This window comes from Bradyrhizobium sp. 45, from assembly GCF_023073155.1.
GTDB classification, from domain to species: domain Bacteria; phylum Pseudomonadota; class Alphaproteobacteria; order Rhizobiales; family Xanthobacteraceae; genus Bradyrhizobium; species Bradyrhizobium canariense_D.
The window spans coordinates 57,672-115,342 of the sequence record NZ_JADPIX010000028.1; the positions used below are offsets into that span (position 1 = coordinate 57,672).

At 64.8% G+C, this 57,671-nt stretch carries 42 protein-coding genes, 2 tRNA genes and 4 pseudogenes (2 of these 48 cut by a window edge); 8 read left to right on the forward strand and 40 right to left on the reverse strand.

The window, feature by feature from the left end; all coding sequences use genetic code 11:
• The 3 genes in view from ntrC to dusB are tightly spaced (at most 9 nt apart) and all read right to left on the reverse strand, a layout consistent with a single transcriptional unit that may run on beyond the window.
• Positions 1-196 carry the 5' portion of a nitrogen regulation protein NR(I) gene (ntrC, locus tag IVB42_RS04480; RefSeq protein WP_007610301.1) on the reverse strand. It extends 1,247 nt beyond the left edge of the window, so only the first 196 of its 1,443 coding nucleotides appear in the window; it begins with the start codon at positions 194-196; its stop codon lies beyond the left edge, outside the window.
• 9 nt (positions 197-205) lie between these two features.
• Positions 206-1,381 carry a nitrogen regulation protein NR(II) gene (locus IVB42_RS04485; protein WP_026233448.1) on the reverse strand — a complete coding sequence of 392 codons (1,176 nt, stop codon included), beginning with the start codon at positions 1,379-1,381 and terminating at the stop codon, positions 206-208.
• A complete protein-coding gene (dusB, locus tag IVB42_RS04490; protein ID WP_247296839.1) occupies positions 1,378-2,379 on the reverse strand; it encodes a tRNA dihydrouridine synthase DusB in 1,002 nt (333 codons plus the stop codon). Before dusB ends, IVB42_RS04485 begins: the two co-directional genes overlap by 4 nt.
• Positions 2,380-2,660: 281 nt before the next feature.
• On the opposite strand from dusB, the gene IVB42_RS04495 reads away from it, so the two are divergent.
• On the forward strand, positions 2,661-3,842 hold the full coding sequence (locus IVB42_RS04495; RefSeq protein ID WP_247395657.1) for a bifunctional 2-C-methyl-D-erythritol 4-phosphate cytidylyltransferase/2-C-methyl-D-erythritol 2,4-cyclodiphosphate synthase: 1,182 nt from the start codon (positions 2,661-2,663) through the stop codon (positions 3,840-3,842).
• Between the two features lie 3 nt (positions 3,843-3,845).
• Positions 3,846-4,457 carry a CinA family protein gene (locus tag IVB42_RS04500; RefSeq protein WP_247296767.1) on the forward strand — a complete coding sequence of 204 codons (612 nt, stop codon included), beginning with the start codon at positions 3,846-3,848 and terminating at the stop codon, positions 4,455-4,457.
• Positions 4,458-4,554: 97 nt separating this feature from the next.
• Here the strand turns inward: IVB42_RS04500 and IVB42_RS04505 are convergent.
• A pseudogene (locus tag IVB42_RS04505) lies at positions 4,555-4,689 on the reverse strand (mechanosensitive ion channel domain-containing protein); the annotation flags it as partial.
• On the opposite strand from IVB42_RS04505, the pseudogene IVB42_RS42185 reads away from it, so the two are divergent.
• A pseudogene (locus IVB42_RS42185) lies at positions 4,683-4,787 on the forward strand (cytochrome c4); the annotation flags it as partial. The pseudogenes IVB42_RS04505 and IVB42_RS42185 overlap by 7 nt on opposite strands.
• Before the next feature lie 141 nt (positions 4,788-4,928).
• Here IVB42_RS42185 and IVB42_RS04510 read toward each other — a convergent pair.
• Both IVB42_RS04510 and lipA read right to left on the reverse strand, forming a co-directional pair.
• Positions 4,929-5,399 carry a type II toxin-antitoxin system RatA family toxin gene (locus tag IVB42_RS04510; RefSeq protein WP_018457820.1) on the reverse strand — a complete coding sequence of 157 codons (471 nt, stop codon included), beginning with the start codon at positions 5,397-5,399 and terminating at the stop codon, positions 4,929-4,931.
• A gap of 6 nt (positions 5,400-5,405) precedes the next feature.
• A complete protein-coding gene (gene lipA, locus IVB42_RS04515; protein WP_007591147.1) occupies positions 5,406-6,362 on the reverse strand; it encodes a lipoyl synthase in 957 nt (318 codons plus the stop codon).
• Between the two features lie 130 nt (positions 6,363-6,492).
• Between lipA and IVB42_RS04520 the strand changes: the two genes are divergently transcribed.
• Complete coding sequence (locus IVB42_RS04520) at positions 6,493-7,095, forward strand: DNA-3-methyladenine glycosylase (RefSeq protein ID WP_247296769.1); 603 nt, start codon at positions 6,493-6,495, stop codon at positions 7,093-7,095.
• A gap of 2 nt (positions 7,096-7,097) precedes the next feature.
• Here the strand turns inward: IVB42_RS04520 and IVB42_RS04525 are convergent, their stop codons facing one another.
• The 13 genes and pseudogenes from IVB42_RS04525 to IVB42_RS04585 all read right to left on the reverse strand — a co-directional run bounded on the left by IVB42_RS04525 (position 7,098) and on the right by IVB42_RS04585 (position 23,016).
• Positions 7,098-9,974 (reverse strand): valine--tRNA ligase, encoded by a 2,877-nt coding sequence (locus IVB42_RS04525; protein ID WP_085349819.1) that lies wholly within the window; start codon positions 9,972-9,974, stop codon positions 7,098-7,100.
• Between the two features lie 140 nt (positions 9,975-10,114).
• Entirely contained in the window at positions 10,115-10,888 is a 774-nt protein-coding gene (locus IVB42_RS04530) for a DUF2497 domain-containing protein (protein WP_247395659.1), read from the reverse strand.
• Positions 10,889-11,194: 306 nt separating this feature from the next.
• A complete protein-coding gene (locus tag IVB42_RS04535) occupies positions 11,195-12,586 on the reverse strand; it encodes a TolC family outer membrane protein (protein WP_247296776.1) in 1,392 nt (463 codons plus the stop codon).
• A gap of 203 nt (positions 12,587-12,789) precedes the next feature.
• Positions 12,790-13,452 carry a protein-L-isoaspartate O-methyltransferase gene (locus tag IVB42_RS04540; RefSeq protein WP_247296778.1) on the reverse strand — a complete coding sequence of 221 codons (663 nt, stop codon included), beginning with the start codon at positions 13,450-13,452 and terminating at the stop codon, positions 12,790-12,792.
• A gap of 136 nt (positions 13,453-13,588) precedes the next feature.
• On the reverse strand, positions 13,589-13,768 hold the full coding sequence (locus tag IVB42_RS04545) for a hypothetical protein (protein ID WP_026233446.1): 180 nt from the start codon (positions 13,766-13,768) through the stop codon (positions 13,589-13,591).
• A gap of 176 nt (positions 13,769-13,944) precedes the next feature.
• A tRNA-Asn gene (locus IVB42_RS04550) sits at positions 13,945-14,019 on the reverse strand.
• Between the two features lie 134 nt (positions 14,020-14,153).
• The gene (locus IVB42_RS04555) at positions 14,154-14,522 is read right to left on the reverse strand and encodes a hypothetical protein (RefSeq protein ID WP_085349822.1); all 369 of its coding nucleotides are present in this window, start codon (positions 14,520-14,522) and stop codon (positions 14,154-14,156) included.
• Positions 14,523-15,497: 975 nt separating this feature from the next.
• Positions 15,498-15,881 (reverse strand): RidA family protein, encoded by a 384-nt coding sequence (locus IVB42_RS04560; protein ID WP_026233445.1) that lies wholly within the window; start codon positions 15,879-15,881, stop codon positions 15,498-15,500.
• Between the two features lie 16 nt (positions 15,882-15,897).
• Positions 15,898-18,231, reverse strand: a complete 2,334-nt coding sequence (locus tag IVB42_RS04565) for an acetamidase/formamidase family protein (RefSeq protein ID WP_018457810.1) — start codon at positions 18,229-18,231, stop codon at positions 15,898-15,900.
• Positions 18,232-18,490: 259 nt separating this feature from the next.
• A complete protein-coding gene (locus IVB42_RS04570) occupies positions 18,491-19,732 on the reverse strand; it encodes an acetamidase/formamidase family protein (RefSeq protein ID WP_247395661.1) in 1,242 nt (413 codons plus the stop codon).
• Positions 19,733-19,781: 49 nt separating this feature from the next.
• Positions 19,782-21,404 (reverse strand): amino acid ABC transporter permease/ATP-binding protein, encoded by a 1,623-nt coding sequence (locus tag IVB42_RS04575; RefSeq protein WP_247395663.1) that lies wholly within the window; start codon positions 21,402-21,404, stop codon positions 19,782-19,784.
• Complete coding sequence (locus IVB42_RS04580; protein ID WP_247296780.1) at positions 21,404-22,321, reverse strand: ABC transporter substrate-binding protein; 918 nt, start codon at positions 22,319-22,321, stop codon at positions 21,404-21,406. Before IVB42_RS04580 ends, IVB42_RS04575 begins: the two co-directional genes overlap by 1 nt.
• A 432-nt stretch (positions 22,322-22,753) precedes the next feature.
• Positions 22,754-23,016: pseudogene (locus IVB42_RS04585) on the reverse strand (hypothetical protein).
• A 256-nt stretch (positions 23,017-23,272) separates the two neighbouring features.
• Between IVB42_RS04585 and IVB42_RS04590 the strand changes: the two are divergent.
• Entirely contained in the window at positions 23,273-23,485 is a 213-nt protein-coding gene (locus IVB42_RS04590; RefSeq protein ID WP_085349828.1) for a hypothetical protein, read from the forward strand.
• Between the two features lie 87 nt (positions 23,486-23,572).
• Here the strand turns inward: IVB42_RS04590 and IVB42_RS04595 are convergent, their stop codons facing one another.
• From IVB42_RS04595 to IVB42_RS04635, 9 genes are all read right to left on the reverse strand, one after another.
• Positions 23,573-23,719: a hypothetical protein gene (locus IVB42_RS04595; protein ID WP_247296782.1), complete on the reverse strand. Its 147-nt coding sequence runs from the start codon at positions 23,717-23,719 to the stop codon at positions 23,573-23,575.
• 188 nt (positions 23,720-23,907) lie between these two features.
• A tRNA-Cys gene (locus IVB42_RS04600) sits at positions 23,908-23,981 on the reverse strand.
• Between the two features lie 58 nt (positions 23,982-24,039).
• Entirely contained in the window at positions 24,040-24,792 is a 753-nt protein-coding gene (locus IVB42_RS04605) for an ABC transporter ATP-binding protein (protein ID WP_247395673.1), read from the reverse strand.
• Between the two features lie 10 nt (positions 24,793-24,802).
• A complete protein-coding gene (locus IVB42_RS04610) occupies positions 24,803-25,519 on the reverse strand; it encodes an ABC transporter permease (RefSeq protein WP_085385242.1) in 717 nt (238 codons plus the stop codon).
• A 197-nt stretch (positions 25,520-25,716) separates the two neighbouring features.
• Positions 25,717-26,451, reverse strand: coding sequence for a tRNA-uridine aminocarboxypropyltransferase (locus IVB42_RS04615; protein ID WP_247469776.1), 735 nt, complete (start codon positions 26,449-26,451; stop codon positions 25,717-25,719).
• Positions 26,452-26,492: 41 nt separating this feature from the next.
• Complete coding sequence (locus IVB42_RS04620) at positions 26,493-29,597, reverse strand: efflux RND transporter permease subunit (protein ID WP_085349830.1); 3,105 nt, start codon at positions 29,595-29,597, stop codon at positions 26,493-26,495.
• Entirely contained in the window at positions 29,597-32,746 is a 3,150-nt protein-coding gene (locus tag IVB42_RS04625; protein WP_247395675.1) for an efflux RND transporter permease subunit, read from the reverse strand. Before IVB42_RS04625 ends, IVB42_RS04620 begins: the two co-directional genes overlap by 1 nt.
• 36 nt (positions 32,747-32,782) lie before the next feature.
• Positions 32,783-34,192, reverse strand: coding sequence for an efflux RND transporter periplasmic adaptor subunit (locus IVB42_RS04630; protein WP_204511169.1), 1,410 nt, complete (start codon positions 34,190-34,192; stop codon positions 32,783-32,785).
• Positions 34,182-35,666 carry an efflux transporter outer membrane subunit gene (locus tag IVB42_RS04635; protein WP_026233443.1) on the reverse strand — a complete coding sequence of 495 codons (1,485 nt, stop codon included), beginning with the start codon at positions 35,664-35,666 and terminating at the stop codon, positions 34,182-34,184. Before IVB42_RS04635 ends, IVB42_RS04630 begins: the two co-directional genes overlap by 11 nt.
• Before the next feature lie 727 nt (positions 35,667-36,393).
• Between IVB42_RS04635 and IVB42_RS04640 the strand changes: the two genes are divergently transcribed.
• Positions 36,394-37,428 carry a cysteine synthase A gene (locus IVB42_RS04640; protein ID WP_247296786.1) on the forward strand — a complete coding sequence of 345 codons (1,035 nt, stop codon included), beginning with the start codon at positions 36,394-36,396 and terminating at the stop codon, positions 37,426-37,428.
• A 21-nt stretch (positions 37,429-37,449) separates the two neighbouring features.
• On the opposite strand, the gene IVB42_RS04645 is transcribed toward IVB42_RS04640, so the two are convergent.
• The 6 genes and pseudogenes from IVB42_RS04645 to IVB42_RS04670 form a co-directional block, all read right to left on the reverse strand.
• Positions 37,450-37,983: a DUF805 domain-containing protein gene (locus IVB42_RS04645; RefSeq protein ID WP_018457795.1), complete on the reverse strand. Its 534-nt coding sequence runs from the start codon at positions 37,981-37,983 to the stop codon at positions 37,450-37,452.
• A 115-nt stretch (positions 37,984-38,098) separates the two neighbouring features.
• Positions 38,099-40,356 (reverse strand): annotated as a pseudogene (locus IVB42_RS04650) (tetratricopeptide repeat protein).
• A 100-nt stretch (positions 40,357-40,456) separates the two neighbouring features.
• The gene (locus IVB42_RS04655) at positions 40,457-41,194 is read right to left on the reverse strand and encodes an amino acid ABC transporter ATP-binding protein (RefSeq protein WP_018457791.1); all 738 of its coding nucleotides are present in this window, start codon (positions 41,192-41,194) and stop codon (positions 40,457-40,459) included.
• An 11-nt stretch (positions 41,195-41,205) separates the two neighbouring features.
• Complete coding sequence (locus tag IVB42_RS04660) at positions 41,206-42,726, reverse strand: amino acid ABC transporter permease (protein ID WP_018457790.1); 1,521 nt, start codon at positions 42,724-42,726, stop codon at positions 41,206-41,208.
• Positions 42,723-43,928, reverse strand: coding sequence for an ABC transporter permease subunit (locus IVB42_RS04665; RefSeq protein ID WP_085394800.1), 1,206 nt, complete (start codon positions 43,926-43,928; stop codon positions 42,723-42,725). Before IVB42_RS04665 ends, IVB42_RS04660 begins: the two co-directional genes overlap by 4 nt.
• 25 nt (positions 43,929-43,953) lie before the next feature.
• The gene (locus IVB42_RS04670) at positions 43,954-44,970 is read right to left on the reverse strand and encodes an amino acid ABC transporter substrate-binding protein (protein WP_247296790.1); all 1,017 of its coding nucleotides are present in this window, start codon (positions 44,968-44,970) and stop codon (positions 43,954-43,956) included.
• A gap of 395 nt (positions 44,971-45,365) precedes the next feature.
• Here IVB42_RS04670 and metC point away from each other — a divergent pair, with 395 nt between their 5' ends.
• Positions 45,366-46,550: a cystathionine beta-lyase gene (gene metC, locus IVB42_RS04675; RefSeq protein ID WP_247296791.1), complete on the forward strand. Its 1,185-nt coding sequence runs from the start codon at positions 45,366-45,368 to the stop codon at positions 46,548-46,550.
• A gap of 155 nt (positions 46,551-46,705) precedes the next feature.
• A complete protein-coding gene (locus IVB42_RS04680; protein WP_247296794.1) occupies positions 46,706-48,397 on the forward strand; it encodes a Na/Pi cotransporter family protein in 1,692 nt (563 codons plus the stop codon).
• Positions 48,398-48,407: 10 nt separating this feature from the next.
• On the opposite strand, the gene IVB42_RS04685 is transcribed toward IVB42_RS04680, so the two are convergent.
• The 6 genes from IVB42_RS04685 to IVB42_RS04710 all read right to left on the reverse strand — a co-directional run.
• Positions 48,408-48,746 (reverse strand): lipid-A-disaccharide synthase N-terminal domain-containing protein, encoded by a 339-nt coding sequence (locus tag IVB42_RS04685; protein WP_247296796.1) that lies wholly within the window; start codon positions 48,744-48,746, stop codon positions 48,408-48,410.
• The gene (locus tag IVB42_RS04690) at positions 48,743-49,489 is read right to left on the reverse strand and encodes a glycosyltransferase family 2 protein (RefSeq protein WP_018457785.1); all 747 of its coding nucleotides are present in this window, start codon (positions 49,487-49,489) and stop codon (positions 48,743-48,745) included. Before IVB42_RS04690 ends, IVB42_RS04685 begins: the two co-directional genes overlap by 4 nt.
• 63 nt (positions 49,490-49,552) lie before the next feature.
• Entirely contained in the window at positions 49,553-50,398 is an 846-nt protein-coding gene (locus IVB42_RS04695) for a phosphatase PAP2 family protein (protein ID WP_247296797.1), read from the reverse strand.
• 1 nt (position 50,399) lies between these two features.
• Positions 50,400-52,142, reverse strand: a complete 1,743-nt coding sequence (locus IVB42_RS04700) for a glycosyltransferase family 39 protein (protein ID WP_247469778.1) — start codon at positions 52,140-52,142, stop codon at positions 50,400-50,402.
• A gap of 50 nt (positions 52,143-52,192) precedes the next feature.
• On the reverse strand, positions 52,193-54,301 hold the full coding sequence (pbpC, locus tag IVB42_RS04705) for a penicillin-binding protein 1C (RefSeq protein ID WP_247296802.1): 2,109 nt from the start codon (positions 54,299-54,301) through the stop codon (positions 52,193-52,195).
• A gap of 95 nt (positions 54,302-54,396) precedes the next feature.
• Positions 54,397-57,671: the 3' portion of an alpha-2-macroglobulin gene (locus tag IVB42_RS04710; RefSeq protein WP_247469780.1), read on the reverse strand. 1,930 nt of this gene lie beyond the right edge of the window; only the last 3,275 of its 5,205 coding nucleotides appear in the window; its start codon lies beyond the right edge, outside the window — the gene reads right to left on this strand; its stop codon occupies positions 54,397-54,399.

Sequence of the window (57,671 nt, forward strand, 5' to 3'; positions counted from 1 at the left end):
ACAGGTCGAACGCGTTCTCGTCGGGCATCACCACGTCGGTGATGACGAGATCGCCCTCCCCCTGGCTGACCCAGCGCCACAGCGTCGCGGCATTGCCGGTCAGCCGCACTTCGTAGCCGGCGCGCGATAGTGCCTGATTGAGAACCGTGCGGATGGCGGTGTCGTCATCAGCAACGAGAATGCTACCTGCGGGCATCGTTAATCCTCATTTCGCCCCCTGTGACGCAGACGACGACTTCCCGGCAGAGCCGTCGTGACTGCTTTGATCGGCATGTTTCACCGATGTGGAATACATCGGCATCAGCACGCGGAAGGTTGTCTTGCGCGGCTGAGATTCGCATTCGATGATGCCCCCGTGATCCCCGATGATCTTTGCGACCAGCGCGAGGCCCAGACCCGAGCCGGTCTGTTTGGTGGTGACGAAGGGATCGAACAGGTTTGGCAGAAGATCGTCCGGCACGCCTGGTCCGTTGTCCTTCACGCAGAATTCGAGCGGCAGGGATACACGGGATTTTTGACCCGGGACTGACAGGCGGACGCCGGGGCGGAACGCGGTGGTGAGCTGGATTTCGCCGTCGGGAACGTCGATCAGCGCTTCGGCGGCGTTCTTCACCAGGTTGAGAAACACCTGGATGAGCTGGTCCTGGTTCGCCAGCACCGGGGGCAGCGAGGGATCGTAATCCTCGACGAAGCGGATGTTGCGGGCAAAGCCGGACTGCGCCAGCCGTTTGACGTGATCGAGCACCGAATGAATGTTGACGGGGCCGCGCACCACGGGGCGCTCGTCGCCGAACACCTCCATGCGGTCGACCAGCGTCACGATGCGGTCGGCCTCGTCGCAGATCAGCCGCGTCAGCATGCGGTCTTCCGAGGAGGCCTGCTGCTCCAGGAGCTGCGCGGCGCCGCGGATGCCCGAGAGCGGGTTCTTGATCTCGTGCGCCAGCATCGCGGCGAGCGCGATCACCGAGCGCGCGGCGCTGCGATGGGTGAGCTGGCGGTCCATCTTGTCGGCGATGGAGCGTTCCTGAAGCATCACCACGATATGGCCGGGCCGCTCCGTGACGGGGGCAACGTGCAGATCGACCTGGCGGTCCCCGCCCATGCGCGGCGTGCCCAGATCGACCTTGTACTCGTTGACAGGTGCGTTCGACGAACGCACCTGGTCGATCAGCGCCAGCAAGGGGCTGCCAAACGGCACCAGCTCTTTCAGCGACTGCCGCTTCAAGAACTGCGTCGAGATATCGAAGAAGGCTTCGGTTGCGATGTTGGCGGCGACGATTTTGCCGTCCGGCCCGATCATCAGCACGGGATTGGGAAGTGCGTCCAGGATGGCATCGCTGTCGGACGGAAACGGCCGACGATGTTCAGCAACTGAGCTCATGCAGCGGCGCTCCATGCGAAGTCGTCGAAGGCATCTTGCAGTGACCGGTGAACGAGGTGCGGATCCTCCGAGGTGAGGATTTTCTGGCGCCAGGATTTCAGCTTCTCGGCCGGCGCACGACTCACATCGGCCGCGACGTCGAGCGCCCAGCCCAGATGTTTTCGCGCATGCCGCAGGCCGATGCGCAGGCCGTAGAGCGCGCAGACGCCTTCATAAAGCGTGCGCACATAATGCAGCTGCGTCTCGAGCGGCGGCGTGGCTTCCACCGCCCCACCCTTGAGGCGGCGGCCGATCTGGCCGGGCAGCCAGGGCTGGCCCTGCGCGCCGCGGCCGATCATCACGGCATCGGCGCCGGAGGCCTTTAACGCCGCGAGGGCCTTCTCGTAAGTGGTGATGTCGCCATTGACGACGAGCGGAATGGAGATGGCCTCGCGTACGGCGCGGATCGCATCCCAATCGGCCTCGCCCCTGTAGAACTGGCAGCGGGTGCGGCCGTGCACGGTGACGAGCTTGATGCCTGATGCCTGTGCGCGCCGCGCCAGTTCCGGCGCGTTGCGGGTGCGGTCGTCCCAGCCGAGCCGCATCTTCAGCGTCACCGGTACCTTCACCGCCGCGATCGTCGCTTCGATCAGGCTAACGGCGTGGTCGAGGTCGCGCATCAAGGCGGAACCGGACTGGCCGCCGGTGACGTGACGGGCCGGACAGCCCATGTTGATGTCGATGATATCGGCGCCTTCGGCTTCAGCGATCCGGGCGCCCTCCGCCATCCAATGCGTCTCGCAACCGGCGAGCTGGACCACGTGGGGACCGATCCCCGTGGCTTCGCAGCGCAACCGGGACATATGATGGCCATTGGCGAGTTCGTCGCTGGCCGTCATTTCGGACACCACCAGACCGGCCCCCAACTCCGCGGCAAGCCGGCGGACGGGCGAGTCAGTCACCCCCGACATCGGTGCCAGGAAGACCGGGGTGGCGACATCAATATCGCCTATCTTCAATGGCTTAGAGCCTGATACTACCGAGCCGGTCACAGGGGTCTCGTTGCGTTGGCAGCGCCTCATCGCGCCTGCCATGACCTATCTTGCGCACAATTCTTGTGCAGTCAAGCGTCATGCCTACAGTTTAGACAGTTCTGCAAATCTTTCAAGTGCAGTGCAGCAAAATGCTGTTTCCCACAATCCGGGGAAACCCCCTTTTATTGCGGGCCTGCCGTGCTAGAGGCATGCGGCGATCACCCCACCCCCGACTCTCTTCATCACCAAATGAGTATTTGAGTCCTATGGCGAAATCACAGCGCACCGCAGTCGTCCTCGTCGCTGCCGGACGCGGCCTGCGCGCAGGCGCCGGTGGCCCCAAGCAATATCGCGAGATCGGCGGCGTGCCGGTGATCTATCGCGCCATGGAGGCCTTCAGCCGTCATGCGGACGTGTTCGCAGTTCAGCCAGTCGTGAACCCGGACGACAGCGCCATGTTCACGGCGGCGGTCGCAGGGCTCGGCCACGAGGCGCCGGTCAATGGCGGCGCGACCCGGCAGGCCTCGGTGCTCGCCGGTCTCGAAGCGCTCGCCAGGCACAAGCCCGACATCGTCCTGATCCACGACGCCGCGCGACCCTTCGTTTCGGAAGGCGTGATCACCCGCGCGATCGATGCGGCCAGCCGCACCGGCGCCGCGATCCCCGTCGTTCCCGTCACCGACACCATCAAGATCACCGGCGAGAATGACAATGTCGAGGACACGCCGGACCGGGCGCGGTTGCGAATTGCGCAGACGCCGCAATCCTTTCGTTTCGACGTCATCCTCGAAGCGCATCGTCGCGCGGCCAAGGACGGGCGCAGCGATTTCACCGACGATGCCGCGATCGCCGAATGGGCGGGATTGACGGTTGCAACCTTTGAAGGCGATGTTGCCAATATGAAGCTCACCACTCCCGAGGATTTCGTGCGCGAGGAAGCGCGGCTGGCAAGCCTGCTCGGCGACATCAGGACCGGCACGGGCTACGACGTCCACGCCTTCGGCGAGGGCGACCATCTCATGATATGCGGCGTGCGCGTGCCGCACACCAAAGGCTTCCTGGCCCATTCCGACGGCGATGTCGGCCTGCATGCGCTGGTCGACGCCATCCTGGGCGCGCTCGCTGACGGCGACATCGGATCGCACTTTCCGCCCAGCGACGCGACGTGGAAAGGCGCCTCCTCCGACCAGTTTTTGCAATACGCCATCGAGCGCGTCACCCAGCGCGGCGGCCGCATCGCCAATCTCGAGGTGACCATGATCTGCGAGCGGCCGAAGATCGGCCCCTTGCGCGAGACCATGCGCGCGCGCATCGCCGAGATTTCCGGCGTCGACATCTCCCGCGTCGCGGTCAAGGCGACCACCAGCGAGCGGCTCGGCTTCACCGGCCGCGAGGAAGGCATCGCGGCCACCGCGAGCGCCACCATCCGTCTGCCCTGGAGTGTCTAGGCCATGGCCGGCAGCGACGCACGCGCCCTCTCCCGCTCGCTGCTCGATTTGTGCCGGATGCGCAAGCTGACGATCGCGACCGCGGAATCCTGCACCGGCGGCCTGGTTGCCGGTGCGCTGACCGACATCCCCGGCTCTTCCGACGTCATCGATCGCGGCTTCGTCACCTATTCCAACGACGCCAAGCGCGCGATGCTCGGCGTCGAGGCAAGCACGCTCACCAATTTCGGCGCCGTCAGCAGGGAGACGGCAACAGCCATGGCGGTCGGCGCGCTGGAGCGTGCCGGCGTCGATCTTGCAGTCGCTATCACCGGCATTGCCGGCCCCGGCGGCGCCACGCCCGGCAAGCCGGTTGGCCTCGTGCATTTCGCCGCCGCCGCGCGCGACGGACGCATCGTCCATCGCGAGCATCGCTTTGGCGCCATCGGCCGCACCGCCGTGCGTCAGCGCTCCGTGGTCGAGGCGCTGCGCATGCTGATGGATCTCGCCCGCGGCCAGCAAGTTACGGCCAAGCCGAAACGTGCCGCCGCAGTAACCCGCCTGCGCCCGCGCGTGACACGATCACCGCGCCGGCACGCGGTGAAGCGCAGGCCGCCGCGCTCACCGCGGGGGTGAGATCCCTTACGCAGCCGCGAGTTAAGCACTCACGTGATCGAGCACGCACTGCTTGATCGCACTGTGATTGACGATGGCTGCGCCCCACACCAGCCCGTAGCGACTTGACCTTCCCCGCCATGCCGGTGACCTCGACGTCATTGCCGATGTGGAAGGGTCGAAACAGCAGCAGCATGACGCCGGCGGCGATGTTGGAGAGTGGGCCCTGTAATGCCAGACCAACGGCGAGAGATGCGCAACATTGCCCGTGCGATGACGCCGCTGGAGATCGAGCAGGCCGCTGCGTATTATGCCTCGCAGCCGCCGGATGTCGTGAAGGCGGTGGATTGAAATTTTGGCACGCCTGCCTTCCCCATCGTCATTGCGAGCGCAGCGAAGCAATCCAGAGTCTCTCCGCAGAGGGATTCTGGATTGCTTCGTCGCAAGGGCTCTTCGCAATGACGGAGGAGAGAGCGTGCCCGTCCGCAACCACTACGACGACACCAGCTTCCGCCGTCCGTAGATCGCATCCGCCCGCTTCTCGAAGGCGATGGAAAATCGCGCGAACGCGGCGTCGAACATCGAGCCCATCAGGAGCGCCAGCATGCGGCTCTTGAACTCGTAGGCAAGGAAGAAGCCGACATCGCAAACGCTCTCGCCTTTGGGCTCGAACGTCCAACGGTTTTCCAGATTGCTGAAGGGACCTTGCAGATATTCGACCAGGATCTTCAAATTGGCGCGGTCGAGCGTCACGCGGCTGGTGAAGGATTCCCTGACCAGCTTGAACGACACCGTCATGTCCGCGACCAGCACCTCGGTGCCGTCGGGTTTCGCCATGCGCTGACGGACCTTCAGCGCACTGCACAGCGGCACGAATTCCGGGTAGCGCTCGACGTCAGCGACCAGATCAAACATCTCGGACGCGCTGTGATCGACACGACGCTTGCTCGAAAAATTGGGCATGGCGATTCAGCGGGCGCTTGCTGCCCGCGCGGCCTTCAGTTTCGCAAAATCCTCGCCGGCATGATGCGACGAACGGGTGAGCGGGCTCGCAGACACCATCAGGAAACCCTTGGTGTAGGCGACCTTCTCGTAGGACGAAAACTCGTCCGGCGGCACGTAGCGCATCACGGCGTGATGCTTGCGGGTCGGCTGGAGATATTGCCCGATGGTCAGGAAATCGACGTCGGCGGAACGCAGATCGTCCATCACCTGCTGCACCTCGTGGCGCTCCTCGCCGAGGCCGACCATGATGCCGGACTTGGTGAAGATGGTGGGATCGAGCTCCTTGACCCGCTGCAACAGCCGGATCGAATGGAAATAGCGCGCGCCCGGCCGCACCGTGAGATAGCACGACGGCACGGTCTCGAGATTGTGGTTGAACACGTCGGGCTTCGCCGCGACGACGACCTCCAGCGCCCCCTCCTTGCGCAGGAAGTCGGGCGTCAGGATCTCGATCGTGGTCGAGGGGCACGCGGCGCGGATCGCGCGGATGGTCTGGGCGAAATGCTCGGCGCCGCCGTCAGTGAGATCGTCGCGGTCGACGGAGGTGATGACGACATGGGCAAGCCCGAGCTTGGCCACGGCCTCGCCGACGTTCTGCGGCTCGGCCGCGTCAAGCGCGTTCGGCATGCCGGTCTTGACGTTGCAGAAGGCACAGGCGCGGGTGCAAGTGTCGCCCATGATCATGAAGGTCGCGTGCTTCTTGTCCCAGCACTCGCCGATATTCGGGCAGCCCGCCTCCTCGCACACCGTATGCAGGCCGTTGGCGCGCACGATGTTGCGCGTGTCGGCATAGCCGCGGGTGTTGGGCGCGCGTACGCGGATCCAGTCCGGCTTCGGCGGCGAGGCGGAATCGGGCCGGTTCACCTTTTCGGGGTGACGTGGGCGCAGCGGGTTCGAGATGGTATCGACGATAACGACCATGGGGTGTCCGGTCTGACCAAGTCCTACCTAGTCGGTCTGGCCGGGCATCGCAACCCGGCTCGCACCGCTTCAGGGAACATGGCAGATATGGGCAATATCCTGCTCTGTTCTCTGGCGATTCTCACCTCGAATGGCTCCAGTCTCGAAGACCTCTACTCCTCGGCCCGGCAAAGCCCTGAAGCGTACCTTTTTCGCGCGCAGCGTCCACGAGGTCGCGCCCGATCTGATCGGTGCGACCATGCTGGTCAACGGCGTTGGCGGGATCATCGTCGAGGTCGAGGCCTATCATCATACCGAGCCGGCGGCGCACTCCTACAATGGCCCGACGCCGCGGAACCAGGTGATGTTCGGCCCGCCCGGCTTTGCCTATGTCTACCGCTCCTACGGCATCCACTGGTGTGTGAACTTCGTCTGCGAGGAAGAAGGCTCGGCCAGCGCCGTGCTGATCCGCGCGCTGGAGCCGACCCACGGAATCGCCGCGATGCGGCGGCGCCGCCATCTCCAGGATTTGCACACGTTGTGCTCGGGCCCGGGCAAGCTGACCGAAGCGCTCGGCATCACCATCGCGCACAATGCCTTGCCGCTCGACCGTCCGCCGATCGCGCTGCATGCGCGGACGGAGGACGTCGAGGTGGCGGCCGGCATCCGGATCGGCATCACCAAGGCGGTCGAGCTGCCCTGGCGCTATGGTGTCAGGGGCTCGAAATTCCTCAGCAAGCCGTTTCCGAAATAAGCTTACGACGCCTGCTTGAGCCGCTCCAGCGCCTCGAGCAGCTTGGCCTTGCGGGCGAGCGCGGCCTCGCGCTTCTCGCGCTCCTCCTCGACGACCTCCTCGGCCGCGTTGGCCACGAATTTCTCGTTGGCCAGTTTGGACTCGGCACGCTTGATGTCGGCGTCGGCCTTCCCGATCTCCTTGTCCAGACGCGTGCGCTCGGCGACGACGTCAATCACGCCCTTCAGCGGCAGCGCGGCCACCTCGCCGCGCACCAGGAGCTGGACCGCGCCGTCGGGCGCACGGTCCGCGAAGGAGATGTCCGACAGCCGCGCCATGCGCTTGATGACGTCGCTCCAGCGCGGCGCGCGCTCCTTCGTCTCGGCCGAGGCGCCTGCGAGCACCAGCGCCGTGAGGGTCGCCGGCGGGATGTTCATCTCGGCGCGCACCGAACGGATCTGCGTGACAAGGTCAATGACCCAGCCGATCTCGGCCTCGGCCGCGGGATCGGTGAAGTCGGCATGGTCGAAGATCGGCAGCACCCAAACCGGCGAGACGAGCGCGTCGGTCGGCCCCGTCGTCGCCGCGAGCATCGCAAGCTGCTCCGGCGTCGGCCCGGCCGGCTTCAGCGGCCACGGTGCCAGCGCGAGCAGACCGTCGCGCTTGGCCGTCACCTCCCACAGCTCCTCGGTGATGAAGGGCATGAAGGGGTGCAGCAGTTTCAGGATCTCGTCGCGCGCCCATGCCACCATGGCGCGGGTCTCGGCCTTGGCAGGGCTGTCGGGGCCGAGTAGCACGGGTTTTGCGAGCTCGAGATACCAGTCGCAATAGACGTTCCACACGAAGCGGTAGATGCTGCCGGCGGCGTCATTGAAGCGATAGGCCTCGATCGCCTCGGTCACCTCGCGCGTGGTGTGCGCACTCTCATGTGCGATCCAGCGGTTCAGCGTCTCTTTGACCTTCGCCGGCTCGAAGCCTTCGGGCACGGCGCAATGGTTCATCTCCGCAAAGCGCGACGCATTCCAGAGCTTGGTCGCGAAATTGCGATAGCCCTCGACACGGCTGGTGGCGAGCTTGATGTCGCGCCCCTGCGCGGCCATCGCGGCCAGCGTGAAGCGCAGCGCGTCCGCACCATATTGGTCGATCAGGCTGAGCGGATCGATGACGTTGCCCTTCGACTTCGACATCTTGGCGCCCTTCTCGTCGCGGACGAGGGCGTGGATGTAGATCGTCGAGAACGGCACCTCCTTCATGAAGTGCAGCCCCATCATCATCATGCGGGCGACCCAGAAGAAGATGATGTCGAAGCCCGTCACCAGTGCGTTGGTCGGGTAGTAGCGCTGCACTTCCGGCGCGTCTGCGGGCCAGCCGAGGGTCGAGAATGGCCACAGCGCCGAGGAGAACCAGGTGTCGAGCACGTCCTCGTCGCGCGTGATGAAGCCGTCACGCTTGTTGCGGTCGAGCGCCATCTCGCGGCCCTGCTCGACCGTGATGACTTCCTGCTCGACGTAATAGCCGAGGGCGTGGCTGACGGCCTCCTCCTCGGTCTCGGCGACGAACACCTTGCCATCAGGACCGTACCAGGCCGGGATCTGGTGGCCCCACCAGAGTTGGCGCGAGATGCACCAGGGCTGGATGTTCTCCATCCACTCGAAATAGGTTTTTTCCCAGTTCTTTGGCACGAAGGTGGTTTCGCCCGAACGCACGGCGGCCATCGCGGGCTTCGCCAGCGTCTTGGCGTCGACATACCATTGGTCGGTCAGATAGGGCTCGATCACCGTGCCGGAGCGGTCGCCATGCGGCACCATGTGGGTGTGAGGTTCGATCCGCTCGACGAAACCGAACGATTCCAGTCGCTCGACGATGCGCTTGCGCGCTGCAAAGCGATCGAGCTTGTTGAACTCCTCGGCGAACTGCGAGGCACCTTCCGGCAGGTCGCGCAGATAATCCTCGTTGTCGAGGAGATCGAGGCAACCTTCCTTGTCGATGACGCTGATTCGGGCGAGGCCGTGGCGATTGCCGACCTCGAAATCGTTGAAGTCGTGCGCCGGCGTCACCTTGACCGCGCCCGAGCCCTTCTCCGGATCGGAATAATCGTCGGCGACGATCTGGATCTTGCGGCCGACCAGCGGCAGGATCACGTTCTTGCCGACCAGCTTCTGATAGCGCTCGTCGTCGGGATGCACGGCCACCCCGGTATCGCCGAGCATGGTCTCCGGGCGCGTGGTGGCAACGACGATGAAGCTCGAGGGATCCTCGGGGCTGAAGATCTTGCCCTCGATCGGATAGCGCAGGTACCAGAGGCTACCCTTGACCTCGGTCTGCTGCACTTCGAGATCGGAGATCGCGGTGAGCAGCTTGGTGTCCCAGTTCACCAGCCGCTTGTCCTTGTAGATCAGGCCGTCGCGGTGCAGCTCGACGAACACCTTGACCACGGCCTTGGACAGGCCCTCGTCCATGGTGAAGCGTTCGCGCGACCAGTCACAGGAGGCGCCGAGCCGCTTGAGTTGGTTGATGATGGTGTCGCCGCTCTCGGCCTTCCACTGCCAGACCCGCTCCAGAAACTTCTCGCGGCCCATCTCGCGACGGCTGGGCTGCTGGCGCTCCATCAGCTGCCGCTCCACCACCATCTGGGTGGCGATGCCGGCATGGTCGGTGCCGGGCTGCCACAGCACGTCGCGACCGCGCATGCGCTCGAACCGGCACAGGATGTCCTGGAGCGTGTTGTTGAGGGCGTGGCCCATGTGCAGCGAGCCCGTCACGTTCGGCGGCGGGATCACGATGGTAAAGGGCACAGCGTCGCGGCGGTCTGGGCGGCCGGCCTTGAAGGCAAGGCTGTCCTCCCACACGACGGACATGCGGGCTTCGATATCGGCGGGCTGGTAATTTTTCTCGATCATGGCGCTGTTAGAAAGCCGCGCAGGGGGTCCAAGTCAACGGAAAGGTCAAAGGAAAGCCAGGCGGCAACAGGGCTTTCCGGTCCGGTCGGGAGACAGAATATGACCCACAAGCAGGGCTTTATGAGGGCTCTGCGGCCGATCTACCTGCCGCCGCGCGATACCCGCTCGATTTCGGCCTTCACGATGCGTTCGACCAGGCCCGGCAAATTGTCGTCCAGCCAGGATTTCAGCATCGGACGCAGCATCTCCTTGACCAGATCCTCCAGCGTTCGCGCATTGCTGCTGAGCACCGTGTGGGCCAGGGAATTGAAGGCGGATTCGACCGCGGAGACCGTCGATTGCGCCAGCATCGGCTGTTGGGGCGGCAGCGGCGGCGCATCGAAGTCCACGGGCGCATAGGATGCCGGCGTCGGACGCGGCGGCGGCGATTCGGCGAATTCGAGATCGTCGCGCGGCTCGACCTTGCGGAAGCTCGGCGGCGGCGGAGGCGGCGTCGGCTCCATCGCCAGCGCCATATCGTCGGTCAATTCCAGCACGTCGGGCTCAGGTTCGGGCTCCGGCTCGGGAGCACGGATTTCCGGCGCGGGCGTGGCTGCGTCGAGCCCCGCCAGCAGCGCGTCGATATCGTCCTGATTGTTGGATGCATCCACCTCGGGTGCGGCGGCCGGCGGCGCTGCCGGCTTTGCGGCCGGAGCCGGTGCCGGCTTTTCGGCGGCCGGTTTGGGCGGCGCGACCTTGGATGGCGGAATATCGTTGATCACCTGCGGCTTCGGTGACGCGGCGGGGGCGGCAGCTTTCTCGGGCTTAGCGGCATCCGCCGGCGGCGGCTTGGCCTCATCGTCGGCAATGATGCGCCGGATCGAGGCCAGAATCTCCTCCATCGAGGGTTCTGTGACCTTTGCAGGCTGCGTCATCTCCGACTCCACATCATCAACGCCCTCGCATGCGTTGTTTTACACCAAGCACAACAGGATTGGCCGGTTCCGGATGGGTGGCCCGACATTTTTCGTCGTGGCAGCCCGACTTGTCCCCAGATGACGGCTCAACGTGCAACGGTGCGCCCCTGCCCTCGGCACTCATGCTTTACGCACACGGCATCGGATGCAGAGCGAATCGACCCGCATCTTCTTGGCAAGGCTATGTCAGGGATTTTGATGATTGCAAGTAAACCACCGGTCGGCCTCGGCTATTTGCGAGGCCGACCGGATGATTACGGGACTCTAGCGTCCGTCTGGCGTGCGTACGCCGGCCCAGCTGTCGCGAACCTGCTGATAGTGAACGCTGGGATCGTAGACCGTGGTGTTGAGGCCGAGGACCTGCGGCGCGAGACGGCCGACCGCGTTGAGCACCGAATAGGACGCCACCACGCGGTCGTGCTGGGCAGTGACGAGCGCCACGCGCGCGTTGACCAGCGCCTGCTGCGCGTTGAGCACGTCCAGCGTGGTGCGCTGGCCGGCCTTGGCTTCCTCGCGCACGCCGTTCAGCGCGATCTCGGAGGCCGTAACCTGCGCCTGCGCGGACTGCACCTGCGCCTTGCCGGCTTCCAACTGGCCCCAGGCCTGCACGACGTTGGCACGGGTCTGATCGCGTGTGGTTTCAAGATTCAGGCGCTGCTGCGCCAAGTTCTCTTTCGATTGGCGGATCAGCGCATATTCAGCGCCGCCCTGATAGATCGGCACCGAGGCGGTCGCGATGGCGGAAGCGGTCGTCGTTCGGAAGACCGTCAGGGTCTGCTGGTACGACTGGGTGATGCCAGCCTGAACCGTGAGGGTCGGCAGCAGCGCGCCTTCGTTGATCTTGACCTGGAGATAATTGACGTCGATGCCGAACATCGATGCCGTGACGTTGGGGTTCTCCACTAGGCTGAGACCGACGGCGGAGGCGAGCGTCCCGGGCAGGAAACGATCGACCGGCGAGCCCGGCGCAAGGTTCGTCGGCTCGTTGCCGATGATCCGGCGGAAATTGGCACGCGTCGTCGTGAGATTCGATTCGGCCGTCAGGGCCTGGGTCCTGCCCGCCGCGAGCTGCGCTTCGGATTGCGCCACGTCCGTGCGCGTCACCTCGCCGACATTGAAGCGATCGCGCGTTTGCTTGAGCGTCTGTTCGAGGACGCGCACATTGCTGCGCTGAACTTCGAGTGTGGCGGAGTCACGAAGATAATCCATGTAGCTGGTGGCAGCCTGCAGCAGGACCGTCTGCTCGAGCACACGCAACGCCTCGCGGGATCCCGAGACCTGGCTTTCCGCCACGCGCGTCCTGTTGGCGGTCTGATTGCCGTTATAGAGCGTCTGGTTGATGGTCAGGCTGGCGCTATTGGGCTGAAGGGGCGGGTCGCTATGGATCGGCACAGCCTTCTGCGTCTGCTGAATATCCTGATATTGATAGCCGGTGCTGAGGTTGATCCCGACCTTGGGGCGATAGCCCGACAGCGCTTGCGGCACGTTCTCGTCAGTCGAGCGCACCTGGGCGCGCTGCGCGTTGAGCTGCGGATTGTTCTGATAAGCGCGCACCAGCGCAGCCTCGATCGTATCCGCCAAGGCAGGCGTCGGCGCGGCAAGCGCCAGCAGCAGGACCGAAACCGCTGCTCCGGTGAAGAGCTTCACCCCATGCATCCAAAAATTCCGTTCATTCTAACGCCCGGCTCGTGCCCGCGAGCTGGGTTACCGTCTACGAGTGGAGTCGTTGCCCCGCCGCAACATAGGACGCGGTCAAGCGCGACGGAACTACCTGAGGGGTGTTCTCGGTGGAAACTCTTCACGTGCAGCATCCCGGCCACACTTCTGATTCAGAACGGGATTTTAACGGGCCAAAGCCGTCAGAAGACGAAGGCGGCGGCCCGTTCCAGCCCCGGAAGGACCGGGGCTGCGGCATCGAACAGCGCCCGATGGCCGAATTCGCCGTGGGTATGGGTCACGATCATGGCTCGCGGCGGCCTGGATTCGGCCGAGACCCCCACCAGGCGCCCCCCCTCCTTGAGCTGCCCGAGCAGCCCTGCCGGGGTCACCTCGGTGGCGCCGTTGAGGACGATCGCATCATAGGGACCTGCGGCGGCATCACCCTCGGTGCAGGCCGCGGCCTTGCAGGCCACGTTGGCCAACCCGAGGGCGGCGAAGGCGTCGTTGGCCTTTGCCGCCAGGCCCAAATCGCATTCCGTCGCGATGACTTTGCGCGCGAGCTTGGCGGTCAGCGCAGCGAGATAGCCCGTGGCGCAGCCGACGACCAGCACGTCGTCATCCTCGCCGATCTCGGCGGCCTGGAGCAGCTTGCCGGTCAGCTGCGGCTTGATCAGGAACCGCTTGGCGCCTCCCTCGCTGACGTCGAGATCGAGGTCGAGATACGCCAATGCCTGCCGGCTGGCGGGCACGAAAGCCTCGCGCGGAACCGTGAGCATGGCGTCGAGAACACGACGGTCGGTGACGTCACTGGTGCGCACCTGGCCATCGACCATTTTTAGGCGCGCCGTCGAGAAAACGGACATTTGCGGACCCTGCAAGGCGGACGATGCCGCGGACGAAAGTTGGCGGCATCTTTGGAACAGGCCCTGCGAAAACGCAACATGGCTTTGGCCCGCAAACCGGGCCCTTCCGCAACTCGCAACGTCGAGGGTGAGCCGCCTATTCGATCGTGACCGCGAGGCGGCCGATCAATGCGGCGACTTCGTCCAGCCGTGCCGAATCGTGGGTCTCGACCGCCCGCGCCAGACAGGCGAGGCATTCGTCGTCGCTGAGTTCGGGGATGTCCGCCGGCAGAATGGAGGGGGCCAGCGGGAAACGGTCGACCTGGATGTCTCGCATGGGAATCAGCTCCGTAAAGGACCGGCCTCTGGAAGCTCGATTTCAATTGAGTCGTTTTGGCGTCACCAGGGAGGATGCCGGCTCGCGACGGTACACATCTAATTGAGGATCTGCCGCAACGAGATCGCACGCCAGATCAGAGTCTGGGCCCAAGTTACTGAAAATGAAGCGGAATTTGGCTCCCCGGGCTGGATTCGAACCAGCGACCATCCGATTAACAGTCGGATGCTCTACCGCTGAGCTACCGAGGAAAAGGGCGAACCTGTCGTTCGCGCGCGGCTGCGTATAACAAAGCCGCTTGCGCTTGCAAAGGACGAATTCGCTATCTGGCACATTGCGGCGAGGAAGGGCACGCGGCCCCTCCTCCGCCCGGCCTCAGGTCAAGTTACTCGGCGACGAACGAAGTGGTCTTGGTGCCGGAATCGTAGCGCAGCCGGAGTGCCGTGAACTTGCAGAGGTTGACGTTCTTCCAGAGCACGGTCTCGTCATAGTTCTGCCAGTCGACGCGGACGTTCCAGACGCATCCTTCGTCGTCATCGTCGAACTCGACATAGGTGCTCGCCTGGTTCTGCAAAACCTTGTCCAACTCGTTGTCCCATTCGTCCATGCCATCGTCCGGGGCGTTGAAGCCCAGGAATTTGATGGCATAGCCGGTCTCGTTGACGACAGTGACGTTGCGGGCGTCAGCCGCGTACGACGGCGCGGCGGCAATCGATAGACCGACCGCGATCAGTGCAGACAGAAAATACTTCATATGAAATTCCCCCGATCGAAACGGGCTTTCGGTGCCTGACGTCGATCGGCGCAGGCGCCGCGGCAACCAATGGCGTTGCCTCGAAGGATTCGTCGGAGGCGCAATCGAAAGGTGCAAGACGCGATCGATCCGCCTCCGGCTCTCTGCACGACGCGAGACGCGCAGCGAGCCAATTCTTATCGATTCGAATTCTCCGCAGCAATGAACCGGCATTCATAGATCGCGGGGTTTGTTGTCTCCGGGGCGGGCGCCCGGCACCGCGCGAATATGATTCTTGTCGCAGACACAGCTTCGCGCCCTCGCGGCTTGGCTCGCCCGAGCTTTGCTTTGTTTCGTACACCCTCCTCGTCAGAGGGCGCAGGGAAGACCGGGTGCCGGCTGGCACCCACGGTCCACTGTGCGAAGGTTGCGCTACAAGAGGCTGCACAGCGGCATACAGGTGAAGCCCAACACACGGCCTTCCCTGCGCAGTGGTTTGACGGCTTATGCCGAGCTCTCCCCGGGGAGCGATGCACTATTGCCCCCGTCGCCTTGCGGATGGCTGATGCTGCGTGCCCGGTCGGGCAGCGACATCACCACAAGACTTGACGCACAGACCCCGGGCGTCAGGACGACACGGTTTTGCCGTACGCTAATAGCACCGGTCGTGTGCGCGACGCCTTCGCTCACGGTTGCCCGCCCTGCAAAGCCCTTCGCGCCGATGTGACTAGCGTCCACCGCAGCTCACCCCGCGTTCGTGACGATCGCGATACGCCCCGCTGACAGGGATGAGGTGGCGACTGAATACGCCAGAGTCGAATTTCGGTAAAGTAGAATCTTTTCGCGCGAGCGGATTGACCCGTCGTTTGGGTGTTTTGCCCGTCGGGCAACGCAAGGGCTTGTAGCCCGGATGGAGCGAAGCGAAATCCGGGGCCCTGTATCCGTTAAACGAATCCCGGATTGCGCTTCGCTCCATCCGGCCTACGGATCATCTCCTCACGGCCGGCGGCAGACCAGGTCGATCTCGATCAGCGCGTCGTAGGCAAGCCCGGTGACACCGACGCAGGTGCGGGCCGGCAGGCGGTCGGGCGGAAAGAACGCGCGATAAGTCTCGTTCATCGCGGTGTAGTCTTCCTTGAAACGCGTGAGATAGATGCGTGTCATCACGACGTGCTCGAAACCGAGATCGAGGCCCGCCAACACCACCTTCAAATTCTCCATCACCGCCCTCGTCTGCGCCACGATGCCCTCCGGCAGCACGCCCGGGATTTGCGGCGTGTCCGGCATCTGGCCGGTGACAAAGACAAAACCGTCGGTCTCCACCGCGTGGCTGAAGGGCGCGACCGGCTTGGGTCCGCCGCTGATCATGTGGAATTTCACTGGAGTATCCTTCGGTTTAAGGCGCGTCCAGAAACAGGCGCTTGCTGATGATCGCGTGCACGCCCCAATTGCCGTCGACCACCTGCGTGACGCCGAAGTCGACGGCGGCCGACATCAGCGCGATCGCCTCGTCCTCGCTCAACCCCTTCACGTTCATCAGGAAGCGTCGCATCTTGCGAAACGCATCTTTCATGGCGAGATCGAGCGAGGACTTTGCGTAAACCTCGCTCTGGCCCTGAGCGCCGAACTCGGCGAGGTAGTTGGGATGGCTGAATCCGGTCAGGACCCAATCAGATTCGGTTTCGATCAGGGGATAAGAGAGATCGGCGAAGGGTTGGCCGGAGAGGTCGGCCTTCTTGTGCAGGATCACCTCGAAGGTTCCGGTCATCGAGCATTCAATCGCGGTGCCGCTCAATTCGCCGTCGCCTTGCGTGGCATGGGGATCGCCGACCGATAACAATGCGCCGGGAACGGAGACCGGAAGATAGACGGTCGCCCCCTTCCCCAAGCGCCAATTGTCGAGATTGCCGCCGAAATAGGACGGTGGCACGGAGTCGATGAAATCGACCTCGCGCGGCGCCACCGCGATCACGCCGAAATGCGGGCGCAAGGGAATGCGGATGCCGTCGAGCACGGCGTGGCGGCGCTTCACGGTGCCGGGCAAGACCGGAACGCCGGGATAGTCGTAGGTGGCGTGCACCACGCCAAACGGGTCGGTCTGCGGCTCCCAGCGGTAGGAATACAGCGCGCGGGCATGCGGCGCATCGGTATCGTCCAGGATTTCGTAGATCGTCACGACCTCGCGCGGCTTCGGTCCTGAAAGAAATTCGTCGTAATGATAGCCCCACCAGGCCGCGACCGAGGAGCCGAACACGCGCCCTGAATGTTTCGGATGACGACTTGTGCGCGGTACGATGTCGAGGATCCGGACTTCCAGCACGTCGCCGGGCTGGGCGTCCTTCACCGACACGGGCCCCGTGCAGATGTGCACGCCAAAGCCTTCGCCGGCGCCGCGCCCGAATATGCTGGCATCCATCGGACCCGCGCCGCGGCGATCCACGTTCTTCCTCGCCTTGGTCCAACCGAATACACTTTCGGCGGCGGTATCGCCCGCGATCATCAGCTCAGGATCATCGGAGGCATGCTGCGTTAGCGTTTCGATCGTGATCGTATCACCCGAATTGATCTCGAGCTGCGGCTGTAACGCGCGACTGAAATATCCCCAATGAACACGGTGGGCTTCGATCGGAAGATGATGATGCTTGCGTTCGGCCGTTCTCGGCTCGTCGATGTCGGTTCGGGCGAGATTGCCGCGCGCCTCGGCGCTCGCCGGGTGCACGCGAAGCTGCGCCAGCGCATCCTGCGGCCAGCCGCGCTGACCGGCTATCCCCTGCTGGGTCGTCGCCCGCTCCGCTTCCTGCTGGCGAAACTCGCGCGGCGGCAGCCCGAAGCGATGGCGGAAGGCGCGGCTGAAATGCGCGGAATCGCCAAACCCATAGGCGTAGGCGATCTCCGAAATTGAGCGATGCGCCTCGGACGGATTGGACAGATCGGCCCAGGCGCGCTGCAGCCGCCGCTCGCGAACGTAATGAGTAAAGTTGTCGCCGACCGTCTCGAACAGCTTTTGCAGATAGCGCTCGGAAATCCCTTCGGCCTGCGCGACGCGCGCCGGCACCAGTCCGGGATCGTCGAGGCGGCGTTCGATGGTCTGGCAGATCCGGTGCAGGAGTGCCGACTGCGTCGCGCTCGATCCGGCGTCGGACGTCGAAGCCGCCAATTGATGGGCGAGTGTCAGCAGCAGATCGACGAGCGACTGCGTGACCGCATTCCATTCGGCATCGCTCAGCGTGTCGAGCGTGCGCGCGGTCGCGTCCATCAAGCGCGCGAAGACATCGGCAAAGCCGCTGGGCGGAACGACCCTGGGTTCGCCGAGCCGCGGCCTGCCCGAGAGGCGGCCGTGCAGCGCCTCCGAGGTCACCGACAGCACGACGGCGCGCATGTCGCGCTGGAATACGATGCTCCAGTCCCCGCTCCGCGGCAGCAGCACGAGATGGCCCACCGGAACGATGCGATGGCCGGCGGCGCTCTTGAGCACCATGCCGTCCTCGACCGGCATCAGCGCAATCGGCAGGTCTTCGTTGGCCTGCGGACGCGGACCGATGGTCTGGGCGCCGGCCGCCATGCGCGTCAGCGCAACGCCTGCGGCGTGGCGATGTGACGCCGTTGCGTGCCCATCCAGGAAGCAATGGCCTGCCGCCGGCTGCAGGCCGACCGCGGCGAGCACGTCCCGCCAGGCTTCGGGGCGGTCGTCTTGAGCGTAGGACTCGCTCGTGAAAGGACGGAAGCTCATCGGATCGACCCAGATTGCAGTGGATCGAAGCAACCTCTGTGCCAGACGAACGTGGTCATCCGTCGCAGCGAGGGGCCGCAAATGACGGTCTTTTGTCACGTCCTCATCCTGGAAATGAGCTGTTCTTCAAAGTGTTGGAGCGCGATGTCAACGTCGAGCACGATGTGTAGCCTGGATGGAGCGAAGCGTAATCCGGGGGCCTTTTGAGTCCGGCGTGACAAACCCGGATTGCGTTGCGCTCCATCCGGGCTACGGCCCATCAGTCGCACCGAAAGATGTTTTTGCGGATCGTGCCGTGAACTCCCCAATTGGCATCGACCACCTGGGTGACGCCGAAATCGGCGCCGACCGATAGCAGCGAAATCGCCTCGTCCTCGCTCAAACCGTGCACGGTCATCAGGAACCTCCTGAGCTTGCGGAACGCATCGCGCATCGCACGGTCGAGACTCGAGTGGTTGGCAATCTCGGTCTGTGCGTCGGCGCCGAGCGCGGCGAGGTAGTTCGGATAGGTGAAGCCGTAGAACGACCACGCCTGATCGGTCTCCAGCATCGGATGATCGAGACCTTCGAGGCTGGTGCCGGCGAGATCGGCCTTCTTGTGCAGGACGAACTCGAAATCGCCGGTCAGCGAGGTTTCGATCGCGGTGCCGCCAAGCTCGCTGTCGCCTTGCGCGGCGTGGGGATCGCCGACCGAGAAATAGGCGCCGGGGATCGCGACCGGATAGAACATCCGCGCCCCCTTGCCGATGCGCCAGTCGTCGATGTTGCCGCCGGTATAGCTCGGCGGGATCGAGCTGACGAAATCGGCCTCCGACGGCGCGAGCCCCATGGTGCCAAAATGCAGCCGTGCCGGCACCCTGACGCTTGTGAGGATGTTCTCGCGCTTCTTGATGGTGGCGTGATCGACGCGCACGCCGGGATAATCGATGGTCGGATGCACGATGCCGTCAGGGTCGGTCTGGGGCGTCCAGACGTAGTTGTAGACCGCTTTGGCGCAGGGCTCGCCTGACGTGTCGAGCTCGAAGATGGTGACGACCTCGCGCGGCTTCGGCTCCTCGATCAGATCGTGATAGTGAAAGCCCCAATTGGCGGCGACGTTGGAGCCGAAGCAGCGCCCGGCATGACAGGTGCTGCAGCTCGGCCGCGGCCGGATATCGAGGATGCGCACTTCGAGGATGTCGCCCGGTTCGGCGCCTTCGATCGCGACCGGACCGGTGAGGAGATGCACGCCGATCCCCTCGCCTGCTCCGCGGATGAACGGGCCTTCGGTCGGGCCCGAACCGCGCCGCGCGACGGCCTTGTGCTCGCGCGTCCATTGGAACACGCTCTCGGCGCCGGGATCACCCTGGATCATGCGCTTGTAGTCATCATTGGCGTGATGGGTCAGCGTCTCGATGGTGGCGCGATCGCCCGAGCGCAGGGTCAGGGCCGGCGCGACCTTCTTGGAGAAATAGCCCCAGTGGACGGTCTTCGGCGAAACCGGCAGCGTGACATGCTTCATGAGGTGGCCTCTTCTGGAAACGCGGTCTTGAACGGTGTGGGTGCGGCTCTCATCGCACCACCTCCGGAGTCTTGTCGGCTTCCATCACGCTGAGGAAACGCGCGGTCAGCGGATTGCGCGGGTTGGAGAGCACCTCGTGAGCCGGCCCCTCCTCGATGATCGTGCCGCCGCTCAGGAACGCGACGCGGTCGGCGACCTCGTCTGCGAAGCGGATCTGGTGCGTCGAGATGATCATGGTGAGGCCGTCATCGACGGCGAGACGCCGGATCACTTCCAGCACCTCGCTCACGAGCTCGGGATCCAGCGCCGAGGTCGGCTCGTCCAAGAGTAGCACGCTGGGGTTCGGTGCGAGCGCTCGGGCGATCGCGACGCGCTGCTGCTGACCGCCGGAGAGATGCCGCGGCAGCGCGTCGGCTCGGTGCGACAGCCCGACCCGGTCGAGCAGCTCGGCGGCGCGGCGATCGGCATCGATGCGGGTCATGCCGTGCACCCAGCGCAAGGGCCCGGCGATGTTCTCCTTGGCCGAGAGGTGGGCGAACAAATTGAATTGCTGGAACACCATGCCGACGCCCACGCTTGCCCGCTCATTGGCGATCGCGCGGGGCGGCAGCAGCTTGCCGTCGTCGCCAAAACCGAGGCGGCGGCCGCCGACACGCACCGTGCCTCCGTCCCAGCTTTCGAGATGATTGATGCAGCGGAGCAGCGTGCTCTTGCCGGAGCCGCTGGGCCCGAGCAGCGCGACGACCTCGCCGACGCGCACCGTAAGATCGAGGCCGCCAAGCACCTTTTGCGCGCCGTAGCTCTTGGTGAGGTCCTTGGTCTCGACCGCGATGTTGTTGCGTGAAATCGTCGCCGCGCGCCGGGTGCGTTCCTCGCGGGTCAAGGCCGGCGGCGGCGTGTCGGTGAGATCAGCCTGTCCAGGCACTTGGACGTCGACGGTCGCTGCGGCAAGTTCGAGCTTGGTGGCGAGATCGACGCGGCGCCAGGGTAGATAATCGGCGAGCTTGCGCTGGCGACCTTTGGTGCGATCGAGATCGAGCAACCATTCGACGAAAAGCTGGATGATGCTGATGGCAAAGGTCAGCACCAGGTACAGCAGGCCCGAGGCGAAGAAGATCGAGAAGAAGTCAAAGGTCGAGGACGCAAGCTGGGTCGAGCGCAGGGTCAGCTCCTGGACCGCGACCACGGAGGCGAGCGACGAATTCTTCAGCGCACTCACGGCCTCGTTCCCGAAGGCCGGGATCATGGTCCGGATCGCCTGCGGCGCGATCACCCGCCACATCAGGATCCGCGGCGTCATGCCGAGCGCCTGGCCGGCCGTCACCTGCCCGCGATCGACGCCGAGCACGCCGGCGCGCAGCATCTCGGCGATGAACGGCGCCTCGTTGCAGGCCAGCGCAAGGCCGGCGGCCAGCACTGCCGGCAGCTTGATGCCGATATGCGGCAACGCGTCGTAGGCGAACACCATCTGCAGGATCAGCGGCGTGCCGCGGAAGATCACGGTGTAGGCCCTGGCGATCGCCGCCAGCAGCCAGAAGCGGGAGAGCTGCATGCCGGCGAGGATCAATCCAAGGATCAATCCGCCGCCGAGCCCGAGGGCAGTCACCTCGAGGGTGAGCTCGATGCCCTCGAGCAGATACGGCATGCTCAGGTAATGGAGGAACAGCGACATCAATCGGCCGTCAGAACGTCAGGCTCCTTGAAGTTGTTCACATCGAGCCCATGCTTCTTCAGAAGCTCCATATGCGTGCCGGCCTTCTGCACTTCGATCAGGGCTGCGAGCACGGCGTCGCGGAATTTCGGCTTGTCCTTCGGAACGCCGATTCCGACGGAATACGGGATCGTCACCGCGGTCGCCTTCTCCAGCTTGTCCGGATAGGCCTTCACCGCGCTGTCGACGGTGTTGACGTCGTTGACATAGGTGTCGGCACGACCGGCAAGAATCGCCTGGATGCAGTTGGCGTTGTTGTCGTAGAGCTGGATGGTCGGCTCGGCCTTGCCGGCCTTCTTGCACTCGGGCATCAGCGCCTGGATCAGCGGCACCTCGACATAGCCGGTGTTTTCGGCGGCAGCCGCGCCGCACATCGACATATTGATGCCGTTGATGCCCTTCGGATTCCCCTTGGCGACCAGCACGCCGTCGAACACTTTCGAATAGGTGATGAAGTCGGCGGCCTTGGCGCGCTCCTTGGTGGCGTAGATGTCGGAAATCACGATGTCGGCTTGTCCCGCGGCCAGCGTCGTCAGGAGCGCCGCGAACGTCACCGGCTTGTAGGTCAACTTGAAGCCGAGGCATTCGCCGATGGCTTCGCCGAGATCGATGTCGAAGCCGATATACTTGCTCGGATCCTTCGGATCGATGGTCTCATAGCCCGGCGTGTGCGGGTTGATGGCGTTGACGAGGGTCTTGCCCTTCCAGTCCGGATATTTGTCCTGGAGCGCGGCGCAGGCCGCAGGCGCCGCAGCCTGCGCGCTCAGGGGCGCGGCTGCCAGCGCGCCGAAAGTGACCGCGGCGCCGAGCGCGGCCTTGTGCCAAGACAGCGATGCACGTGCGTTCCCCCGCGCCTGGGGCAATACGGGTCTCTCCATCTCCAGCTCCTTCGAATTGTCATGGCAATGGCCATGTTCCAGATCGCGGAAGCGAGCCTAGGAGGAGAGCGGACCGGAAAGCTTGTCCGCGGGCGTACAAAAAATTGGATGGAGGGAGCCCGCCATTTGGGCAGGCAGCTGCTCAAAAACTGTTCGTGAATGCGGGACGCTGTAGCGCGCAATTCCGAATTCGGGGAAACCACATGATCTTGCGTGACGCCGCGATCTGCACGATCAGGGAATCATGCGGTGAGGTCATTTGACAGAGATATGACAATCAAAGGACGCATCTGCGGCCGACATCCGAAGCACTTCCCCCGCCGTCCCCAGCCTGTCCGCAGCATACCCACAGGTGTATCCACAGGACGACTATGCCGGATTCGCCTGCCCGCGCGAGCCACTTGCTGCGCACAAACCCACAGGGCCGGTATGTCAGCCGCCGGCCTGATCGAACACGATGCGGCAAGCCTCACTCAAGCTTGGCCTGTTACGGCGCAGGCAGGCCGTGATGGCGCGGACGTTGGGGATTTCGCCGGCGCAGAGCCGGTAGACGTCGGGGTACAGGCCCGGCGCTGCTCGGGTGTTCCCTGCTGCGCATGGGCGGCGGAGGCAAACAGCGTCAGGAACAGCCCGACCGTCGAGGCCCGGCGCGCCCGGCTTTTCACGCCCGCAAATCGCAAGAACCGCGCCTTCATGACCAGTCTCCCGTCTGCTTTGCCCGACCGGCCTGTATTGGCCGGTGTGCAAAGGGGTAGGAGAAATAAACAGCGAAAGATGGGACATCCTTCACACTGCGGGCACCCCGGCAGGAACCTAAGTTTCCCAACGCGATTTCATCAATCGCTAACCAATCGGGACCCGATTGGCGGATCGTTAAAATGCGATCGATCGGCTCAACCGGGAAACAAACCGGCTTTGCGATATTGCGCCATCCGCGGTCCGGAGGGTGTGATGAGCGAAGCCGAATTCAACTTGCTGCTGGATGCCGTCCAGGACGCCATGGTCCATGAAGATCTGGCGTTCGTGCCGGGGGAGGATTTCGTGCCGCGCTCGTGGACGTATTACGCGAAGCCCAACGCCTCCGCGAAGCCCAAGGCCGCCAATGACAATGAGGGCGCCTGGCCCCTGGTGCCTTTCCCGGACGGCTGGTACGCGGCCTGCTGAAGCCAATTTCACCGTGAGCCGACGCGCCCGCGCTCCGCGGGCGTTTTGCTATGGCAGCTACGCGGTGAAAATCCCGCGTGATCGCGATCAGGTCTTGACCCGCTCCCCGCCGTCCTGCTGCGCCTGGTCGGGTGCGGCCGGCGGAAAGATGCTGTCATAGATCGCACGGGCCTCGCGAATGAGGCGGGCCCGCTCCAGCTCGGATTTCGGGACAAATCGGACGATTTCGCTCACGTGCTCTCCAGCGCTCGATCGTTGGGATGCATCATTTCGCAGATGCGAAGACTATGCCAGCGGGCTGAATGGCGGGTTTCCCCCGGGCCCCGGGCGAACCCGGTGTGCGCCGCCAGCATGCATCGCTCGCGCGGGCCGATGGCAGCCGCGATACGATCGAATATTGCTGAAATATCAGGAGGTTGAGATGGAGGCCACGTCGGGACTCGAACCCGAGTAAACGGTTTTGCAGACCGGCGCGTAACCACTCCGCCACGTGGCCCCAACGAGGGCGGAGCAATATAGGGGATCACAGGCTTAGGCAACCCCGACCGGACCAGCTACGCCTTCGCGCCGCCGAGATATTGGCCGAGAATTTCATCGGTCGCGCCGGCGGCCACAATCCGCCCCTCCTCCAGCAGGATCGCGCGGTTGCAGGTGCTCTTGATCAACTCGATGTCGTGCGAGGCGAGCACCAGAATGCCGGCGCGTACAACGATCCCGTCGAGCCGCTGCCGCGCCTTCTTGCGGAACTGCTGGTCGCCGACGCCGATCCATTCGTCGAGCAGCACGATCTCGCCCTCGACGGCGGTTGCGACTGCAAAGATCAGGCGCAGCATCATGCCGCTGGAATAGGTGCGCAGCGGCAGGTCGAGCCGGTCGCCCAGTTCGGTGAATGCGGCGATCTCCCCCCGCTTGGCGTCGATCTCGGAGCGCCGTGCGCCGATCACGAGGCCACGCCGCATGATGTTCTCGTAGCCGGTCGCTTCCTCGTCGAATCCGGCCGAGAGATCGAACAGCGGCAGACAGCGGCCCAGCACGTCCACGCTGCCCGACGTCGGATGGTAGATGCCGGCGAGCACCCGCAGCAGCGTGGTCTTGCCGGCGCCATTGGCGCCGATGATGGCGACGCGATCGCCGGCACGGATGTCGAGGTTGACGTCATTCAACGCGGAGACGATGTGCGGGGTCGCCGTGGTCCGCCGCAGTGTCATCGCGTTGACGAACCGGCTGCGCAGCGAGCGGTCGCGGAACGACAGCACCGGAAACCTTACCGAGACGTTGCGAAGCGCGATATGAGCTGCGGGGGTCATATCTCGTGCCTCACAGCCAATACGCCACACGATGGCGGTATTTCGCGTAGCAGCCGAGGCCGATGACGGCCACGACGGTCGCATAGATGACCCCGAGGAGCCATTGCTCCGCATCGGTCGACTGCGACAGTAGCGGCCTGCGCACCAGATCGAGCAGCGTCGCGAACGGATTGGCGCGGATCAGCCAATAAAACGCGGTGCCGCGCGCGCTGTCTTCGGTCCAGATGATCGGCGTCAGGAAGAAGACGAATTGCAGGCCGCTGACGATCGCCGAGCCGATGTCACGAAACCGCGCGCAGAGCATACCGAGCGCGACCGAGCCACCCAGCAGCACAGTGAGCAGGATCGCGAAGCCCGGTACCGCGAGCAGCATGCTCCCATGCAGCGGCCACGGCATCAGGAGATAGAGCAGGACGACGATCACCAGATGATGCGCGAAGATGAGGACGTTGCGCGCCATCATCTGGAGCACGTGCACGATCAGCGGCGCCGGCACCGCCTTGATCAAATGGCCTGATGCCACGAAGATGTGGGAACCTTCCTGGAGCGTCGTCGCGATCAGCGTCCAGACGATCAGGCCGACGGCAAAGTGCGGCAGAAAGCTCGTGATGTCCTGTCTGAACAGTGCCGCATAGACCGTGCCGACGCTGGCAATGGTCGCCGCGAGCGTCAGTGTGATCCAGAGCGGGCCGATCACGGTACGCCGATAGCGCAGCGAAACGTCCATCAGGGCAAGCGTGCCCCAACGATCGAACCGCGCCGCCTGGGCAAGGATCTCCTTGGCTGCAAGCTGAATGCGACGGCCCCTTCGTTTCCGGCGTTCCGATCGTGCGAGAGCATAGCAGATAGCGGCCTATTGGCCGACGGTCTCTATCCGCCCGCCTCTCGCGGGACAATCGGCCGTACGGATGATCCGGACCGGAGTCAGGCTCGCTTGACCCGCCGGACACCGCGCCGGCGGTCCTTCACCGGCGGCTTTGGCGCCAATTCGGGCATCTCGGTCTGGACCTCGCGGTAGCGGGTTAACATCCGTTCAAAGCTGGCATTCAGCGTCTCGGCGATGTCCGGGCGCTTCTCCAGAGCGGAGAGGATCGTCGCCGCAGCCTCGATGGTCGACAGTCCGTCCTTCCGAGGCTCCTTGCGCAGGCGCCCGTACCGCGATGGGGTGGTCGGGTTCAGGATGACGCGCTGGCATTTCAGCATCCACGGGTTGCGCCACCACAGGGCCTTGGCTTGGCTCCAGGTGCCGTCGAGCAGCACCACACCTTCGAGCTTGCCGAGGCGCGCGCGCTGGTTGTCCGCGACCTCGCTCTTGCGGTTGAGAGCCAGGATTTCGCCCTCGGCCTCGAGATCGGTGGCGTGCGCCGAGCCGAGATAGAGCACCGCCCAGTGCGAGGCGTTCTCGATGGGTTGCCCCAGCGCTTTCGACAGGCTCGGCCAGGACAGGCAGACCCGCAGCGTGGCACCGGCGAAATGCTTCGCAAGCAGCCGCGCAGTGCCGAGCGCCCTGTCCTGCTCCTGCGGATGCTGAAGGATCAGGAGCGAGAGCCGGTTCTTGATGGGCGTGACGCTGTCGCAGATGCACAACGGCATCGGCTTCTGGCAGTGCGGGCATTCGGGGATCGGATCGGCCGGCGCGGCGGCGGTGGGGTTCGACATAGTCGCCGCTATACGCTCTGCACGGCGGTTCAACAACCCGCCTATTCCGCCGGCGCGGCCAGCGGGCGCGGTTCGGAGCGGCGGCGCAGGCGGTCGACCAGCAGGTAGATCACGGGCGTGGTGTAGAGCGTCAGGATCTGCGAGACGAACAGCCCGCCGATGATGGTGATGCCGAGCGGACGGCGGAGTTCCGTGCCGGGCCCGGTCGCGACCACCAGCGGAATGCCGGCGAACAGCGCCGCCATCGTCGTCATCAGGATCGGCCGGAAGCGCGCCTGGCAGGCCTCGAAGATCGCCTCCGCCGACGACAGGCCGCGCTGGCGCTCGGCATCGAGCGCGAAATCCACCATCATGATGCCATTCTTCTTGACGATGCCGATCAACAGGATGATGCCAACGAAGGCGATCACGGTCAGTGGCGTGTTGGTGAGCTGCAAGGCCAGCAGCGCGCCAAGTCCCGCCGAGGGTAGCGTCGAGATGATCGTGAGCGGATGGGCGAGGCTCTCGTAGAGCACGCCGAGCACGATATACATCGCCACCAGCGCGCCGAGGATCAGGAGCGGCTGGCGGCCGCTGGTCTTGGCGAAATCGCCAGCATTGCCATCAAAACTGCCGCGAATGCCTTCCGGCATGTGCAGCTCCTCGACCGCGCGCTGGATGTTCTGCGTTGCGGCCTGGATCTGCACGTCCGGCAACAGGTTGAACGACACCGTGGTCGATGGGAACGACTGCGAATGATAGACCGCGAGCGCGGCGAGCCCGCGCGTCGCATGCACCACGGCCGACAGCGGCACCTGCGCGTCGCCCGCGCCGGCGACATAGATGCGATCGAGGTTGGAGGGGTCGACCTGGAATTTCGGGTCGATCTCCAGCACGGTCATGTACTGGTTGCGCTGGGTGTAGATGATCCCGATCTGCCGCTGCGAGAACGCGTTGTTGAGCGCGTTGTCGATATCCTGGACGCGGACGCCGAGTGCGGAGGCCTTCTGGCGGTCGATCGACAAGGTCAATTGAAGCCCGCCGGGATCGCGGTCGCTGGAGATGTCGGTGATGCCTTCGACGCTCTCCATGCGCTTGGCCACGATCGGCGCCCACTTTTGCAACAGGCCGAGGTCGGTGCTGGTCAGCGTGTATTGGTAGTCGGAATCGCTCTGCCGTCCGCCGGCGCGCACGTCCTGGGCGGCGAACATGAACAGGCGGATGCCGGGCACCGGGTATAACGCCCGCCTGAGACGGTCGATCACCACCTGGGTCGAGACGTGGTCGCGCTCCTCCGGCGGCTTCAGGCTGATGAACATGGTGCCGCGATTGGAGGTCGCGCCGCCCGGTCCGCCGCCGCTGCCGACGGTGGAGCCGATGCCGGCCACTGCCGGATCCTGCATCACGATGTCGGCGAGCCGCTGCTGCAGGCTGAGCATGGACTGGAACGAGATGTCGGCCGAGGCGCGCGTCGCCCCGATGACGAAGCCGGAATCGTCGGTCGGGAAATAGCCCTTAGGGATCTTGATGTAGAGCGTAATTGTTAGGCCGATGGTGGCGAAGAACACCAGCAGCGTCAGCAGCGGATATTCCAGCACGGTGCGCAAGGTGCGGGTGTAGAACGCGACGATGCGCGACAGCGAGCCCTCGATGATCCGGTCGAACAGGGTCGCCGTGCCAGACGTGGTCTGGCGGATGTAATGGGCGCAGATCATCGGCGTCACCGTCAGCGACACCAGGGTCGAGACCAGGATGGCGAAGGTCAATGTCAGGGAGAACTCGCGCAGCAGCCGGCCGACGACGCCATCCATGAAGATCAGCGGCGTGAAGGCCGCGATCAGCGACAGGCTGATCGACACGACGGTGAAGCCGATCTGCCGGGCGCCGTCCAATGCCGCCTGGAGCGGGCGCATGCCGTGCTCGAGATTGCGGTACATGTTCTCGATCATGACGATGGCGTCGTCGACCACGAAGCCAACGGAGATCGCCAGCGCCATGAGCGAAAGATTGTCGATCGAGAAGCCCGCGACCCACATGCCGGCGCAGGTTCCGGCCAGCGCCAGCGGCACCGAGATTCCGGCTGCGATCGTCGGCGTGAGCCGTCGCAGGAATACGAACACGACGACCATCACGAGAATGGCAGTCGCGAGCAAGGTCCACTGCATGTCGAGCACGCTGGCGCGGATCGTACTGGTGCGGTCGACCAAGGTGGAGATATCGACCCCGGCCGGGATCCACTGCTTCAGCGCGGGGATCAGCGCCTTCACCCGGTCGACGGTATCGATGACGTTGGCATCGCCCTGCTTGGTGATCTGGATCAGCACAGCCGGCTGCTTGTTGAACCAGGCGATGGAACGGGCGTTACGGACGGAGTCCTCGATGTCGGCAACATCGGAGAGCCGGACGAAATTGCCCTTCGCGCTCTTGATGACGATGTCGCGGAACTCTTTCGCCGTCCGCATCTGCTTGTTGAGCGACAGCGTCTCGCTCTGGCGCTCGCCGTTGAAGATGCCGACCGGACCGAGCGGGTTGGCGTTGATAATCGCAGTTCGCACGTCGTCGGTGGCGATGCCGGCATTGGACAGCGCGACAGGATTGAGCTGAATCCTGACCGCCGGCTGGTCGGCACCCGAGATCGTCACATTGCCCACCCCCGGCACCTGCGAGATGCGCTGCGCCAGCACGGTGTCGGCGACGTCGTAGACCGCGCTGGCGGACAGCGTCTTCGAGGTCAGCGCCAGCACGAAGACCGGCGCGCCTGCGGTGTTCGCCTTGCGGAAGCGCGGCAGCGTCGGCAAATCGCTCGGCAGGTCGACCAGCGACGCATTGATTGCCGCCTGCACGTCGCGGGCGGCTTTGTCGACGTTGCGGCCGATGTCGAACTGGAGCTGGATGCTGGTCGTGCCGAGTGACGAAGTCGAGGTGATCTGGTTGATGCCCGCGATCTCGCCGAGCCGCCGCTCCAGCGGCGAGGCAACCGTCGCGGCCATGACGGACGGGTCGGCGCCAGGACGGCTGGCCGAGACGAAGATGGCGGGAAAATCGATGTTCGGAACCGAGGCAACGGGGAGGAACTCGTAAGCCACGATACCCAGCAGGAACAACCCGATCGACAGCAGCGTGGTCGCGACCGGGCGGCGGATGAAGGGCTCCGAGATCGATGCCATCACTGCATCCCCTCGGTCGCGCCCGCGACGGGCGGACCGCCGGATTCGGCCGGCGGCAGCGCCTGCTCGAGGCGGCGGTTGATGCGGTCGAGGGCGAGATAGATCACCGGCGTGGTGTAGAGCGTGAGCAATTGGCTGAGCAGCAGGCCGCCGATAATGGAGATGCCGAGTGGGAAGCGCAGCTCGGCGCCGGTGCCGCTCTCGATCGCCAGCGGCAGCGCACCGAACAGGGCGGCCAGCGTCGTCATCATGATCGGACGGAAGCGCAGCAGACAAGCCTGTACGATCGCCTCGTTCGGCGACATCCCGTGCCCGCGCTCGGCCTCGAGCGCGAAGTCGATCATCATGATCGCGTTCTTCTTGACGATGCCCATCAACAGGATGATGCCGATCAGCCCGATCACCGAGAGATCCTGCCCGCACAGCATCAGCGCCAGGATCGCGCCGACGCCGGCGGACGGCAGCGTCGAGAGGATCGTGATCGGATGGATGTAGCTCTCGTAGAGCACGCCGAGCACGATATAGATCGTGATCACCGCGGCCAGCAGCAGCCAGGGCTGGCCGGCGAGTGCCTTGGCGAATTCGGCGGCGTCGCCGGCATAGACGCCGACGATGCTGTTGGGCATCTCGATCCGGGTCTCGATGGTCTTCACGGCCTCGACGGCATCGCCAAGCGCCGCGCCCGGCGCGAGGTTGAAGCTGAGCGAGATCGACGGGAATTGCGCCTGGTGCGAAATCGCGAGCGGCGCGGTGGTGCGCGTCAGCGTCGCCACGGCGGAGAGCGGCACCTGCGCGTTGGGCGCACCGGCGGTCGCGCTCGCCGCGCCCGGCAGATAAAGCTTCGACAGGATCGAGGGATCGCGCTGGTACATCGGCAGCGCTTCCAGCACCACGCGGTACTGGTTGGCCTGGCCGTAGATGGTCGAGATCTGGCGCTGCGCGAAGGCGTCGTTGAGCGTGTCGGTGATGCCCTGGAGGCTGACGCCGAGCTGGCCGGCGCGGGTGCGGTCGACCGTGAGCTGCGCCCGCAGACCGCCTTCCTGCGCTTCCGAGGAGACGTCGCGGAACAGCGGATCGCGCCGCATTTCGGCAACCAGCTTGCGCGCCCATTCCGACACCAAAGCGGCGTCGGTGCCGGTCAGCGTGTACTGGTATTGCGAACGGCTCGACTGGGTCGAGATCTGCACGTCCTGCACCGGCTGGAAATAGATGGTCATGCCGGGGATGGCGGCCACCCGCTCCTTCAGGCGGGTGATGACGACGCTGACATCGTCGCGCCGCTCGCCGCGAGGTTTCAGCGTCATGACAAGACGGCCGACATTGGTGGTCGGATTGACCGAGCCTGCACCGATCACCGAGACCACGCCGGTCACATCGGGGTCGGCCTTGATGGCGTCGGCCGCCTCGGCCTGCCGCTTCTGCATCTCCGCAAACGAGACGTCGGGACCGGCTTCGGTCACCGCCGTGATCGAGGCGGTGTCCTGCAGCGGCAGGAAGCCCTTTGGCGCGACGACATAGAGCGCCAGGGTCGCGATCAGCGTGGCGAAAGTCACGACCAGTGTCGCGCGCTGGCGCTCCAGCACCCAGAGCAGCGTGCGGTGATAGAACCCGACGGTGCGGTCGATGAAGCGGCTGACCGCGGCAAGACCCGGCACTGCCAGCTCTTCATGGGCATGCTTCAGCAGGCGCGAGCACATCATCGGCGTCAGCGTCAGCGACACCACGGCGGAGGTCACGACCGCGATCGTCAGGGTCAGCGCGAATTCGCGGAACATGCGGCCCACAAGGCCCGACATGAACAACAGCGGGATGAACACCGCAATCAGCGATACCGTCAGCGAAATCACGGTGAAGCCGATCTCGCTGGCGCCCTTCAGCGAAGCCTCCATCGCGCTGTCGCCGTTTTCCATGTGGCGGACGATGTTCTCGATCATCACGATGGCGTCGTCCACGACGAAACCGGTGCCGATGGTGAGCGCCATCAGCGACAGATTGTCGAGGCTGAAGCCGGCAAAATACATGATGCCGAAGCTCGTGATCAGCGACAGCGGCAGCGCCACGCCGGCGATCAGCGTGGCGCGTAGCGAACGCAGGAACAGCAGCACCACCAGCGTCACCAGCACGACGCTGAGGATCAGCGTGAACTGCACGTCGCGCACCGAGGCACGGATGGTGACGGTGCGGTCGGAGACGATGGTGAGGTTCACGCCGGCCGGAATAGCGCGCTGGACCTTTGGGATTTCCGCCCGGATCTGGCTGACGACGTCGATCACATTGGCGCCGGGCTGACGCTGGATGTCGATGATGACGGCGGGCGAGCCCTGGTACCAGCCGCCGGTGCGGTCGTTCTCGAGCCCATCGACGATCTGGGCGACGTCGGCGATCGTGACCGGCGAGCCGTTGCGGTAGGCGATGATGACAGGCTTGTAGGCGTCGGCGGCGGCGATCTGGTCGTTGGCGGCGATGATGTAGGATTGCTGCGCGCCGTCGAGCGAGCCTTTCGGCCCGGAGACGTTGGCACTGGCGATCGCGGTGCGCAGGTCTTCCATGGCGATGCCATAGGCGGCGAGCCGCGCGAGATCCGCCTGGATGCGGACAGCTGGCTTCAGTCCGCCGAGCACAGAGACGCGCCCGACGCCGGAAATCTGGCTCAGCCGCTGCGCCAGAAGCGTATCGGCGATGTCGCTCATCGCCCGCAACGAGATTGTGTCGGAGCGCAGCGCCAACGTCATCACCGGCGCATCGGCCGGGTTCACCTTGGCGTAGGTCGGCGGATAAGGCAGCGTCTTGGGCAGCACGCCGGCCGCCGCGTTGATCGCAGCCTGGACGTCCTGGGTGGCACCGTCGATGTCGCGGTTGAGATCGAACTGCAGCGAGATCTGGCTGACGCCGAACGAGCTCGTCGAATTCATCGCCGACAGCGACGGGATCTGGCCGAGCTGCCGCTCCAAGGGCGCGGTGATCAGCGAGGCGATCACGTCGGGGCTCGCGCCGGGCAATTGCGTCGTCACCTGCACGGTCGGGAAATCGACCTGCGGCAGCGCGGACACCGGCAGCGCGAAATAGCCGAGCAGCCCGCCAATCAGAAGCGCGATGCCGAGCAATGAGGTCGCGATCGGACGGCGGATGAAGGGTTCGGAGACGCCCATGGGATGCGCCTGCCGCTCAGGCGGCTGTTGTCGGGATCATGGCTGCTTAGCTCCACTTCCCGATGCACCCGGACTTGACGGAGGCCCTGGTGCCGGTCCGGTCTGGCCCTTCTGGTCGCCTTCGCTGCTCTTGCGCTTGGCGCGGAACTCGCCGTCCTTGTCTTGTCCGTCCTTCTGGCCGTCTTTTGCGCCGTCCTTCTTCTGACCATCCGGCCCGCGCGAGCGCTTGCGCGGCGCGAGATCGGCCGACGGGGTCTGATCGTCGCGCCCGATGACCACCTTGGAGCCGTCGGACAGATTGGCAAAGCCCGTCGTGACGACCTTGTCGGTCGCCGACAGGCCACTGGCGATGACGGCGTCATGCTCGTTCTGCTGCGTCACCGTCACCGGCTTGGCCGAGACGATGTTATCCTCGCCGATGACATAGCTGAAGGTGCCGATCGGTCCGCGCTGCACGGCAGAGGTCGGTACCACCAGCGCCTGCGTCAAGGTCTCGACCTTGAGGCGGACATTGACGAACTGGCCGGGCCAGAGCTGGTAATTGGCGTTGGGAAATTCGGCCTTGAGCCTGAGCGTTCCCGTGGTCTGGTCGACCTGGTTGTCGATGCCGGTGAGCTTGCCGGTGTCGATCACGGTGAGGCCGTCATTGCCGAACACGTCGACCGCGAGCGTGCCCTTCGATGCCGCGGCGTTGACGCGCATGATCTGCTGCTGCGGCAAGCTGAACCACACCGCCATCGGCTGCAATTGCGTGATCACCACGAGACCCGTGGTGTCCGAGGCATGGATGATGTTGCCTTGATCGACCTGGCGCAGGCCGGCGCGGCCCGAGATCGGCGCCACGATCTTGGTGTAGCTCAGCGTCGCCGCTGCATTGTCGATCGCGGCCTGGTCGGCCTTGACCAACGCCTCGGTCTGCGCGACCAGCGCGCGTTGGGTGTCGGCCTGCTGCTTGGATCCGGCATTGGAGGCAGCTAACTGCTCGTAGCGCGTAAGGTCGATACGCTGGTTGGCGAGCTGGGCCTGGTCCTGCGCCTTCTTGGCGACGGCCTGATCGTACGTCGCCTGGTAGAGCGCCGGGTCGATCTCGCCGACCACGTCGCCTTTCTTGACGTCCTGTCCCTCGGTGAAATTGACCGCGATCAGCTTGCCGTCGACCTGCGAGCGGACGGTCACGGTGTTGAGTGCGCGGATCGCGCCGACGCCGTCGAGGTAGACGGGAACGTCCTGGATGCGGGGCGTCGCCGCCAGCACCGGCACCGGCAGATCCGGCCGCTGATTGCGGCCGTTCGCCTGCTGCGGCTGCTGGTGCCAGATGGTCCAGCCGTAGTAGCCGAGCCCGCCGAGGATCGCCAGCGTGATCAGGGTCATGACGAAGCCGCGCCCGCGCGACTTCTTTGCCGTTCCCTCCTTCGCGCCTTGCTTCGTATCCGGCTTAAAGAGCATTGACCGGTTTCTCCATCCTCGGCTCCCAGCCGCCGCCGAGCGCCTGATACAGGCTGACGATAGCAAGAAGGCGGGCAAGTTGCGCCTGTGACAGCGCGTCTTCCGCCTGGAACAGGGTCAGTTGCGTATTGAGCACGGTGACGATATCGGCGGTACCGGCGCGCAATTGCTGCTCGGAGAGATCGAATGCGCGGCGGGAGGCGTTGAGGACGTCACGCTGCAATTGCAGCCTGATCGTGGTCTGCTTGATCGAGAACAGCGCGTTGTCGACGTCGGCAAAGGACTGGATGATGGTCTTGCGGTAGGTCTGGAGCAATTCGTCCTGCCGCGCCTTGGCAAACTCGAAATTGCCGAGGATCTTGCCGCCGTCGAAGATCGGCTGCGTCGCGCTGCCGACGAGCTGGAAGAATGCCGCATGCGGCTGGAACAGCGAGACCAGGGCCGAGCTCTGATAGCCGCCATTGCCGGTGAGCTGGATGGTCGGAAAGAATTGCGCGCGGGCATTGCCGACGTTCGCTGTCGCGGAGGCGAGCTGGGCCTCCTGCCGGCGAATGTCGGGCCGCTGCGTCAGGAGCTCCGACGGCAGTCCCGGCGTCACGCGCGGAATCGCGATCCGGTTCAGCGAGCCGCCGAGCACGCGCACGCTCTCCGGCGGCCGCGACACCAGGACTGCAAGCGCATTGACGTTCTGGTCGAGCGTCTGGCGCAGCGGCGGCACCAGTGCCTTCTGGTTTGCGAGCACGCTCTCCTGCTGGGCGACGTCGAGGTCGGTGCCGGTGCCGGCCTTGCGCCGTTCCCTGACGGCATCGAGGATGCGTTGCGCGCTCGCGATGTTGCGCTGTGAGGTCCTGATGCGATCCTGCGAGGCCAGCACCTGGAAATAGGCGTTAGCGACGCCTGCAAGCGTGGTCAGCGCAACGACGTCGCGATCGAAGCGGTTGGCATTTGCCGTCTCTTCCGCCGTTTGCAGGGCGTCGCGATTTTGGCCCCAGAAATCGAGCTGGTAGCTCGCGCTCAGCGAAGCCTGGTAGTTGACGACCTCACGGCCGCCATTGGTTAGCCCCGAGGCGGAGGAACCGGAGGTGCGCGAATAGGCCTCCTGCCCGGTGCCGGACAGGCTCGGCAGCAGCGCCGCACCCGCCTGCCGCGCCTGAGCGTCGGCCTCGACGATGCGCGAAACGGCGGCGGCGATGTCGAGGTTGACGGTGTGCGCCTCTTCCATCAGCTGTGTCAGCTCCGCGGAGCGGAAGCTGCGCCACCAATCCAGCGACGGCGGCGCATCGGCCTTCCCGGCATATTTGTATTGCGTGGGAACGTCGAGCGCGGGATCAGGAAGATCCTGCGTCAGCACGCAGGCGCCCGAACCGGCGGCGAGGCAAGCGACCGCAAGCCAGCGCGCCGCACGTCGCGTCCGGGACGTCGCGCCTGGTGACCGCCGCACGGCGATCGCCGGAACACGTTGTGTCACATCCACCCCCCGCCGGGCAGATCGAACCGCCGCCGCGCGGCCGGATTAGCCGATTCGCAGCGCGGTCGTCGGGGGGCTTTGGACAACTCGTTCACAAGTGATGCTTTCAGCGAAATTGTGCGCCTCATACTAGCCGGACGCGGAACCGCGGGACAGTCCCGCAGTTGCGAGGTGCCCCCCAAAGCGCGACGATCTTAGAGCTGAGAAAATACAAAAGGGTGCTGTCCTGCAGGTGTTTCTTGAATTTCAGGGTCGTTCCTGAGTGCGTTCGAGCTTACCAAGATTTCATGTGATACTGCCGCCACACCGACGCCAACCCCCTCCAATCCGCCTGCACCGCTCGCGATGCGGCTTCAGTCCGGCCGCGAAACCGGGCCTGGCCACTTTCGCGAGGTTGTCCATTATCGGAAAACGAATAAGCGTTCGTCGTGCCGATATCTTGACCGCCTCCCGCGTACCATCCGCACTCTTCGACGGCGACGGCTGACATCCAATGGAGGGTGCGCTCGCGACGACCCTTATCTTCCATGTTTTGGCAGAAGCCGGCCACATCCTCCTACCGATATCCCGCGGCGTAGCACAGCAGCAGCAGCGGCGATCTCTCCTTCCAAATTTTCACTGCTTACGGGGATTTTCGCGGGTTTCGCCGCAGCGCAAAAGCCTTCCCCTTTGGCATTTCAAGCACTAGGTTCTGGCCAACCTAATCAACCCCTTGCCAGTGATTTCCCCTGACATGATTATCAAAAACGACGTTGTCGAAGCCATCGGCAACACCCCGCTGATCAAGCTCAAGCGCGCTTCCGAACTGACCGGCTGCACCATCCTGGGCAAGGCCGAATTCATGAATCCCGGCCAGTCGGTGAAGGATCGCGCCGGCAAATGGATGATCCTCGAGGCCGAGAAGCGCGGCGAGCTCAAGCCCGGCGGTCTCGTCGTGGAATCGACCGCCGGCAATACCGGCATCGGTCTTGCGGTCGTGGCCAGCGCCCGCGGCTACCGCACGCTGATCGTGATCCCGGAGACGCAGAGCCAGGAGAAGAAGGATTTTCTGAAGCTGTGCGGCGCCGAGCTGCTGGAATCGCCGGCCCTGCCCTATTCCAATCCGAACAATTACCAGCATGTCGGCCGCCGTCTTGCCGACGAGCTGCGCAAGACGGAGCCGAACGGCGTGCTGTTCGCCGACCAGTGGAACAACCTCGACAATGCGAAGGCGCATTACGAGTCCACAGGTCCCGAGATCTGGGAGCAGACCGGCGGCAAGATCGACGGCTTCGTCTGCTCCGTCGGCAGCGGCGGCACGCTGGCCGGCACCAGCCGCTTCCTGAAAGAGAAGAGCAAGGACGTCAGGATCGCCTGCGCCGACCCGCACGGCGCCGGCATGTATGAATATTTCAGAACGGGCGATGCCAAGGCGACGCCGGGCGGCTCGATCACCGAGGGCATCGGCCTCAACCGGGCGACCGCAATCGTCGAGAGCGCAAAGGTCGATGACGCCTATCTCATTCCCGATGCGGAAGCAGTCACGGTGATCTACGAACTGCTCCAGCACGAAGGCCTGTGCCTCGGCGGCTCGACCGGCATCAACGTTGCCGGCGCGATGCGTCTCGCAAAACAGCTCGGGCCCGGCAAGACGATCGTCACCGTGCTTTGCGATTCCGGCAGCCGTTACCAGTCGAAGCTGTTCAATGCGGACTTCATGCGCGCCAAGAGCCTTCCTGTGCCTGAATGGCTGGAGAAGCGCAGCAACATCAAGCTGCCGTTCGTCTAGAACGTTCCGGAAGCCGGCCGTCTAGCTCCAGTTCGAGCGAGACGATCCCTGCGACACCCGCGCGAGGCGCTCGTTCGATAGCGAAGGCTTGTTCGCGCGTGTGCGCGGCGGGAGGGGAGCGCCGTAGGAGCCCTCGCTGTCGCCGCTCGGCCAGAACATGAGCGCGAGCATCAGCGCGAGGTTGACGAGCGCGCCGACCGCCGTTGCCTGGTGCTCCTCCCCGATCGCCCAGGCCGGAAACCGGCCCGCGACGACATGGTCGACGATCATGAGCGCGAACCAGGCAGGCACCACGCAGACCGGATCCCAGCCGATGTCGCGGATGCGCATCGATTGCAGCGTGAGGGTCGCAACTCCGAAGAACACGATCGCGGCGATCATCGCCCAGCTCTTGGTGAGGTCTTCGGGTCGGATCGCGCCGGGCGAGGTGTTGTTCAGCACGGCCATTGCGATTGCAAAGCAGATCGCCGTCATCACGATCGCAAGCGCGACCGTCGCGAGGAAGAAATGCAATCGCCCGAGCCGGGCGTTCAAGCCGAAGACGAAACCGAGCATTGGCGCACCCTTTTGGCGCCACATGCCCAGAGATAGCTTTCGGAGCCATGAACCGGCACGGTCGCGCAGCGCCGCATGGTTTCCGGAGGACTAAGGTGGCCGGCGCAATTCGAGGCTACGCCCCAACCGGCAGGGTCAGGCCCCCGCTGCCTTCGACAGCCGCGGCACAATAGTCGCGCAGAACTGGCGATAGCCCGCTTCGACCTTGCGCGTGTAGATTTCGACATTGCCGGCGGGAGACGCTGCGATCCGGGCCGGCAAGTCGCTGCGCAACCTCGCCAGATACGCCGGCTGCGCCGCATATTTGCAGGCGATCGCGGCATAGCCCTCGTCGTCCTCGGCGACCCAGTCGTCGAGACCGACCGCAGCCACGATCGAACCACCGGCACGCGACGAGGCGCCGTTGCCGAGCTTGGCCACGACCGGAACGCCGGCATAGAGCGATTCCCAGGTGCTGACGCCGCCATTTTGCGGGAACGTGTCGAGCGATATGTCGACGTTCGCAAAGGCCCGCAGGTGCTCGGGGCGCGGCGACGAGCCCAGGCAGGTGACATTCTCCTCGGCAACGCCCTGTGCCACGAACCGCGCGACCAAATTGTCGCGCAACATGGGATCGTCAAGCAGGGTATGTTTGACGATGATCTTCGAACCGGTCACCTCGCGCATCACTTTCGACCACACCCGGATGGCCTCGTCCGAGATCTTGTAGATGCGGTTGAACACGCCGAAGGTGACATGGCCGTTGCGGAGCATGGGCGGCTCCGATGCAGGTAGATCCAAAATGGGATCGATCGTGATCAGGCACGGCAGGTCGTAGACCTTTTCAGCCAGCAGATGGCGCGCCGATTGCGGAATGAAGACGGGATCCGCGAGCACGTAGTCCATGGTCTGAAGGCCCGTGCCCGTGGCGTGACCAAACCCCGAGACCTGGATCGGGGCCGGCTTGCGGGCGAAGACATGGAGCCTGTTGCCGGTCGTGTGCCCGGATACGTCGATCAGGATATCGACCTTGTCGGCCTGAATGCGATCGGCCAGTTCGTCGTCCGACATCTGCCAGGCGTCGACCCAGACGTCCGCCGAGGACCTGAATGCGGCGGTCATCTCATCTCTTACCGGCGAGCACGAATAGCAGACGATCTCGAACCTGGCATGATCATGATGGCGCAGCACCGGCAACAGAGCGAACGCTGCCGAGTGGTTCCTCAATTCGGAAGCGACATATCCGATCAAAATCCGCTTGTCCGGATCAAGCGTGCGGGGCGCCAACGCCCTTTGCGCCAATTTGGCGCCGATCGCGTCCCACCATTGTTTTCGCGCAGCCTGCTGAACCGAAAAATCGGCCTCCGGGAGATAGTCCAGGAAGAATATCTTGCGCCCGATCAAGTCCGCATAATCAGGCGCCATTGCCAGCCCGGCGTCGAGATGTTCGAGCGCCGTCGCGATGTCTCTCTGGCTCGCATAGCAGGAAGCAAGGAGCGCAATTCCGATGTCGGACCGCGGATTTTCCTCCAGCAAGGTCTCGACGGCCGCAATCGCCTCGGCCGTGTTGCCCTTGACAAGGTTGACTTGCGCCTTTCCCTGCAAGGCCACTTCGAGCCTCGGCGAAAGCGCCAGCGCCGCATCAAAGTCCGCGAGCGCCTGCTCCAGCCGCAACAGATCGAGATTGAGCCGTCCGCGCTGCGCCAGAATCTTCGGCGAATCCGGCTTGATCGCGAGCCCTGCCGCGATCGCCGCGGCCGCCTCTTCGTAGTGCCGGAGCTCGATGCATACCATGCCCCTGCCTGCGATCGCTTCCGCGTGACGCGGTTGAAACGCGAGGGCGCGATCGAAACTCTCCTTGGCGCGCTGGGACTGGCCTTCGATCAGCTCCGCCATGCCCCGATTGCAAAATGCATCGGCATAGTCCGGCTTCAGCCTGATAGCGCGATCGTGCAGCTCGATAGCCTGCTCGGCGAGGCCCATGTGCAGCAGCGTATTGCCGAGATTGGTCAAGGCGATCGGAGAATTCGGCTTCAGCGCAACGGCCTTCTCCTGGCATGCGCGAGCCTCCTGAAACTTCTGGAGGGTGAAATACACCGCCCCGAGATTACCATGGGCATCGGGCGAACGCGGATCGAGCACGGTCGCGCGCTCGAGCAGTTGTTGCGCCTCATCGAGCCGCCCGCCATCATACGCGCGCAGACCGAGCAAGTGCGCGGCGTCGAAATGATCCGGAACCTCCGTCAAAATCCGGCGGCAGAGTGTCTCGACCTCCGCGTATCTGCCCTGGCCGAGTGCCTGAACCGCGGCGGACATGAGTGCGTCCGCCTGCTTCTTCAATTTCTTTTGCAATCGCGCGTTCTGGAATGCGCGCGCGCCGGCGCTGCTCTGCAAAGTCTCTCTCCGGAGGATGGCCCGAAAAGAGCTTGGCCGATTCGCATGGTGCCAAGCTGGCGGGCCGGTTAGACCCGCGACGCCACCGGATTGCAGGTGCTCAGCGCAGGATCTGGCTCAGAAACAGTTTTGTTCGGGCGTGCTGTGGGGCCGCGAAGAACTCGTTGGGCGTGTTGGCTTCGATGATCTGGCCCGCGTCCATGAACACCACGCGGTTGGCGACCTCGCGGGCAAAGCCCATCTCGTGGGTGACCACCAGCATGGTCATGCCCTCCTCGGCAAGGTCGACCATGGTGTCCAGCACCTCCTTGACCATTTCGGGGTCGAGCGCCGAGGTCGGCTCGTCGAACAGCATCACCTTCGGGTTCATCGTCAGCGCGCGGGCGATCGCGACGCGCTGCTGCTGACCGCCGGACATCTGTCCCGGAAACTTGTTGGCCTGGTGCGGGATCTTGACCCGCTCCAGAAACTTCATCGCCGCAGCCTCGGCGTCCTTCTTGGGGATGTTGCGCACCCAGATCGGCGCCAGCGTGCAATTGTCCAGCACGGACAGGTGCGGAAACAGGTTGAAGCTCTGGAACACCATGCCGACTTCGCGCCGCACCGCATCGACGTGCTTGAGGTTCGGCCCGAGCTCGATGCCGTCAACGACGATCTCGCCTTCCTGAAACTCCTCGAGCGCGTTGATACAGCGGATCAGCGTCGACTTGCCCGAGCCGGAGGGGCCGCAGATCACGATGCGCTCGCCCTTCTCGACCGTAAGGTCGATGTCGCGCAGCACGTGAAACTCGCCGTACCATTTGTTCAGGCCGGAAATCTTGACGATGGGGTCGGACATGGTGACCTCGATCAGTTGCGGCGGTGAGCGTTGAGGCGGTGCTCAACGAAGAGCGAGTAGCGTGACATTCCAAAGCAGAAGATGAAGTAGATGATCCCGGCGAAGGCGAACCCTGTGAAAGCGGTCGATGGCGACGACCATTTCGGATCCGAGAACGACGCCCGCAGCGAGCCGAGGAGATCGAACAGCGCCACGATCGAGACCAGCGAAGTGTCCTTGAACAGCGAGATGAAGCTGTTGACGAGGTTCGGAATGACGTGGCGTAGCGCCTGCGGCAGCACGATCAGCGAGGTCGTCTTCCACCAGGACAGCCCCAATGCCGCGGCCGCCTCGCCCTGCCCGCGCGGGATAGCAGCCAGCCCGCCGCGGACGTTCTCGGCCTGATAGGCGCCCGTGAACAGAGAGATTCCAATCAGCGCACGCACGAGACCATCGACCGTGAAATTGCCCGGCAGAAACAGCGGCAGCATGTAGGTGGCAAAGAACAGCACGGTGATCAGCGGCACGCCGCGCCAGAACTCGATGAAGGCGATCGAGAAGATCCGGATCAACGGAATGGTCGAGCGGCGGCCAAGCGCCAGCGCAATGCCGATCGGCAGCGAGGTGACGATGCCGGTGACGGAGACCACCAGCGTCACCAGAAGTCCGCCCCACAGGTTCGTCTGCACGATCGGCAGTCCGCCGTGATCGAGCCCCATCAGCTTGATCACGATTGCGATGGCGGCGAAGGTGACGATGCTGGATGTGAGGGCCCGCCCCCCGGTGCGGAGGCCGCCGCCGAGAACGAAGGCGATCAGTGAGACGATCGCGGCAGTGATGGCGAAATCGGCCCAGACCGACTGGCCTGTCCCCTGCAACTGGTCACGCAGCCAGGTCAGCGGAAAGATCAGCCAGTAGATCGCGGTACCCACGAGCACGATGACATTGCCGACGACCCACAACAGCGGTGCGGCAGAGGAGGTCTTGCCGAGACCGAGCAGAGCCTGCCCAGCGCCGATGATGCTGTCGTCGAACAATTGCAGCAGGTCAGCGGTCCAGCTCAGGCCAAATCCCTTGATGCCGCCGCCATGCAGCAGAAAGAATGCGACCACCGGAAACGCAAGGAAGAACAGGCCAGCGTTCAATCCTTTCGACGGCAGTCGCGGAATGAGCAACGGCACCAACAGGACTACTGACAACACGAGCGTGAGGTTGACCCGCCAGCGTTCGGCTTCGGGGTAGAAGCCGTAGATCAGTTGCGGCAGCTTGGCCTGGATGTAGGGCCAGCAGGCGCCGACCGTAAAGCCGGCGTTCTCGGCGAGGCAGGCCGTGCGATCCTTGCCGGTCCAGACTGCATCGACCATCAGGAATTTGACGGAAGGAATGATGGTGAACCAGAGCAGCAAGGCGCCGACGATCGTGAGCAGGATGTTGGTCGGCGAGTTGAACAGGCGCGTCCGCACCAGGCCGACGAAGCCCGTGGTCTTCACCGGCGCGGGACGCTCATCCAGAAGATCCCGGCGAACGAAACTGGACGAGGTGATATCGCTCATGCGCCGAGACTCCGGCTGACGCGCCAACCGTAGACGCTCATGACGGCGCTGGTGATCAGCGAGATCAGGAGATACACGCCCATCGTCATGGCGATGATCTCGATGGCCTGCCCGGTCTGGCTCAGCGACGTGCCGGCGAACACGGAGACGAGGTCGGGATAGCCGATCGCGACGGCCAGCGACGAATTCTTGGTGAGATTGAGGTACTGGTTGGTCAGCGGCGGAACGATGACGCGCATCGCCTGCGGCACGACGACCAAGCGCAGCGTGGTGCCGCGGCTCAGGCCCAGCGACGATCCCGCCTCCATCTGTCCGCTGTGGACGGAGAGGATGCCCGCGCGCACGATCTCGGCAATGAAGGCGGCCGTATAGGTCGACAAGGCCAACGTGAGCGCCACGAACTCCGGGATGATCCGCGAGCCACCGGCGAAATTGAAACCCTTGAGCTGCGGCAGCTCGAAGCTGAAGGGCAGACCCGCTACCAGCATGGTGACGAGCGGCAGTCCGAACAGCAGGCCCAGCATATAGGGCCAGATCCGGATCACCTGACCCCGCTCGAACAGCGCCCGGCGCGCATGGATGCGCAACGCCACCGAAGCCACAATGCCGAGGGCCAGCACCGCCAGAAACGCCTCGAAGCCGCTCTCGCCGATCGGGCGGGGAATGACGAGACCGCGATTGCTGACGAAAGCTATGCCGAGCAGCGAAATGCTCTGTCGTGGATTGGGCAAGGCCGCGAGCACCGCCAGGTACCAGAACAGGATCTGGAATAGCAGCGGCAAGTTGCGGATGATCTCGACATAAATTTCGCCAATGCGCGCGAGCAGCCAGTTGGGCGACAGCCGGCACAGCGCGACGATGAAGCCGATCAAGGTGGCGAACACAATGCCCACCACCGAGACCACGAGCGTGTTGAGGAGCCCGACCAGGAATACGCGCAGGAACGTGTCCGAGCCGGTATACGAGATCAGCGTCTGATTGACGTCGAAACCGGCGTTGTTCGCGAGGAAGCCGAAGCCGGCGGCAATATGCTGGTTCTCGAGGTTGGCGCGGGCGTTGGAGACGATTTCATAGGCAATCCAGCCCAGGATCGCAGCGAAGGCAAACTGGACGGCGATGCCGTTCCAGCCTGTCTTGCCCCCCAGCACCCGCCTGATCTTCAGCGCGATCTGGGGCGGGGGTTTGCGAGCCTCGATGCTCATCGCCGCGAGCGCGGGTCAGGCCGGATCAGCGGATCGGCGGGGCGTATTGGAGACCGCCCTTGTTCCAGAGATTGTTGAGACCCCGATTGATACCGAGCGGCGAGCCTGCGCCGACATTGCGGTCGAACACTTCGCCGTAATTGCCGACGGCCTTCACGATGCGCACCACCCAATCCTTGCTTATGCCGAGCTGTTCACCGAAATTGCCATCGGTACCCAGAACGCGCTTCAGTTCAGGATTTTCCCCTTTCGCCTTTTCGTCGACGTTTTTCGCGGTCACGCCGAGCTCTTCGGCGGTGATCATGGCAAACAGCGTCCATTTCACGATGTCGAACCATTGGTCGTCGCCGTGGCGCACCATCGGACCGAGCGGCTCCTTCGAGATGATTTCCGGGAGCACCATGTGATCGCCGGGATTGGCAAGCTTCAGGCGGTTGGCGTACAGGCCCGACTGGTCGGTGGTGAAGACGTCGCAGCGCCCGGCCTCGTAGGCCTTGACCGTTTCGTCGTTGGTGCCGAACGCGATCACCTCGTACTTCATGTTGTTGGCCTTGAAGTAGTCGGCGAGATTCTGCTCGGTCGTGGTGCCGGTCTGGACGCAGACCGACGCGCTGTTGAGCTCGAGCGCCGAGTTCACCTTGAGCGACTTCTTCACCATGAAGCCCTGCCCGTCATAATAGGTCACGCCGGTGAAGTTGGCGCCGAGCGAGGTGTCGCGCGAGATGGTCCAGGTGGTGTTGCGCGACAGCACGTCGACTTCGCCGGATTGCAGCGCCGTGAAACGGTCCTTGGCGGAGAGCGGCACGTATTTGACCCTGGTCGGATCGTTGAAGATCGCCCCGGCGATCGCGCGGCAGACGTCGACATCAAGCCCGGTCCAGTTGCCCTTGTCGTCCGGCGAGGAGAAGCCGGGCAGGCCCTGGCTGACACCGCAGGACAGCATGCCGCGGTCCTTGACGGTCTTGAGCGTTTGCGCATCGGCGGCTTGGGCAGTCAGGCCGGCGGCAAGAGCGAGAGAGAGAGCCAGGGTTACGCGTTTCATGGGCTTTGGGCCTTTCAAAGTCGTCTCAAGGTCAGGAACGTTGTCTTTGCGATCGCCTCTGCCAGGGCTAGCCGTCTCAAGATCAGCCCTGCAAGAGTCATGCTGGAAATCCTTGCCGATCACCCGCCGATCCCGGGAGGCCCTGCCTTAATCCCCGCCGACAGGCGCCCGCCGTTACGGCTGTGGCGCTAGGTCCGGTCAGGCGATGGATCGATGGTCGCGGCAGGCCCCTCAACATGCGGCGACTGAATAGCACCTGCGATAACAGAACGACTGGCGTGCCGGGTCAAGGGGTTGACGGGACTCTTCTGTGTTCTGTTATTAACGACAGCGGCCTTTCGGCCAGCCCGCCGGCGCAGCGCGCCTCGTGGAAACGCGCTTTTGAAAGCAGACGCATGGATTCCTCACACCCCTCCGAGCAGCATGCCGAGACCCGATTGGTCACCTCCGGCCGCGACACCAAGGCGCAGAAGGGGTTCATCAACCCGCCCGTCTTCCACGGCTCGACCGTGCTCTATCCGACCGCCGAGGACCTGCACGCCCATCGCGGCGAGTTCCAGTACGGCCGGCACGGCACGCCGACGACCCGCGCGTTCCAGGAGACCCTGACGGCGCTGGAGGGGCCGCAATGCGCCGGCGTCGGCATCGTGCCGTCTGGGCTGTCGGCGATCTCGACCACCCTGCTCTCGGTGCTGAAGGCCGGCGACCACATCCTGGTCTGCGACAACGTCTATCGGCCCTCGCGCAATTTCTGCAACGGCATGCTCACCCGCTACGGCGTCGAGACCACCTACTTCGATCCGATGATCGGCGCCGGCATCGACAAGCTGTTCAGGCCCAACACAAGTGCCGTTCTGGTCGAGGCGCCCGGCTCGCAGTCGTTCGAGATGCCAGACATCCGCGCCATCGCCGAGGTCGCGCATGGGCGCGGCGCGCTCGTCATCGACGACAACACCTGGGCGACGCCGCTCTATCACCGCTCGCTCGAACAGGGCGTCGACATCAGCATGCAGGCCGCCACCAAATATATCGGCGGCCATTCCGACATCATGTTCGGCACCATCTCGGCCAATGCCAAGGCCTGGCCGCAGATCGCCGAAGGCATCCGCCTGCTCGGCGTTTGCGCCGGTCCCGATGACGTCTTCCTGGCACTGCGCGGCCTGCGTACGCTGTCGGTGCGGCTGGCGCAGCATCATCGCTCCGGGCTCGACATGGCGCGCTGGCTTGCGAGCCGTCCCGAGGTCGCGCGCGTGCTGCATCCGGCGCTCGAGACTGATCCCGGCCATGCGATCTGGAAGCGCGACTTCACGGGCGCGTCGGGCCTGTTCAGCATCGTCCTGAAGCCGGCGCCACAGAAGGCGGTCGACATCATGCTCGATACGCTCAAACTGTTCGGCATGGGCTTCTCCTGGGGCGGCTTCGAGAGCCTGGTGATTCCCTTCGATTGCGACGCCTATCGCACCGCGACCAAGTGGGCGCCGGGCGGCCCCACCCTGCGTCTGCATATCGGGCTCGAAAGCGTCGACGACCTCAAGGCCGACCTCGATCGCGGCTTCGCTGCCCTCAAGGCAGCAATGTGAGGCTGCTCACAAGGCATCGCGCCGCGGGACGCGCCAACGCGCACCGGGGGGACGTGCATAAGCCGCAAACGTTAACGCCGACGCGCCAACAAATGGTTTGAACCTCAAGCATTTGGCGCTAGCCTCACCAATCGACTCCAATCCGGACACGGAGCATGGGAACGTTGGTACTGCTCGATCTGATGGGCGGCGTGGCGCTGTTGCTGTGGGGCCTGCACATGGTCCACAGCGGGATTCTGCGCGCCTTTGGCCCCGACCTGCGACGGCTGCTCGGCAAGGCGCTTGGAAATCGCTTCAACGCGTTTGCCGCCGGTCTCGGGCTGACAGCGCTGCTCCAGAGCAGCACCGCGACCGCGCTGCTCACGAGCTCGTTCGCAGCCGAGGGCCTGCTCAGCCTGGTCACCGCACTGGCGATCATGCTCGGCGCCAATGTCGGCACGACGTTGATCGTGCAGGTGCTGTCGTTCAACATCGCCGCCGTCGCGCCGGTCCTGTTCGTGCTCGGACTGGTCGCCTTCCGCGTGGGTCCGCGCTCGCGGATCAAGGATGTCGGCCGTGTCTTGATCGGTCTCGGACTGATGCTGCTGTCGCTGCACATCCTGCTCGACACGCTGGCGCCAGCCGAGAACGCACCGGGCGTCCGCGTCGTGATGTCCTCCATCACGGGGGATCCCGTTCTGTGCATCGTGATCGCGGCGCTCGTCACCTGGGCGGTGCATTCGAGCGTCGCCAGCGTGCTGCTGATCATGTCACTCGCCTATTCGCAGTTCGTCTCGCCTTACGCGGCGCTCGCACTGGTGCTTGGCGCCAATCTCGGCAGCGCCATCAATCCCGTATTCGAAGGCGCCAAGCGTGACGATCCCGCCAGCTATCGCTTGCCGGTGGGCAATCTCGTCAATCGCGTGATCGGCATCGCCCTGGTCCTGCCCTTCCTGGGCCCGATCGCCGAGCACATGCACGCCTGGCAGCCTGATCTGGCCAGGATGACGGCGGCGTTTCATATCGCCTTCAACGTCGGCACGGCCGTCATCTTCATCGGGCTGCTCGATACCATGTCGCGCTTGTTGACCCGGCTCCTGCCCGATCGTGTTCAGGAGGCCGATCCGGCCCGGCCGCGCTATCTCGACGAGACCGCGCTGGAATCGCCGTCGCTGGCGCTGGCCGATGCGGGCCGCGAAACCCTGCGCATGGGCGATCTCGTCGAGATCATGCTGCGCAAGGTGATGGCGGCGATGATGAGCGGCGACCGCGCGCTGGTCGACCAGGTCTCGAAGATGGACAATATCGTCGACGGCCTCGACGAAGCCATCAAGCTCTACGTGACCAAACTCATGCGCGGCAGCCTCGACGAGAGCGAGGGCCGGCGCGCCATGGAGATCATTTCCTTCGCCATCAATCTGGAACATATCGGCGACATCATCGACAAGAGCCTGAGCGAGCTCGCGACCAAGAAGATCAAGCGCCGCTTTCAGTTCTCGCCCGAGGGCGCCGAGGAGCTCGCCGCCTTCCACAAGCGCACGATGGATTCGCTGCGCATCGCCTTTGGCGTCTTCATGTCGGGCGACGCCAACGAGGCACGCAAGCTGCTGGTGGAGAAGACGGCGCTGCGCAACACCGAGCTTGCCGCCGTCGAGCGCCACCTCGATCGCCTCCGCGAGGGCCGTCCCGAGACCATCGAAACCACGTCGCTGCATCTCGACGTGCTGCGGGACCTGCGCCGCATCCACTCGCATATCTGCTCGGTCGCCTACCCCGTGCTCGACGCGGCTGGCGAGCCCCATCGCAGGACCGAGACGGAGACCGCCGCCCTCCCCGCGTCGGGAGCAGCCTCGGCGCTGCCGCGCTAGTCGCCTCGGATCAGCGCTCCAGCGTCTTCGAGCCGCGGCCGCGGTTCTTGATGATCAGCATGATGTTGCGGATATAGATGATGGTCGCGAGCGCCTGGCCGAGGATGATGACAGGCTCGCGCTTGACGACGCCATAGACCAGCGTCATCAGCCCGCCGCCCATGGAGCAGAACCAGAACGCCATCGGCACTACGCTGTTGCCGGCGCGCTCGCTCGCGATCCACTGCACCAGGAAACGCGCCGTGAAGAACAACTGCGCGACGAGGCCGAACGCGAGCCAGAAGTCGAACTTGGCGACGAAGACGTCGTAGAAATAATTGCTCAGCGCCTGACCGTATTGGATGATCATGCCGTCACCTCAGTCACATCTGGCGTCGGCTTCTTGCGGCGGATCAGCCACCACACGCCCACGAGATCCATGATGCCGATCCACAGCCGGTCGAAGAACCCGTAGTTTGACACGCCGGAGCGGCGCGGACGGTCGATCACGTCGACATAGGCGATCTCGTAGCCCTCGCGGCGCACCAGCGCCGGCAGGAAGCGATGCAGCCCGTCGAAATAGGGCATCATCAGGAACACCTCGCGCCGGAACGCCTTCAGGCCGCAGCCGGTGTCGCGCGTACCGTCCTTCAGGATAGCGTTGCGGACGCCGTTGGCGACGCGCGACTGGAACTTCTTGAAGCCGGTATCCTTGCGGCCGACGCGTTGTCCGGCGGCAAGTCCGACCTTGCTTCCGTTCTCGACAGCCGAAATCAAGTCCGGCAGGAAGGCCGGATTGTTCTGGCCGTCGCCGTCGAGCGTCGCCACGATCGCGCCGCGTGCCGCACGCACCCCGCTGCGCACGGCCGCGGATTGGCCGCCTGATCTGGCATGGCGCAGCTGGCGCAGATTGTCCCGCTGCTTCATGACCGCGCCAAGCCGTTCGCCGGTCGCGTCCGTCGAACCGTCATTGACGTAGATGATCTCATAGGCCCAGCGGCCGTCGAGCGCCGCGCCGATCTCCTCGATCAGCGGCACGATGTTGTCGGCTTCGTTGCGCACGGGAACGACGATGGAAACCGAGGGCTGGAAAACCGAAGGCTGGGACGACAAATCGAAGCTCGTGGTTGGAATTGGCTTGGCTCGGGAACCGGCGGTCCCGGCAGGCAGCCGCTTTTATGGGGCGGATGCCCCGTGGGCAACCCTTTTGAGGCGGCCCGAGACCGCCCCTGCAAGAGGCACAATGGTGCCGTCGGCACGGATGGCAAAGCCGAGCCTGCGGGCCGCGAACCAGTAGCGCACCGCCAAGGCGCCGACCAAGCCGACCAGGGCGCCGGCCACCACGTCACTCGGGTGGTGCGCAAGCAGCACCAGTCGCGTTAGCAGGATCACGATAGCGTAAGTGAACATGAACACGCGCAGGCGCGGCCACAGCGCCGAGACCGCGAACGCCAGCGCGAACGCCGTCACCGCATGACCCGACGGCAGGCTGGCATAGGCCCCGGTCCCCTCGAACGGCACGAAGTTGAACGGATTGGCTTTGCCGCCGACGAACGGACGTCCTCGACCGATAAGATATTTCAGGATCTCGGCGACGAATACGGGCACGGCAACAGACAAAAACATGAACTGCAGCCGCGTGCCGAGGCCGAGCAGAAGCGCGCGGCTGGTGCCGTGCAATCCCGCCGCAACCAGCGCCAGGACCACCAGCAGGCCCCCGAGCACCGAGAGCACATACTCGTCCTTGCCGAAATCGGTAAGGATGCGGATCGGCCACAGTCCGGGCGCGCCACGTGCCGGCATCAGCTGGATCTCGGTCAGGTCGAACACGACCATCAGCGCGATGACCAGGGCTGCACCTGCAGCACTCAGCCAAAGCGAATGCCGCGCCAGCTTTCGCGCGGCCTCGGCGCGGCGCGAATGCGAGGGCGTGCGCACGAGCTGTGCCAGGGCGCGCCCCGAGAGCGTGAGCAATTGTGCGGGATAGCTCGCGCGCGGCGAGATGTCGGTTGGTGCCGACATCCTACTCGGTGCCTTCCGAGCGGAAGATCGAGATCGAGATCGCGCGCCCTTGCGAGAAATTGTAGCCGTCGATGCGGGTGCCAACCTTGTAGCGCAGCCCGATCGCCTCGGCGCGCTGCACGAAGCTGCGCTCCGAACGCTGCTCGATCAGCGCGAAACGGCAGCTCCCCTGCCGCAGGAAATCCGCCGCACCCGAACCGTCGGTGAGCAGCGTCTGCGTACCCGTCAGGAAGACCAGGCTCGGCTCGTGATAGCCGGCCGCGGCCGCCTTCGGGCCCACGCAGGTGACGTTGCGAAGCGCGCGTGCGATCTCGATGCTCGGAAACAGCGGCGTCAGCGACGGCAGCACGATGCCGTAGACCGTTAGCGCGAGCATCAGGGCTGCGACCAGCGCGTTGAGCAGCGAGCGCTCGGCGTGATTGTTGTCGTGAAGCCACCAGGCGAACAGGCCGAAGATCAGCGAGGCCGCGATGAACGGCCATGCCACGAAAGCAGGCTGCCGCGTCAGCATCACCGCGCCGACGACCGCGATGATCGAGCCGCCAACGGGGATCGCGAACCACCAGGCCGAGCCGCGCATCAGCCAGGACCACGATAGCACGCGCCGCTCGAGCGCGCCCGCGGTGAGGATCGCGATCGCAGGATACAGCGGCAGCACGTAATGCGGCAGCTTGGTCAGCACCACCTCGAACACGATCCAGGATGGGACCAGCCAGGCCAGCAGGAATTGCGCACCGGGCTCGCGCCGCGCGCGCCAGACCGCAGGCGCCGCCATCGCCGCAAGCGGCGCGCCGGGCCAGAACGTGATCCAGAACAGCGCCAGATACAGTCCGGGCGGCGCGCCGTGGGATTCCTGCGCGCCCAACTTGCTCAGCATATCGCCGCCGACGGAATCGGCGAAGAAGGCATCGCCGGCGCGCCAGAAGATCGCGACGAACCAGGGCAGCACCAGCACCAGCATCCACATCAGGCCCCAGAGCGGGCGCAACTTCCATAGCCAGGAGGCATCGCGGTCCTGGATCGCGAGCGCGACGATGGTCAGGCCCGCGAACATCAGGATCAGCGGGCCCTTGATCAGGATGCCGACAGCGAGAGCCGTCCAGAAGATCGCGGGCCAGCTCCAGGGCGGATGGGTCTCGTCCTCGGCGCGTTGCCAGGACAGATAGGCCCGCGCCATCGCGCCCATCGCGGCGACCACGCAGAACAGCAGCATCGCGTCGGTCTTCGCAAGCCGCGCCTCGACGCCAAGCAGCACCGAGGCGCACATCAGAAGTGCTGCAAGCACTGCGGCGCGCCGCGTGACGAAGCCGAGCGCCGCCCAATAGGTCATGAGCACGGCACCGATGGCGCCGATCAGCGACGGCAGCCGATAGACCCAGATCCGCAACTCGGCCTTCGGCAGACCGAGCGCCGATGCCGTCTCGACTGCGGCCGATTGCAGCCAGTAGATCCCGACCGGCTTCTTATAGCGGACGTCCTCCTGGAAACGGATGTCGACATAATCGCCGCTCTCGACCATCTGCTTGGTGGCTTGCGCAAAGCGCGCCTCGTCGCGGTCAACCGGCGGAATCGTGAAGAAGCCCGGCAGGAATAGCAGCAGCGCGCACAACAACAGGAAGCTCACCGCGCGGACGTGGCTGGCCGTGGCGATGTCGAACATGGAGACGAGCCGGCTGCCCGGATTCACCGGGGATTTCGGCTCGCGGGGAGCTCCAAAACGGGGTGTTGGATAGGTCTCGGCCATCGGTTCCGCTTACGCTGAAACCGCCATCGCCACAACCGCTTGAGGCAGGGTCACTGAATTCGAATGACAACTGTGTCCGCGGCGCCCGTGGCATCGATGACGGTCAGCCGCGCAAAGCCCGGACCGGGCGGATCGATCAGCCGCTGGCGCCGTCCGTCGATCTCGCCCTGCGCCGTTCCGTTAACCATGACGGTCATGGGCAGAACGCCGCCGGCGACCTTGACCGGCATGGCTGCGCCGCCCTCGCCACCTGAGCGATCGACGTCGATCCGCGAGCCGTTCAGCGGAAACTGGATGTGCAGGGCCTGCTCGCCCCCGGTCCGCACCAGATCCCCGAGCGGGCGGAACCGCCTCAAGGGCAACGGCAGCTTGGCGTTGCTGGCCACGAGAGTTCCTTTCGGCGGCTTCGGCAACGGCAGGAGCGTCTTGCCGGTGCGGGCGAAGGCGTCGAACAGGATCGGCGCGGCGGCAACCCGACCGATCAGGCCCGGAACCGGCGCGCCATCGGGCCGGCCGACCCAGACGCCGATGGTCATGCGCCCGTCGAAGCCCATCGACCAAGCGTCGCGGTAGCCATAGGAGGTGCCGGTCTTGAAGGCGATGCGGTTGTGGGCCGCGTTCTCCGGCGGCGGGGTACCGAGCAGCACGTTGCCGACCTGCCAGGCCGCGACCTGATCGAGCAGCCGCAGCGGCTCGCGGTCGTCCCTGTCGCTCATGATCTCGCGCAACGGCCTGGTGGTGCCGAGCCGGGCGAAGCCTGCATAGAGCTGGGCGAGGTCCTGCAGCGTCACGCCGACGCCGCCAAGGCCCATGGCCAATCCCGGCGCCTCGTCCTTGGGCAGAACCAGATTGCCACCGGCCTGACGCAGCCGCGAGGCCAGCCGGCTCGCGCCGACGCGGTCGAGCAGCACGATCGCGGGCACGTTTAACGACAGCTGCAGCGCCTTCTTCACCGGCACCGTGCCCTGAAACGTCATGTCGAAATTTTCCGGCGCGTAGGAGCCGAAGCGCACGGGCCGATCGTCGATCAGACTGTCCGGATGAACAAAACCGTCCTCGAAGGCCAGCCCGTAGATGAAGGGTTTCAGCGTCGAGCCCGGCGAGCGGATGGCGCGGGTCATGTCGACCTGCCCTGCCCGGCGCTCGTCGAAATAATCGGCCGAGCCGACGCGCGCGAGCACGTCGCCGCTCTCATTGTCGACGACGATGATGCCGACCGAGATGTTCGGCCCCAACGCAATGGCACGATCGCGCGCTAGCGGCTCCAGCACCTTCTGGAGGGTGGCATCGAGCGTCAGCTTGATGACTGGCGCGTCCTTGACCGTCGCAAGCGCCGCATCGGAGGCGTGCGGCGCCAGGATCGGCATCGGCTTGCGCAGTTTCGGCACAGGAACGGCTTTCGCCTGCTTCGCATCGTCGAGGCTGATCTGTTGCTCCTCGACCATGCGGTCGAGCACGCGGTCACGCGCTTTGCGCGCCGCATCGGGATAGCGATCGAGCCTGCGGGTCTCCGGCGATTGAGGCAGCGCGACCAGCAACGCGGCTTCAGCCAGCGACAACCGCTTCGGCTCCTTGCCGAGATAGGCGATCGAGGCAGCGCGAATGCCCTCGAGATTGCCGCCGTAAGGCGCGAGCGCCAGATAGAGGTCGAGGATCTGCTCCTTGCTCAAGCTGCGCTCGATCTCGATCGCACGCACGATCTGCCGCAGCTTTGCATGGAGCGAGCGCTGCCGCCGAGGCTCCATCAGCCGCGCGAGCTGCATCGAGATGGTCGAGCCGCCCGAGACGATGTGGCCGCGCGTCGCAAGCTGAAACGCAGCGCGCCCCAGCGCCACCGGGTCGATGCCGTCATGTGCGTAAAAGCGCTGGTCCTCGTAGGCGAGCAGCAGCTTCAGATAGGTCGGATCGACGTTCGTTTTTGTCTCGACCGGTAGCCGCCAGCGTCCATCCGCCATCGCATAGGCGCGCAGCAGCTTGCCATTCCGATCGACGATGGTGGTGGAAACCTGGCGGGCGTCGTCGAAAGGCAGCGGACCGAGGGAGTAAACCCACGCGACGACGCCGACGATGGTGAGGATGAGCGAGAATGCCAGCGCGGAGAGGACACGCGGGCCCCTGCCCCTTGCTCCGTTATGGCCGGGCTTGTCCCGGCCATCCACGTTCTTGCCTCTCGCACCAAAGTCCGTGGATGCCCGGGACAAGCCCGGGCATGACGGCGGAGCATGTGGCTCCTTGTCGCTCATCCCATCACCACTCACTTCGCCGCCCGCACCTCGACCGTGCCGGTGCCGGTGCGGCCGTAGCGCGAGGGATTGTACATGTCCTCGACATAGGCCTGCGGCAGCACGTATTTGCCCGGTGAGACCACACGCACGACGTAGGCCACCGTGAAGACCGCCTTCGAATCCGAGGCCCGATCGACGGCAGCCGTGAAGCGATCGTCGCGGAACTCGGTATCTTCGGGCTCTTCGCCATCCTCGATCCAGCCCAGCGTGCCGCTGTCGCCCGACGACACCAGTTTTGGATTGTCGATTTCCAGGCCGGCCGGCAGATAGTCGGACACCATGATGTGGCCGTATTCGGGCTTGGCCTCGGTGATCTTCAGCACCACGGCGAAGCGGTCGTTCTGCTTGACCTTGCTGATATCGGCGGGCTTGCCGTCGAGCGTGAAGAAACTGCGCTCGATCTTGAAGCCGTTCGATGCCGCGGGCTCAGGCGTCACCGGCGACCCCGACACCGAGACCACCGCCTGCACCGGCGCGTCTCCGGTGTTGGTGATCTTCAGCGGCTTGCCTTCCAGAGTGGCGGCCTTGTAGCTGCGGTACAGCGCGGTCTTGACCGGCTGGCCGTCCACCTCCATCGACAGATTCTCCTTGGCGAGCGCGCGCGCCGCCAGCACCAGCCACGCATTTTCCTGCGTGGAGGTGTAGGGCGTCAGCCCGCGCGCAGTCTCGACCCGCGACACCGCCTGCGTCAGCGTTGCCTTCGGCGCGTTGCCTTCACTGGCAAGCGACACCAGCGCTGCGGCATCGCGGAGCTGCGAGCCGTAGTCGGTGCGGCCGAACTCCAGCACCGGCTTTGGGGCGAGACTGTCGAGGGCTGCGCCATAGACCCGCTCCGCGCGGTTGCGGTCACCGACCAGCGCGAGCGCCGCGGCGAGCTGCGATTTCGCGATGGGAGTGGCGAGGTTGCTCAGCTTGGTGTCGGCGAGATAGCGGAGGTCGCCGATCGGCGCCGCGCCGTTGCGCGCCAGCACATAGAGGCCGTAGGCGAGATCGCGGCCGCCGTCCTTCTCCGGCTCGTTGCCGTTGACGACCGAGTTGCGGATGCGGTCGAGCGCGGTCTTGAACAGCACATCCGGCACCACAAAGCCCTTTTCGCGGGCGCGAGTCAGGAAGTCCGTCACATACGCGTCCAGCCAGGAATCGTCACCGCCTGCCGACCACAGCCCGAACGAGCCGTTCGAGCCCTGGCGGGCCAGCAGCCGCTCGATGGCGTCGCGGATGCGCTGGTCGACCTCGGTGTCCATGGCCAGGTGCGCACCGGCCGCGAGCTCGTTGACATAGAGCAACGGCATGGCGCGGCTGGTGATCTGCTCCGAGCAGCCATAGGGATAGCGGTCAAGTGCTTTGAGGATCGTCGCCGCATCGAGCGCAGTGGACAGGCTGGCCGAGACCGAGACGCTACCGGTGCCCGGCACGAGATCGGCGAACATATCCGAGGTCAACGTCAGGCTCTCACCCTTCGCCAGCGTCCGGATCGAGCGCCGCGCCAGCACTTGCGTCGCCGCCTTGACGTCGAGCGCATAATGGCGCGCCAGCGCCAGGCCATTCGGCCCCTTGATGTCGACGTCGAGTGTCGCCTGCCCCGCCGCCGTCGCGTCGATGGCGAGCGTGAACGAATTCCGCTGCTTGGCGGCAAGCTTGACCGTGGTCGCGGGATTGCCGGTCATTCTCACCGGCCCGCCGGTCTTCACGTTGATGACGTAATCGCCGGCCTGCCCCTCGACATTGTCGATCTCGAGATTGACCGTGCCGTGGTCGCCGTTGAGCAGGAAGCGCGGCAAGGTCGTGGTCAGCACGACAGGGTCGCGGATCACCACGTCCGTGTTGGCGCGACCGAGCTTGGTCGCGGTCCACGCCACCGCCATCACGCGCGCGGTGCCGGCGAACTCCGGAACGTCGAAGCTCACTTCGGCCGTGCCGTCGGCGGCAACGGTGACGATGCCCGAATAGAGCGCGAGCGGCTTTTGCGCGGGCGGCGAGCCCTGGAGCTCGGCGGCACCGGCGTCGCCGCCGGACTTGATCTGCCCGCGCGTGCCCGACATGCCGTCGATGAGTTGCCCATAGAGATCGCGGATCTCCGCGCTCAGGCGGCGCTGGCCGAGATAATAGTCGTCCGGCGCCGGCGGCTTGTAATTGGTGAGGTTGAGGATGCCGACGTCGACCGCGGCGATCACGATCTTGGCGTCCTCGCCCGGATTGAGCCCGTCGAGCTTGACGGGGATCTTCAGCAACCCATTCGGCCGGATCAGAGCCGGCGGCGTCAGCTTCACTTGCAACGTGCGGGTCTGCTTGTCGATGCCGAACCATTTGAGTCCGATCGCCCGGCCCGGCATGCGTTGCGCGGCCGCATCGAGCGGACGGCGCAGCGTTGCCACCACATAGGCGCCGGTGCCCCAGTCCTTGCCGACCGGGAGCTTCACCTGGGCGGTGCCTTCCTTGACGTTGATGGTCTGCGTCGTCAGCAGGCGATCGCCGAGCACGTTGACCGTCAGCTTGCCGGCGCTGCGGACGTTGACCGACACGATCATCGTGTCGCCCGAGGCGTATTGCGGCTTGTCGATCGAGGTCTCCAGGAGGTCCGGCGTGTCGGCGCTGCCGTCGGAATACCAGCCGACGTCGAACTGTACCGAGGTCACGGGCCCGTCGGCGTCGTTCGACTTCACGTCCAACCGGTAGCGGCCGGGCTGTGGGGTCATCGAAATCCGCGACGGCTTGTCCGCAGCGACGGTCACGTCGCCGTCAGAGACGCGCGAGGTCGATTTGACCGGCTCGTACTCCCAGTAATTGCTCTGGCGATACCATTGGTAGCGCGACTCCATCTTCAGGAGCTCGTAGCGCAGGCCGTCGCGGCGAAGCCTCTCACCCTCGGGCGAGACGAACACAACATCGAACTCGGCCTTGTCGCCCTCGGCGACGTTCTTGTCGCCGAATAGCGGCTTGATGCCGATCATCGCGGCAGCAGGCGCGACCGGCAGCACGATCTTGCGCTCGACGGCGCGGCCGCCGGCCTCGACCATGCGGACGAAGATCTGCGCCTCCTGCGGCCGCGTCGAGGCCGGCTGCTTGTCGAGCGTGACCGGGAAGGTCGCAACGCCGTTGGCGTCGGCTTCCGGCAGGTTCTCCAGCGGCGTGCGCTCGTTCGAGGTGGTCTCCTCGTCGGCGACGCCGAACTGGTAACCGGCGAAGCCCGGCCGCTCGGACGCGGGCGCGACCAGCATGTCGCCTTCGAGCGCTAGCCCCGAGG

Excerpts from the sequence above, each read along its gene's own strand:
- IVB42_RS04485 (WP_026233448.1), bottom strand. The coding sequence starts at position 1,381 with ATGAGCTCAGTTGCTGAACATCGTCGGCCGTTTCCGTCCGACAGCGAT.
- IVB42_RS04495 (WP_247395657.1), top strand. The coding sequence starts at position 2,661 with ATGGCGAAATCACAGCGCACCGCAGTCGTCCTCGTCGCTGCCGGACGC.
- IVB42_RS04500 (WP_247296767.1), top strand. The coding sequence starts at position 3,846 with ATGGCCGGCAGCGACGCACGCGCCCTCTCCCGCTCGCTGCTCGATTTG.
- IVB42_RS04510 (WP_018457820.1), bottom strand. The coding sequence starts at position 5,399 with ATGCCCAATTTTTCGAGCAAGCGTCGTGTCGATCACAGCGCGTCCGAG.
- lipA (WP_007591147.1), bottom strand. The coding sequence starts at position 6,362 with ATGGTCGTTATCGTCGATACCATCTCGAACCCGCTGCGCCCACGTCAC.
- IVB42_RS04520 (WP_247296769.1), top strand. The coding sequence starts at position 6,493 with ATGGCTCCAGTCTCGAAGACCTCTACTCCTCGGCCCGGCAAAGCCCTG.
- IVB42_RS04525 (WP_085349819.1), bottom strand. The coding sequence starts at position 9,974 with ATGATCGAGAAAAATTACCAGCCCGCCGATATCGAAGCCCGCATGTCC.
- IVB42_RS04530 (WP_247395659.1), bottom strand. The coding sequence starts at position 10,888 with ATGACGCAGCCTGCAAAGGTCACAGAACCCTCGATGGAGGAGATTCTG.
- IVB42_RS04535 (WP_247296776.1), bottom strand. The coding sequence starts at position 12,586 with ATGCATGGGGTGAAGCTCTTCACCGGAGCAGCGGTTTCGGTCCTGCTG.
- IVB42_RS04540 (WP_247296778.1), bottom strand. The coding sequence starts at position 13,452 with ATGTCCGTTTTCTCGACGGCGCGCCTAAAAATGGTCGATGGCCAGGTG.
- IVB42_RS04545 (WP_026233446.1), bottom strand. The coding sequence starts at position 13,768 with ATGCGAGACATCCAGGTCGACCGTTTCCCGCTGGCCCCCTCCATTCTG.
- IVB42_RS04555 (WP_085349822.1), bottom strand. The coding sequence starts at position 14,522 with ATGAAGTATTTTCTGTCTGCACTGATCGCGGTCGGTCTATCGATTGCC.
- IVB42_RS04565 (WP_018457810.1), bottom strand. The coding sequence starts at position 18,231 with ATGAGCTTCCGTCCTTTCACGAGCGAGTCCTACGCTCAAGACGACCGC.
- IVB42_RS04570 (WP_247395661.1), bottom strand. The coding sequence starts at position 19,732 with ATGAAGCATGTCACGCTGCCGGTTTCGCCGAAGACCGTCCACTGGGGC.
- IVB42_RS04575 (WP_247395663.1), bottom strand. The coding sequence starts at position 21,404 with ATGTCGCTGTTCCTCCATTACCTGAGCATGCCGTATCTGCTCGAGGGC.
- IVB42_RS04580 (WP_247296780.1), bottom strand. The coding sequence starts at position 22,321 with ATGGAGAGACCCGTATTGCCCCAGGCGCGGGGGAACGCACGTGCATCG.
- IVB42_RS04590 (WP_085349828.1), top strand. The coding sequence starts at position 23,273 with ATGAGCGAAGCCGAATTCAACTTGCTGCTGGATGCCGTCCAGGACGCC.
- IVB42_RS04605 (WP_247395673.1), bottom strand. The coding sequence starts at position 24,792 with ATGACCCCCGCAGCTCATATCGCGCTTCGCAACGTCTCGGTAAGGTTT.
- IVB42_RS04610 (WP_085385242.1), bottom strand. The coding sequence starts at position 25,519 with ATGGACGTTTCGCTGCGCTATCGGCGTACCGTGATCGGCCCGCTCTGG.
- IVB42_RS04615 (WP_247469776.1), bottom strand. The coding sequence starts at position 26,451 with ATGTCGAACCCCACCGCCGCCGCGCCGGCCGATCCGATCCCCGAATGC.
- IVB42_RS04620 (WP_085349830.1), bottom strand. The coding sequence starts at position 29,597 with ATGGCATCGATCTCGGAGCCCTTCATCCGCCGCCCGGTCGCGACCACG.
- IVB42_RS04625 (WP_247395675.1), bottom strand. The coding sequence starts at position 32,746 with ATGGGCGTCTCCGAACCCTTCATCCGCCGTCCGATCGCGACCTCATTG.
- IVB42_RS04630 (WP_204511169.1), bottom strand. The coding sequence starts at position 34,192 with ATGCTCTTTAAGCCGGATACGAAGCAAGGCGCGAAGGAGGGAACGGCA.
- IVB42_RS04640 (WP_247296786.1), top strand. The coding sequence starts at position 36,394 with ATGATTATCAAAAACGACGTTGTCGAAGCCATCGGCAACACCCCGCTG.
- IVB42_RS04645 (WP_018457795.1), bottom strand. The coding sequence starts at position 37,983 with ATGCTCGGTTTCGTCTTCGGCTTGAACGCCCGGCTCGGGCGATTGCAT.
- IVB42_RS04655 (WP_018457791.1), bottom strand. The coding sequence starts at position 41,194 with ATGTCCGACCCCATCGTCAAGATTTCCGGCCTGAACAAATGGTACGGC.
- IVB42_RS04660 (WP_018457790.1), bottom strand. The coding sequence starts at position 42,726 with ATGAGCGATATCACCTCGTCCAGTTTCGTTCGCCGGGATCTTCTGGAT.
- IVB42_RS04665 (WP_085394800.1), bottom strand. The coding sequence starts at position 43,928 with ATGAGCATCGAGGCTCGCAAACCCCCGCCCCAGATCGCGCTGAAGATC.
- IVB42_RS04670 (WP_247296790.1), bottom strand. The coding sequence starts at position 44,970 with ATGAAACGCGTAACCCTGGCTCTCTCTCTCGCTCTTGCCGCCGGCCTG.
- metC (WP_247296791.1), top strand. The coding sequence starts at position 45,366 with ATGGATTCCTCACACCCCTCCGAGCAGCATGCCGAGACCCGATTGGTC.
- IVB42_RS04680 (WP_247296794.1), top strand. The coding sequence starts at position 46,706 with ATGGGAACGTTGGTACTGCTCGATCTGATGGGCGGCGTGGCGCTGTTG.
- IVB42_RS04685 (WP_247296796.1), bottom strand. The coding sequence starts at position 48,746 with ATGATCATCCAATACGGTCAGGCGCTGAGCAATTATTTCTACGACGTC.
- IVB42_RS04695 (WP_247296797.1), bottom strand. The coding sequence starts at position 50,398 with ATGTCGGCACCAACCGACATCTCGCCGCGCGCGAGCTATCCCGCACAA.
- IVB42_RS04700 (WP_247469778.1), bottom strand. The coding sequence starts at position 52,142 with ATGGCCGAGACCTATCCAACACCCCGTTTTGGAGCTCCCCGCGAGCCG.